57 protein-coding genes and 1 pseudogene (1 of these 58 cut by a window edge) are annotated in these 54622 nt (G+C 73.8%); 30 read left to right on the forward strand and 28 right to left on the reverse strand.

Translation table 11 applies throughout. The annotated features are described in order from the left end of the window. On the forward strand, positions 1-378 hold a 378-nt coding region (locus tag ACH499_RS16645), incomplete at its 5' end, for an HAD-IC family P-type ATPase (RefSeq protein WP_399016440.1). A gap of 317 nt (positions 379-695) precedes the next feature. Continuing rightward, positions 696-1382 carry a phosphatase PAP2 family protein gene (locus tag ACH499_RS16650; RefSeq protein ID WP_399016442.1) on the forward strand — a complete coding sequence of 229 codons (687 nt, stop codon included), beginning with the start codon at positions 696-698 and terminating at the stop codon, positions 1380-1382. Here ACH499_RS16650 and ACH499_RS16655 read toward each other — a convergent pair. Both ACH499_RS16655 and ACH499_RS16660 read right to left on the reverse strand, forming a co-directional pair. Further along, on the reverse strand, positions 1343-1993 hold the full coding sequence (locus ACH499_RS16655) for an SRPBCC family protein (protein WP_356206088.1): 651 nt from the start codon (positions 1991-1993) through the stop codon (positions 1343-1345). The two genes, ACH499_RS16650 and ACH499_RS16655, sit on opposite strands and share 40 nt — an antisense overlap. 109 nt (positions 1994-2102) lie before the next feature. Beyond that, entirely contained in the window at positions 2103-2555 is a 453-nt protein-coding gene (locus ACH499_RS16660) for a phospholipase (protein ID WP_356206086.1), read from the reverse strand. 348 nt (positions 2556-2903) lie between these two features. On the opposite strand from ACH499_RS16660, the gene ACH499_RS16665 reads away from it, so the two are divergent. The 6 genes from ACH499_RS16665 (at position 2904) to ACH499_RS16690 (ending at position 8576) form a co-directional block, all read left to right on the forward strand. Continuing rightward, the gene (locus ACH499_RS16665; protein WP_356206085.1) at positions 2904-3497 is read left to right on the forward strand and encodes a DNA starvation/stationary phase protection protein; all 594 of its coding nucleotides are present in this window, start codon (positions 2904-2906) and stop codon (positions 3495-3497) included. A gap of 144 nt (positions 3498-3641) precedes the next feature. Continuing rightward, a complete protein-coding gene (locus tag ACH499_RS16670) occupies positions 3642-4751 on the forward strand; it encodes an ABC transporter permease (RefSeq protein WP_399016445.1) in 1110 nt (369 codons plus the stop codon). A 100-nt stretch (positions 4752-4851) separates the two neighbouring features. Then, the gene (locus ACH499_RS16675) at positions 4852-6054 is read left to right on the forward strand and encodes a cysteine desulfurase-like protein (protein ID WP_399016447.1); all 1203 of its coding nucleotides are present in this window, start codon (positions 4852-4854) and stop codon (positions 6052-6054) included. A 142-nt stretch (positions 6055-6196) separates the two neighbouring features. Then, positions 6197-7372 carry an MFS transporter gene (locus tag ACH499_RS16680; RefSeq protein WP_399016449.1) on the forward strand — a complete coding sequence of 392 codons (1176 nt, stop codon included), beginning with the start codon at positions 6197-6199 and terminating at the stop codon, positions 7370-7372. 73 nt (positions 7373-7445) lie between these two features. Further along, positions 7446-8186, forward strand: coding sequence for a maleylpyruvate isomerase family mycothiol-dependent enzyme (locus tag ACH499_RS16685; protein ID WP_399016451.1), 741 nt, complete (start codon positions 7446-7448; stop codon positions 8184-8186). A 105-nt stretch (positions 8187-8291) separates the two neighbouring features. Then, positions 8292-8576 (forward strand): DUF6332 family protein, encoded by a 285-nt coding sequence (locus tag ACH499_RS16690; protein ID WP_356206079.1) that lies wholly within the window; start codon positions 8292-8294, stop codon positions 8574-8576. Here ACH499_RS16690 and ACH499_RS16695 read toward each other — a convergent pair. The 3 genes from ACH499_RS16695 to ACH499_RS16705 all read right to left on the reverse strand — a co-directional run bounded on the left by ACH499_RS16695 (position 8537) and on the right by ACH499_RS16705 (position 11340). After that, the gene (locus ACH499_RS16695) at positions 8537-9202 is read right to left on the reverse strand and encodes a response regulator (protein ID WP_399016453.1); all 666 of its coding nucleotides are present in this window, start codon (positions 9200-9202) and stop codon (positions 8537-8539) included. The genes ACH499_RS16690 and ACH499_RS16695 overlap by 40 nt on opposite strands. Next, on the reverse strand, positions 9199-10434 hold the full coding sequence (locus ACH499_RS16700; RefSeq protein ID WP_399016455.1) for a sensor histidine kinase: 1236 nt from the start codon (positions 10432-10434) through the stop codon (positions 9199-9201). Before ACH499_RS16700 ends, ACH499_RS16695 begins: the two co-directional genes overlap by 4 nt. A 213-nt stretch (positions 10435-10647) precedes the next feature. Continuing rightward, on the reverse strand, positions 10648-11340 hold the full coding sequence (locus ACH499_RS16705; RefSeq protein ID WP_399016457.1) for a TetR/AcrR family transcriptional regulator: 693 nt from the start codon (positions 11338-11340) through the stop codon (positions 10648-10650). A 660-nt stretch (positions 11341-12000) separates the two neighbouring features. On the opposite strand from ACH499_RS16705, the gene ACH499_RS16710 reads away from it, so the two are divergent. Then, complete coding sequence (locus tag ACH499_RS16710) at positions 12001-12507, forward strand: nitroreductase family deazaflavin-dependent oxidoreductase (RefSeq protein WP_399016459.1); 507 nt, start codon at positions 12001-12003, stop codon at positions 12505-12507. Here the strand turns inward: ACH499_RS16710 and ACH499_RS16715 are convergent. Further along, positions 12497-13738, reverse strand: a complete 1242-nt coding sequence (locus ACH499_RS16715; RefSeq protein ID WP_399016461.1) for a geranylgeranyl reductase family protein — start codon at positions 13736-13738, stop codon at positions 12497-12499. The two genes, ACH499_RS16710 and ACH499_RS16715, sit on opposite strands and share 11 nt — an antisense overlap. Before the next feature lie 237 nt (positions 13739-13975). Between ACH499_RS16715 and ACH499_RS16720 the strand changes: the two genes are divergently transcribed. Continuing rightward, positions 13976-15331 (forward strand): dipeptidase, encoded by a 1356-nt coding sequence (locus ACH499_RS16720; RefSeq protein WP_399016463.1) that lies wholly within the window; start codon positions 13976-13978, stop codon positions 15329-15331. A 31-nt stretch (positions 15332-15362) separates the two neighbouring features. Here the strand turns inward: ACH499_RS16720 and ACH499_RS16725 are convergent, their stop codons facing one another. The 3 genes from ACH499_RS16725 to ACH499_RS16735 form a co-directional block, all read right to left on the reverse strand. Beyond that, positions 15363-16403, reverse strand: coding sequence for an NUDIX domain-containing protein (locus ACH499_RS16725; RefSeq protein WP_356206069.1), 1041 nt, complete (start codon positions 16401-16403; stop codon positions 15363-15365). Positions 16404-16543: 140 nt separating this feature from the next. Beyond that, a complete protein-coding gene (locus ACH499_RS16730) occupies positions 16544-16738 on the reverse strand; it encodes a hypothetical protein (RefSeq protein WP_356206068.1) in 195 nt (64 codons plus the stop codon). 30 nt (positions 16739-16768) lie between these two features. After that, positions 16769-17761, reverse strand: a complete 993-nt coding sequence (locus ACH499_RS16735; protein ID WP_399016465.1) for an ROK family protein — start codon at positions 17759-17761, stop codon at positions 16769-16771. A gap of 211 nt (positions 17762-17972) precedes the next feature. Between ACH499_RS16735 and ACH499_RS16740 the strand changes: the two genes are divergently transcribed. Together ACH499_RS16740 and ACH499_RS16745 are read left to right on the forward strand one after the other, a co-directional pair. Next, positions 17973-19049 carry a LacI family DNA-binding transcriptional regulator gene (locus ACH499_RS16740; RefSeq protein WP_356206065.1) on the forward strand — a complete coding sequence of 359 codons (1077 nt, stop codon included), beginning with the start codon at positions 17973-17975 and terminating at the stop codon, positions 19047-19049. Between the two features lie 217 nt (positions 19050-19266). Further along, positions 19267-20049, forward strand: a complete 783-nt coding sequence (locus ACH499_RS16745) for a hypothetical protein (RefSeq protein ID WP_399016832.1) — start codon at positions 19267-19269, stop codon at positions 20047-20049. On the opposite strand, the gene ACH499_RS16750 is transcribed toward ACH499_RS16745, so the two are convergent. From ACH499_RS16750 to ACH499_RS16770, 5 genes are all read right to left on the reverse strand, one after another. Beyond that, the gene (locus ACH499_RS16750; RefSeq protein WP_399016467.1) at positions 20030-21328 is read right to left on the reverse strand and encodes a DUF6986 family protein; all 1299 of its coding nucleotides are present in this window, start codon (positions 21326-21328) and stop codon (positions 20030-20032) included. The genes ACH499_RS16745 and ACH499_RS16750 overlap by 20 nt on opposite strands. A 182-nt stretch (positions 21329-21510) precedes the next feature. Next, on the reverse strand, positions 21511-22473 hold the full coding sequence (locus ACH499_RS16755) for an electron transfer flavoprotein subunit alpha/FixB family protein (RefSeq protein WP_356206062.1): 963 nt from the start codon (positions 22471-22473) through the stop codon (positions 21511-21513). A 55-nt stretch (positions 22474-22528) separates the two neighbouring features. After that, complete coding sequence (locus tag ACH499_RS16760) at positions 22529-23317, reverse strand: electron transfer flavoprotein subunit beta/FixA family protein (RefSeq protein ID WP_356206060.1); 789 nt, start codon at positions 23315-23317, stop codon at positions 22529-22531. Positions 23318-23537: 220 nt separating this feature from the next. Further along, a complete protein-coding gene (locus ACH499_RS16765; protein ID WP_356206059.1) occupies positions 23538-24050 on the reverse strand; it encodes a flavin reductase family protein in 513 nt (170 codons plus the stop codon). Between the two features lie 145 nt (positions 24051-24195). Beyond that, the gene (locus ACH499_RS16770) at positions 24196-24543 is read right to left on the reverse strand and encodes a TlpA family protein disulfide reductase (RefSeq protein WP_399016470.1); all 348 of its coding nucleotides are present in this window, start codon (positions 24541-24543) and stop codon (positions 24196-24198) included. 289 nt (positions 24544-24832) lie between these two features. On the opposite strand from ACH499_RS16770, the gene ACH499_RS16775 reads away from it, so the two are divergent. Next, on the forward strand, positions 24833-25561 hold the full coding sequence (locus tag ACH499_RS16775; protein WP_356206056.1) for a lysophospholipid acyltransferase family protein: 729 nt from the start codon (positions 24833-24835) through the stop codon (positions 25559-25561). Between the two features lie 10 nt (positions 25562-25571). Here the strand turns inward: ACH499_RS16775 and ACH499_RS16780 are convergent, their stop codons facing one another. The 4 genes from ACH499_RS16780 to ACH499_RS16795 all read right to left on the reverse strand — a co-directional run bounded on the left by ACH499_RS16780 (position 25572) and on the right by ACH499_RS16795 (position 29503). Further along, on the reverse strand, positions 25572-26144 hold the full coding sequence (locus ACH499_RS16780) for a transglutaminase family protein (protein ID WP_356206055.1): 573 nt from the start codon (positions 26142-26144) through the stop codon (positions 25572-25574). 97 nt (positions 26145-26241) lie between these two features. Continuing rightward, positions 26242-27312, reverse strand: a complete 1071-nt coding sequence (locus ACH499_RS16785; RefSeq protein ID WP_356206054.1) for a low specificity L-threonine aldolase — start codon at positions 27310-27312, stop codon at positions 26242-26244. Beyond that, positions 27309-28055, reverse strand: a complete 747-nt coding sequence (locus tag ACH499_RS16790; RefSeq protein ID WP_356206053.1) for an SDR family NAD(P)-dependent oxidoreductase — start codon at positions 28053-28055, stop codon at positions 27309-27311. Before ACH499_RS16790 ends, ACH499_RS16785 begins: the two co-directional genes overlap by 4 nt. A 50-nt stretch (positions 28056-28105) precedes the next feature. After that, on the reverse strand, positions 28106-29503 hold the full coding sequence (locus tag ACH499_RS16795) for a DUF6421 family protein (RefSeq protein WP_356206051.1): 1398 nt from the start codon (positions 29501-29503) through the stop codon (positions 28106-28108). A gap of 228 nt (positions 29504-29731) precedes the next feature. On the opposite strand from ACH499_RS16795, the gene ACH499_RS16800 reads away from it, so the two are divergent. Continuing rightward, entirely contained in the window at positions 29732-30415 is a 684-nt protein-coding gene (locus ACH499_RS16800) for a glycerophosphodiester phosphodiesterase family protein (RefSeq protein ID WP_356206050.1), read from the forward strand. A gap of 3 nt (positions 30416-30418) precedes the next feature. On the opposite strand, the gene ACH499_RS16805 is transcribed toward ACH499_RS16800, so the two are convergent. Then, positions 30419-30958 carry an N-acetyltransferase gene (locus tag ACH499_RS16805; protein ID WP_356206049.1) on the reverse strand — a complete coding sequence of 180 codons (540 nt, stop codon included), beginning with the start codon at positions 30956-30958 and terminating at the stop codon, positions 30419-30421. A gap of 75 nt (positions 30959-31033) precedes the next feature. Between ACH499_RS16805 and ACH499_RS16810 the strand changes: the two genes are divergently transcribed. Continuing rightward, positions 31034-31426: a VOC family protein gene (locus tag ACH499_RS16810; RefSeq protein ID WP_356206048.1), complete on the forward strand. Its 393-nt coding sequence runs from the start codon at positions 31034-31036 to the stop codon at positions 31424-31426. Between the two features lie 27 nt (positions 31427-31453). Here the strand turns inward: ACH499_RS16810 and ACH499_RS16815 are convergent, their stop codons facing one another. Together ACH499_RS16815 and ACH499_RS16820 are read right to left on the reverse strand one after the other, a co-directional pair. After that, positions 31454-32011: a MarR family transcriptional regulator gene (locus ACH499_RS16815; RefSeq protein ID WP_356206046.1), complete on the reverse strand. Its 558-nt coding sequence runs from the start codon at positions 32009-32011 to the stop codon at positions 31454-31456. Beyond that, complete coding sequence (locus tag ACH499_RS16820) at positions 32008-33705, reverse strand: FUSC family protein (protein WP_399016474.1); 1698 nt, start codon at positions 33703-33705, stop codon at positions 32008-32010. Before ACH499_RS16820 ends, ACH499_RS16815 begins: the two co-directional genes overlap by 4 nt. A 181-nt stretch (positions 33706-33886) precedes the next feature. Here ACH499_RS16820 and ACH499_RS16825 point away from each other — a divergent pair, with 181 nt between their 5' ends. The 4 genes and pseudogenes from ACH499_RS16825 (at position 33887) to ACH499_RS16840 (ending at position 36693) form a co-directional block, all read left to right on the forward strand. Continuing rightward, on the forward strand, positions 33887-34435 hold the full coding sequence (locus ACH499_RS16825) for a DUF5134 domain-containing protein (RefSeq protein WP_399016476.1): 549 nt from the start codon (positions 33887-33889) through the stop codon (positions 34433-34435). Between the two features lie 92 nt (positions 34436-34527). Further along, positions 34528-35058: pseudogene (locus tag ACH499_RS16830) on the forward strand (M56 family metallopeptidase); the annotation flags it as partial. A 101-nt stretch (positions 35059-35159) separates the two neighbouring features. Continuing rightward, on the forward strand, positions 35160-35843 hold the full coding sequence (locus ACH499_RS16835) for a phosphatase PAP2 family protein (RefSeq protein ID WP_356206041.1): 684 nt from the start codon (positions 35160-35162) through the stop codon (positions 35841-35843). Positions 35844-36003: 160 nt separating this feature from the next. Then, entirely contained in the window at positions 36004-36693 is a 690-nt protein-coding gene (locus ACH499_RS16840; RefSeq protein WP_399016478.1) for an HAD family hydrolase, read from the forward strand. A 12-nt stretch (positions 36694-36705) separates the two neighbouring features. Here ACH499_RS16840 and ACH499_RS16845 read toward each other — a convergent pair whose 3' ends face one another. Further along, a complete protein-coding gene (locus ACH499_RS16845) occupies positions 36706-37437 on the reverse strand; it encodes a TioE family transcriptional regulator (RefSeq protein ID WP_399016480.1) in 732 nt (243 codons plus the stop codon). 58 nt (positions 37438-37495) lie between these two features. On the opposite strand from ACH499_RS16845, the gene ACH499_RS16850 reads away from it, so the two are divergent. Together ACH499_RS16850 and ACH499_RS16855 are read left to right on the forward strand one after the other, a co-directional pair. After that, complete coding sequence (locus ACH499_RS16850; protein WP_399016482.1) at positions 37496-38698, forward strand: erythromycin esterase family protein; 1203 nt, start codon at positions 37496-37498, stop codon at positions 38696-38698. 130 nt (positions 38699-38828) lie between these two features. Further along, entirely contained in the window at positions 38829-39491 is a 663-nt protein-coding gene (locus ACH499_RS16855; RefSeq protein ID WP_356202675.1) for a helix-turn-helix domain-containing protein, read from the forward strand. Positions 39492-39509: 18 nt separating this feature from the next. Here the strand turns inward: ACH499_RS16855 and ACH499_RS16860 are convergent, their stop codons facing one another. Next, positions 39510-41012 (reverse strand): LVIVD repeat-containing protein, encoded by a 1503-nt coding sequence (locus ACH499_RS16860; protein WP_399016484.1) that lies wholly within the window; start codon positions 41010-41012, stop codon positions 39510-39512. Positions 41013-41204: 192 nt separating this feature from the next. Here ACH499_RS16860 and ACH499_RS16865 point away from each other — a divergent pair, with 192 nt between their 5' ends. Then, the gene (locus ACH499_RS16865) at positions 41205-41861 is read left to right on the forward strand and encodes a DUF305 domain-containing protein (protein ID WP_399016486.1); all 657 of its coding nucleotides are present in this window, start codon (positions 41205-41207) and stop codon (positions 41859-41861) included. A 35-nt stretch (positions 41862-41896) separates the two neighbouring features. Here ACH499_RS16865 and ACH499_RS16870 read toward each other — a convergent pair whose 3' ends face one another. Together ACH499_RS16870 and ACH499_RS16875 are read right to left on the reverse strand one after the other, a co-directional pair. Next, positions 41897-42352 (reverse strand): DUF6214 family protein, encoded by a 456-nt coding sequence (locus tag ACH499_RS16870; protein WP_356202681.1) that lies wholly within the window; start codon positions 42350-42352, stop codon positions 41897-41899. Positions 42353-42509: 157 nt separating this feature from the next. Then, entirely contained in the window at positions 42510-42869 is a 360-nt protein-coding gene (locus ACH499_RS16875) for a helix-turn-helix transcriptional regulator (RefSeq protein ID WP_356202682.1), read from the reverse strand. A 156-nt stretch (positions 42870-43025) separates the two neighbouring features. On the opposite strand from ACH499_RS16875, the gene ACH499_RS16880 reads away from it, so the two are divergent. Then, positions 43026-44102 carry an NADH:flavin oxidoreductase/NADH oxidase gene (locus ACH499_RS16880; protein WP_399016488.1) on the forward strand — a complete coding sequence of 359 codons (1077 nt, stop codon included), beginning with the start codon at positions 43026-43028 and terminating at the stop codon, positions 44100-44102. 47 nt (positions 44103-44149) lie between these two features. Here ACH499_RS16880 and ACH499_RS16885 read toward each other — a convergent pair whose 3' ends face one another. After that, complete coding sequence (locus tag ACH499_RS16885; protein WP_399016490.1) at positions 44150-44908, reverse strand: PaaX family transcriptional regulator C-terminal domain-containing protein; 759 nt, start codon at positions 44906-44908, stop codon at positions 44150-44152. A gap of 74 nt (positions 44909-44982) precedes the next feature. On the opposite strand from ACH499_RS16885, the gene ACH499_RS16890 reads away from it, so the two are divergent. The 5 genes from ACH499_RS16890 (at position 44983) to ACH499_RS16910 (ending at position 50707) form a co-directional block, all read left to right on the forward strand. Then, the gene (locus tag ACH499_RS16890; RefSeq protein ID WP_399016492.1) at positions 44983-46671 is read left to right on the forward strand and encodes an acyl-CoA dehydrogenase family protein; all 1689 of its coding nucleotides are present in this window, start codon (positions 44983-44985) and stop codon (positions 46669-46671) included. Between the two features lie 79 nt (positions 46672-46750). Next, entirely contained in the window at positions 46751-47902 is a 1152-nt protein-coding gene (locus ACH499_RS16895) for a WD40/YVTN/BNR-like repeat-containing protein (RefSeq protein WP_399016494.1), read from the forward strand. Between the two features lie 69 nt (positions 47903-47971). Continuing rightward, a complete protein-coding gene (locus ACH499_RS16900; RefSeq protein WP_356202689.1) occupies positions 47972-48649 on the forward strand; it encodes a uracil-DNA glycosylase in 678 nt (225 codons plus the stop codon). Next, complete coding sequence (locus tag ACH499_RS16905) at positions 48646-49647, forward strand: N-acetylglucosamine kinase (protein WP_399016497.1); 1002 nt, start codon at positions 48646-48648, stop codon at positions 49645-49647. Before ACH499_RS16900 ends, ACH499_RS16905 begins: the two co-directional genes overlap by 4 nt. A gap of 136 nt (positions 49648-49783) precedes the next feature. Beyond that, a complete protein-coding gene (locus tag ACH499_RS16910) occupies positions 49784-50707 on the forward strand; it encodes a sirohydrochlorin chelatase (RefSeq protein WP_399016499.1) in 924 nt (307 codons plus the stop codon). Between the two features lie 110 nt (positions 50708-50817). Here the strand turns inward: ACH499_RS16910 and ACH499_RS16915 are convergent, their stop codons facing one another. Beyond that, a complete protein-coding gene (locus ACH499_RS16915) occupies positions 50818-51846 on the reverse strand; it encodes a lactonase family protein (protein ID WP_356202695.1) in 1029 nt (342 codons plus the stop codon). A 124-nt stretch (positions 51847-51970) separates the two neighbouring features. After that, positions 51971-53461 (reverse strand): FUSC family protein, encoded by a 1491-nt coding sequence (locus ACH499_RS16920; RefSeq protein WP_399016501.1) that lies wholly within the window; start codon positions 53459-53461, stop codon positions 51971-51973. A gap of 206 nt (positions 53462-53667) precedes the next feature. Between ACH499_RS16920 and ACH499_RS16925 the strand changes: the two genes are divergently transcribed. Next, a complete protein-coding gene (locus ACH499_RS16925) occupies positions 53668-54144 on the forward strand; it encodes an Lrp/AsnC family transcriptional regulator (RefSeq protein WP_356202698.1) in 477 nt (158 codons plus the stop codon). A gap of 19 nt (positions 54145-54163) precedes the next feature. Further along, a protein-coding gene (locus ACH499_RS16930) for an HAD family hydrolase (protein ID WP_399016504.1) crosses the window boundary here: on the forward strand, positions 54164-54622 show its 5' portion. It continues 237 nt past the right edge of the window; the window shows 459 of its 696 coding nt (coding positions 1-459); it begins with the start codon at positions 54164-54166; its stop codon lies beyond the right edge, outside the window.

The following is a 54622-nucleotide window of genomic DNA, read 5'->3' on the forward strand; positions in this document are numbered from 1 at the left end:
GACGTGGTCAAGCGCCTGCAGGGCGAGGGCCGTTCGGTCGCCATGGTCGGTGACGGCGTCAACGACGCCGCCGCGCTGGCGCAGGCCGACCTCGGACTGGCCATGGGCACCGGCACCGACGCCGCCATCGAGGCCGGCGACCTCACCCTCGTGCGCGGCGACCTGCGCGCCGCCGCCGACGCCATCCGCCTGGCCCGCAAGACCCTCGGCACCATCCGCTCCAACCTCTTCTGGGCCTTCGCCTACAACGTCGCCGCCCTCCCCCTGGCCGCCGCCGGCCTCCTCAACCCCATGATCGCCGGAGCCGCCATGGCCTTCTCCTCCGTCTTCGTCGTCGGCAACAGCCTCCGACTCCGCACCTTCACCACCACCCACTGACCTCGTCCGTCAAGGCTTCACCCCGGCGTGCCGCCGACCGACCGCCCTCCGGTCGGCCGGCGGCACGCCGCGTGGCGGCGACGCGTGAACGGCGTACCGGCCGTCGCCCGGACGGGCGCCGCCGGGACGCCGTACACCGGGACACGGACGAAGCTGGGTCCGGCGGACGGGCCTCGCCCGACGGCCGGGACCGGCCGTCGGGCGAGGGCGCGGACACGACGGCCGCACGGAACGGGAAGCCTCACGCACCGGCGCCTCCCCCGCCCCGGCGACCGGCCGCCCGTGACCGTGCCGCACGCACCCCGGAGCAGGAGCCCATGACAGAGCCGCCCCCCGCCGACGGAGCGACCCCCGGCCCGCGCACCGGGCCGGGCGTAGCCCCGGCGTCCTCCCGTCGCCGCGCCCTCTCGGCCGTGCTCGCTGATCTCCGTGCCGTGGACGGTGCCCTGTACGCCGCGGTGGCCGCCACGTACACGCCCACGCTGGACCGGTCCCTGCGACGGCTCTCCCGCGCCGCCGACCGCTCGAAGATCTCGCTCGGGATCGCCGCCGCCCTCTGCCTCGGCGGTGAGCGGGCACGTGGCGCCGCGCTCGTCGGGGTCGGGGCGGTGGCCGTGACCTCGGCTGCCGCGAACCTGCTCGGCAAACGGCTGGTGCGCCGGGCCCGGCCCGACCGGGAGGCGGCGCGGGTGACGGTGGACCGGCACGTGCCCATGCCCGCCTCGGCGTCGTTCCCCTCCGGTCACACGGCCTCGGCGGTCGCGTTCGCCACGGCCGTGGGCGTGGTCCTGCCGGCGGCCGCCGCACCCCTCGGTGCGCTCGCGACCGCCGTCGGGTACTCCCGTGTCCACACCGGCGTGCACTATCCGGGCGATGTGGTGGCGGGCGCCGTCCTCGGTGTCGCCGGGGCCGCCACCGCGCTGGCGGTGGCGGCGGCCGTCCCGGTGCGCGGTCCCCGGCCCGGCTACGCGGTGCCGCCGCCCGGTTCGTCCGCGCCCGTGTAGAAGGCGGTGGTGCGGTACGCCGCCAGCCGCGCCTGCGCGGGGTCGGCGCCGCTCTCCACCGCGGCCTCGTACCAGGCCTCGCTGCTGGACGTCACGAACCGCACCCCGTCCTCCGAGGCCTGCCAGGCCATCACCTCCCGGGGGTCCACGGGGGCGCCGGTCGACAGGTACAGGGTCAGGCCGACGAGCATCAGGTCCCAGCCGATGCCCACCGCGCCGGGGCCGTACTCGGCCCACCTCTCGTCGCCGGCGTGGGCGAGGTACTCCAGCTCGAAGCGGGTGCCGCCGTCCACGGGCGTCAGCGCGACGGCGATGCGGCTGACCTCGTCGCGGTACTCCCAGGTGGCGGCGAAGCCCGCGGGCGGTTCGCAGCGCTCGATCGTGCCGCCGGCGTTGCCCTCGAGCTGGTAGTGCCCGCCCTCCCGCAGGTCGCCGGAGACGGGCAGGAACCACTGCGGGATGCGCCCGGGGTCGGTGCAGGCGCTCCACACCTCGTCGAGCGGGGCCTCGAAGGTCCGGCTCACCGTGAGGACGCGGGCATCGCCCGCATCGAGGGCGCGCCTGCCGACCCGCCGGTGAACGGAGTCGATCTGCTGCCTCACGTCGATCACGAGGTACTCCCCAGGGGTTCGCCGGTCCCGAAGGCGTGCATGGGGCCAGACTCTCAGCCGGTACTCGCGCGAGCACCAGCTGATGGTCTGCTCGTGTCGGCCGGGCGGGTCAGCCGAAGACCTTCACGGCCTGGTAGTACGTCCACGCCGTGCTGTCGCAGGCGGACTTCGTGGCGCCGCTGTACCGGGCGCAGACGCGCTTGAGGTCCTCGTAGAAGGCGCTGTCGAGGCGGGACTTGTTCGTGCTGAAGGTGCCGGCGGCCTTGTAGTTGCGGTAGCCGAAGTCGTGCCGGGCGCAGGAGGTGCTGAAGGGGAAGCCGAACGGGTTGTCCGGCGAGGTGGAGCAGTAGTCGGTGGACCAGTCGAAGCCGTAGGCGGACCAGGCGGACTGGTTGGCCCGGGCGGCGGTCCACGCGTTGTAGCTGGTCACGCTCGTCTGGGTCCAGCTCGCGAGCACTTGCTGCTTGTCGGCGGGAGCGGCTTCGGCGGTCGCGGCGCCGGCGAGGACGGTGGTCACGGCCAGTGCCGAGGCGGCGAGACCGGTGGCGAGTCTGCGGTGCATCCCACACCTCCATGGTGCTGCGGCCCGCCTCTCGGGCCGCAGGTTCATGACAAGATGATGGGCACCGCGGCGGCCCCTTCACACCCCTGCTGCATGAACGTGCCAGTAACTCTTCGGTGCGCGACCCCGCATGACGGATATTCAGCCGGGAAACAGGCCGCCGGCGAGAAGAAGAGGACGCACCCGCTCCGGCCGGTGACGTCCCCGCCCGCGGCCGCCGCGGAGAACGCCTCCATGGTTCCCAGCGTTTGCGGGACCGGCGTACGGCTGATCGACTGTCGCGGGGGGGCAAGCCGGCCGCACCGCGCCGGCGCGGACTCTCCAGCTTCCTCCGGAAGGAGTTCAGCCGTGAACACCCCGAAGCCGTCGGCGCCGGAGCACAGCTCCGACGGCAGCCAGCCCTGGCTGCACCAGAGGGGCCGGACCATTCAGGAGTTCGGCACCGTCAAGCAGTTCCCCGTGGCCCTGTCCATGGAGACCCGCCTCTACTCGTGCCAGCGGCTCAACAAGGTCCTGGCGGACACCCGCATCCTGCACGACCTGTACAAGAAGTACCACTGGCTCATGCGCGGGCCGACGTTCTACCAACTGCACCTGCTGCTGGACAAGCACGCCGGGGAGCAGCTCGCCCTGATCGACACCATCGCGGAACGCGTACAGACGCTCGGCGGCGTCGCGGTCGGCGACCCCCGGCACGTCGCGGAGATCACGACCGTGCCGCGTCCGCCGGACGGCGTGGAGGAGGTGCCGTCGATGCTCTCCCGGCTGCTGGAGGCGCACGAGCTGGTCCTCACCGAGTGCCACGACGCCGCCGCCCGCACCCAGGAACTGGGGGACGACGGCACGAACGACCTCCTGGTCTCCGAGGTCGTCCGGACCAACGAGCTGGAGGCGTGGTTCGTCGCCGAGCACCTCGTGGACACGCCCCTCGTGCACGTCTGACACGGCGAGCGCGCGGCCCCGGACGGCACTCTCGTCCGGGGCCCGGTCCGTTCCGCTCCCGCGGTCGCCGCCACGCTCCGCGCGCCCCCGCGGGCGGAGCGCTCCCCGACCGCCCCGTCGCTCCCGCCGGGAAGGTGCCCCGCCATGCCCCAGATGCCCCCCGGTTCCCCTGGTTCCTCCGGCTCCCCCGAAGCCCCGGACCCCTCCGGCGACGCCCGGGACGCCCAGCCCGCCGCGAGCGGGAGGTGGTCCGCCTTCCGCCGCTCGCCGTTCTGGCCGGCCACCGTGCTGGTGCTCATCATCGCGGCGGCGGCCGGGCTGTTCGCGGGCTCGTACACCTACTCCATGGCGGACCCGACGCCGCACTCGCTGCCCACGGCCGTGGTCGGCTCGTACGACCAGGGGCGCGGCCGGGCCTTCCTGGACGGCCTGGAGGAGGCGCTGAACGCCTCGGTGAAGGTGCGCCCCTACCGCACCACGGCCGAGGCGCGCGGGGCGGTCGAGGAGCAGGAGGTCTTCGCGATCTTCGAGCTGAACGACAACGGGCGGACGGCCGTTCTCGACCTGTCCAGCGCGTCGGGCGCCTCGGTCGCCGAGGTGCTGGCGCAGACGGCGCCGGAGGTGGGCAGGAAGACCGGCGTCGCGCTCACCGTCCGGGACATCAACCCCGTGCAGGAGGGGGACCCGCGCGGACTGGCCATCTTCTACATCTCCCTGGCCGCCGTGATCATCGGCTTCGTCGGGGCCATCCAGCTCAGCGTGCACGCGCGGGAACTGACCCCGTTCGAGCGCATCCTGTTCACGCTGGCCTACGCGCTGCTCGGCGGCTTCGTCATCGCCGCGACGGTGGACTGGCTGCTCGGCGCGCTCGACCTGCCCTTCGTCCAGTCGTGGCTGATCCTGGCGCTCACCCTGTTCACCAGCGGCATGGTCTTCACGATGTTCAACACCCTGTTCGGGCGCTGGGCGATGCTGCCGACCTGGGGGCTCATGGTGCTGCTCGGCAATCCGTCGTCCGGCGGCGCGGTGTCCTGGCCGCTGCTGCCGTCGCCGCTGGGCGTCATCGGCCAGTGGCTGCCGCCGGGCGCCTCGGTGAACGCGCAGCACACGGCCGTGTACTTCCAGGGCCACCAGCACCTGTTCCCGTACCTGGTGCTGGGCGGCTGGGCGTTGCTGTCCTGCACGGTGTTCTGGACCTGGCGCCACCGCCATCCCGGCGGGCGCGAGAAGGAGCCGGCGCCCGCCGACAACTGACCCGTCCGGCCCGTCCCCCGGCCCGGGTCCGGCGCCTCTGTTCCCGGCGCCGCCCGGCTGCGATCATGAGGCGGAATCCCCGCCTTCGGTTGGAGTGCACATGGCCCTCGACGTCGACGCGATCCGCGCGCAGATACCCGCCCTCAAGTCCGGCACGGCCCGTTTCGACGCGCCGGGCGGCACCCAGACCCCGCAGCCCGTCATCGACGCCGTCGCCGAGGCACTGGCCGCTCCCCTGGCCAACCGCGGCCGGACCACCGAGGGCGAGCGCAACGCGGACCGGATCGTCACCGAGGCCCGCGCCGCGCTGGGCGATCTGCTCGGCGCCGACCCGCGGGGCGTGGTCTTCGGCCGCAGCGCCACCCAGCTCGCCTACGACCTGTCCCGGACGCTCGCCAGGAACTGGGGGCCGGGCGACGAGGTGGTCGTCACACGGCTCGAACACGACTCCAACATCCGGCCCTGGACGCAGGCGGCCGAGGCGGCCGGCGCCACCGTGCGGTGGGCCGACTTCGACCCGGCCACCGGCGAACTGCTCCCCGAGCACATCGAGGCGGTGCTCTCGCCGCGCACCCGGCTGGTCGCGGTGACGGCCGCGTCCAACCTCATCGGCACCCGGCCCGACCTGCCGGCCGTCGCCCGCCTGGTGCACGGCGCGGGTGCGCTGCTCCACGTGGACGCGGTGCACTACGCCTCGCACGCGGCCGTCGACCTGACCGCGCTGGGCGCGGACACGCTGGTGTGCTCGCCGTACAAGTTCCTCGGCCCGCACCTGGGCGTACTGGCGGCCCGGCCCGAGTTCCTGGAGACCCTGCGCCCGGACAAGCTGCTGCCGTCCAGCGACGCCGTCCCCGAGCGGTTCGAGCTGGGCACCCTGCCGTACGAACTGCTGGCCGGCGCCCGCGCGGCGGTGGACTTCCTCGCGGACCTGGCGCCGGGCGCCCACGACGGGCGGCGGGAGCGGCTGCTCGCGTCCTTCGAGGCACTGGAGGTCCACGAGGACGCCCTGCGCGAGCGCATCGAGCGGGGACTCGCGGAACTCGGCGGGGTCACCGTCCACTCCCGGGCCGCCCGGCGCACGCCGACCCTGCTGTTCACGGTGGAGGGCCTGCGTCCGGCCGACGTCCACCGTCTGCTGGCCGAGCGGGGGATCGACGCCCCCGCGGGGTCCTTCTACGCGGTGGAGGCCGCGCGCCACCTCGGTCTGGGCGACGAGGGCGGTGTCCGGGTGGGACTCGCGCCGTACAGCGACGGCGACGACGTGGACCGGCTGCTGACGGCACTGGGCGACATCACCCGCTGACACTTCCCGGACAGCGGACCCCGGCGAGGACGGGGAGGGCGGCAGGACCGTGCCACGGCCCCACGGGCTTGCCGCCCTCCCCCGCTCCCGCCTAGCCTCCTACTTTGTGCCGGAAATAAACAAATCCCGTTCGCACAGTGTCGTGCCGGGCTCCCGCGACGACCTCACCCGTCTCCGCGTCACCCTGACCGCCTTCTTCGCCCTGGACGGCTTCGTCTTCGCGGGCTGGGTCGTGCGGATCCCCGACATCAAGGAGCAGACCGGCGCCTCCGCCGGCGCCCTGGGCATGGCCCTGCTCGGCGTCTCGGCGGGCGCGGTGGTCACCATGACCCTCACCGGACGCCTGTGCCGCCGCTACGGCAGCCATCCCGTCACCGTGGTCTGCGCGGTACTGCTCTGCCTGAGCGTCGCACTCCCCCCGCTGACCCACTCGGCACTCGCGCTGGGTGCCGTCCTGCTGCTCTTCGGCAGCGCGTACGGCGGGATCAACGTCGCCTTCAACAGCGCCGCCGTCGATCTGGTGGCCGTGCTGCGGCGGCCGGTGATGCCGAGCTTCCACGCCGCGTTCAGTCTCGGCGGCATGGCCGGCGCCGGGCTCGGCGGGCTCGTCGCCGGGTCGCTGTCGCCGGCCCGGCACCTGCTCGCCCTGACCCTGACCGGCCTGCTCGTCACCCTGGTCGCGGGCCGCGCCCTGCTGCGCTGCGAGCCCGCGGCACCCCCGGACCGCACGCCCCGGGAGCCGGACGGCGCCGCGCCCGGGCGCGACGGGCGCACCCGCCGCCTCGTGCTCACCTTCGGCCTGATCGCGCTGTGCACGGCGTACGGCGAGGGTGCCATGGCCGACTGGGGCGCCCTGCACCTCAAGGAGGACCTCGGCGCCTCGCCGGGGCTCGCGGCGGCCGGGTACTCCTGCTTCGCGCTGGCCATGACCGTGGGCCGGCTGACCGGCACGACGCTGCTGGAGCGCCTCGGCCGGACGCCGACGGTGGTGGCCGGCGGCACCGTCGCCGTGGCCGGCATGCTCCTCGGCTCGCTCGCGCCCTCCGTGTGGGCGGCGCTGTTCGGCTTCGCCGTCACGGGTCTCGGGCTCGCCAACCTCTTCCCGGTGGCGGTGGAACGGGCCGGTGCCCTCGGCGGACCCGGCGGCGTGGCCACCGCGTCCACGCTGGGCTACGGCGGCATGCTCCTCGGGCCGCCCGCGATCGGCTTCCTGGCCGAGTGGTTCTCGCTGCCGGCCGCGCTCACCAGCGTCGCGGTGCTGGCGGCCGTGGCGGTGCTGGTCGCGCTGACGACGGGACGCGCCGCGGGCTCCCGCTGACCGGGCCGGCGCCACCGTACGCGGCGGACGGGGGCCCTTCTCGGCGCGCACCGGGTCGTGCACACTCTGCGTCATGGAGATCACGGCGTTCGTGGAGACACTGCGTCTGGAGGGCGGGCGGCTCGCCGCCGCGGCCGAGGAGGCGGGGACCGGCGCCGAGGTGCCCACCTGCCCCGGCTGGCGGGTGCGGGACCTGCTGCGGCACACCGGCATGGTGCACCGCTGGGCCACCGCTTTCGTCGCCGAGGCCCTCACCGAGTACCGCCCCGACGGCGGCCTGCCCGGCCTGGACGGCGACGAGCTGGTGGCCTGGTTCCGCGAGGGGCACGAACGGCTCGTCACCACCCTGGCCGCCGCCCCGCCGGACGTACGCTGCTGGCACTTCCTGCCCGCACCGTCACCGCTGGCCTTCTGGGCACGGCGGCAGGCCCACGAGACGACCGTGCACCGGCTCGACGCCGAGTCGGCCCGGGGCGGCACCCCGGCCGGGGTCGGCGCGGACTTCGCCGTGGACGGTATCGACGAGTTGCTGTGCGCGTTCCACGCCCGCCCCAGGAGCGCGGTGCGCTGCGCCGAGCCCCGCACGCTGCGGGTCCGGGCGACGGGCGCGCCCGGTGCCGTGTGGACCGTACGGCTGTCGGCCGGGCCGCCCGTCACCAGCCGCACCGGCACGGGAGCCGCCGACTGCGAACTCGCCGGGACGGCCGCGTCGTTGTACGCCGCGCTGTGGAACCGCCGGCCGTTCCCGGAGGTGACCGGCGACCCGTCCCTCGCCGCGCTGTGGCGCGAGAAGTCGGGCGTCACCTGGGACTGACCGGCCCCGGACTGCCGTGCGGTGCCCGATTCCGAGCACGCCCGGTGCGGCCGCCGGTCCGCGGGGCCGCTTGCCCTGACGGACGCGGGACCGGAGACTGCCGGTATGACCACTTACGGGGGACGGCGTACGCAGGGCGAACGGGACGCGATGACCGTCGAGATCGGATACGCCCTGTGCAGCGCGGCGTTCGCGGCGGCCGTGCTGTTCGGCGCCGTGGTGGGTCCAGTACACGTCTTCGGGCTGCCGGCCGGCGTCCGGAGCACCCTGGTGGCCACGGGCACCGTGCTGGCCGTCGTGGTGTTCGTCGCCCGTGTGGTGAGCGTGCTGGTCCGGTTCGGGCGCCGCGATCAGCCCAGCCAGCCCGGACGCACCAGCCCCGACTCGTAGGCCAGCACCACCAGTTGGGCCCGGTCGCGGGCGCCCAGCTTCACCATGGCCCGGCTGACGTGGGTCTTCGCGGTGAGGGGGCTCACCACCAGGCGGCGGGCGATCTCCTCGTTGGACAGGCCGATGCCGACCAGGGCCATCACCTCCCGTTCCCGCTCGGTGAGACGGGCCAGCGCGCCGGCCGCGGCGGGTTCCTTGGAGCGGGCGGCGAACTCGGCGATCAGGCGGCGGGTCACCCCCGGTGAGAGCAGCGCGTCCCCGGCGACCACCGCCCGGACGGCGCGCAGGAGTTCGGCGGGCTCGGTGTCCTTGACGAGGAAGCCCGAGGCACCCGAGCGGATGGCCTCGAAGACGTACTCGTCGAGCTCGAAGGTGGTCAGCATGACCACCTTGACGTCCCTGAGCGCCTCGTCGCCGGTGACCCGGCGGGTGGCGGCGAGGCCGTCGAGGGCGGGCATGCGGATGTCCATCAGGACGACGTCGGGCCGCAGTTCGCGGACCGCGCGCACCGCCTCCTCGCCGTCGGCGGCCTCGCCGGTCACCTCGATGTCCGGCTGGGCGTCCAGCAGCGCCCGGAAGCCCGCCCGTACCAGTGACTGGTCGTCGGCGAGCAGTACGCGGATCACCGGTGCTCCTCCTTGGCGTCGTCCGGCCCGAGCGGCAGGCGCGCGAGGACCCGGAAGCCGCCGTCGGGGCGCGGGCCCGCCTCGACGGTGCCACCCAGCGCCGCCGCGCGCTCACGCATCCCCGCCAGCCCGTTGCCGCTGCCACCCGCGTCGGCGCCGGTCGCGGGCCCGTCGTCGTCGACGCGCAGCCGGAGCGTGCCGCCCTCGGGGTCCAGCCGCACGCGGGCACGGCGCGAACCCGAGTGCCGTACGACGTTGGTGAGGGCCTCCTGCACGATGCGGAACGCGGCGAGGTCCGTGCCGGGCGGCAGGTGCGGCGCCCGTCCCTCGATCTCGACGGTGAGTCCGGCGCTCGCCGCCTGCTCCACCAGTTCGGGCAGGCGGTCGAGGCCGGGCGCGGGGGCGCGGGGTGCGTCGCCGGGGGCGCGGAGGGTGTCGAGGACCTGGCGGACCTCGCCGAGCGCCTCCTTGCTCTTGTCCTTGATGGTGGCGAGCGCGGTGCGGGCCTGTTCGGGGTCGCTGTCCAGGAGGGCGAGGCCGACGCCCGCCTGCACGTTGATGACGGAGATGCTGTGGGCGAGGACGTCGTGCAGCTCGCGGGCGATCCGCAGCCGTTCCCGGTCCGCGCGCCGCCTGGCAGCCTGGGCCCGCTCGGCCCGCTCGCGCGCCCACTGTTCGCGCCGGGCCCGGGCGAGCTCCGACAGCGCCACGATCGCCACCACCCAGGCGGCGACCGCCAGTTCCTGCCCCCAGGAGGCGGCCGAGTCACCGGACGGGGGCAGCCGGCGGTAGAGCCAGTGGGCCAGCAGGGCGTGTCCGGCCCACAGCGCGGCCATCGCCGCCCACGCGGCCCTGCGGTGACCGGTGACGACGGCACTGAAGCACGCCACCGCGACGGCCAGGAACACCGGCCCGTACGGATATCCGGCGCCCAGGTACACCAGGGTGGCGGCGGCGGTGACGCAGACGACGGCCACCGGGTACCGCCGGCGCCACAGCAGGGCGACTCCGGTCACGAGCAGCAGCACGCGGGCGAGGGGGTCGAGCGCGGCCCGCTCCCCCGCCTGGGCGTGGGCGGCGAAGTTCGAGCCCAGCAGTACGAAGACCGTGATCAGCGCCGTGGAGAGCCAGGGCCACCGGCGGCTGCCCTCCTCGTCGCCGCTCCGGTCCGCCCACGGGGGCCCGAGCCGCCACCGTCGCGGCCCGTCCCCGTTGCCGTGCTGTCCGTCCATGTCCGCCACGCTAGACGCCGCGCGGTCCGGGCGGCGTCACCCGTGCGTGGTGGCCGCGCCTACTCCCGGCGAAGTAGGCCGCCGCCGGGAGCGCGACGGGGGCGGGGTGGTCGGGAGGGGTGCTTGGGGAGGGGTTTCTCAGGGACGGCTCCTCAGCGACGGTTTCTCGGGAGGGGCGGTTTCTTGGAGGGGCGGTTTCGCGGGAGGGGCGGCTCAGTGTTCGAGGCCGACCTCGCGGGCGAGGCGGCCGGCCGCGTGCCGGAAGAACGCGGCGCGGTCCTCCACCACCCGGTTGAACTGGCCGAACACCTCGAACCCGATCAGCCCGAACAGCTCCGCCCAGGCCGCGACGAGCGCCGCCACGACCTGCGGCGGCAGGTCGGGGGCGAGGTCGGCGGCCATCCGGTTCGCCTCGGGCCGCAACTCGTCGGGGAGCACGGGCAGGGCCAGCCCCCGGCCCTGGTGCGCCTCGCGCGCGATGCCGATGAGTACCTGCCCCACCCTCGCGGCGGCGCGCACGGTGTCCTGGGGGGCGGTGTAGCCGGGCACCGGCGATCCGTAGATCAGCGCGTACTCGTGGGGGTGGGCCAGCGCCCAGCCGCGGGCCGCCTCGCACACGGACGTCCAGCGCCGGGCGGGCCCCTCGCCGGCCGCCGCGTCCAGGGCGTCCTCGGCGGCGGCGCCGATCGCGTCGTAGGCGTCGATGATGAGGGCGGTCAGCAGGTCGTCGCGACTGGGGAAGTAGCGGTACAGGGCGGAGGAGGCCAGGCCGAGTTCGCGGGCGACGGCGCGCAGCGAGAGCTTGGCGGCGCCCTCCTCGGCGAGCTGCCTGCGGGCCTCGTCCTTGATGGCGGCGGTGACCTCGATCCGGGCGCGGGCGCGGGCTCCGAGTGGGGTGCTGGTCATGGCGCCCAGTGTCGCACGTAGGGAGAGCGGTGCACACAAACGAGAGCGGTGCGCGCAGGCGAGAGCGGCGTGCGCAGGCGCGAGCAGTGTGCGCGCCGGCGACCGGTGCACACCGACGCGAGCAGTGTGCGCGCCGGCGACCGGTGCACACCGACGCGAGCAGTGTGCGCGCCGGCGACCGGTGCACACCGACGAGAGCGGTGTGCGCGTCGGCGACCGGTGCACACCGACGAGAGCGGTGTGCGCGTCGGCGAGCAGTGCACACCGACGAGAGCGGCGGGCGCGTCGGCGAGCAGTGCGCGCAGGCCAGAGCAGCGCACGCAGGCGCGAGCGGCGTGCGCATCGGCGACCAGTGCACACCGACGAGAGCGTCACACGCTTGGGCGAGCAGCGCATGCAGCGGGGAGCGGTGCACGCGCACAAGAGCGGTGCACGCAGGCAAGAGCGGTGCACGCACGCGAGAGCATCGGCCGCACGCGAGGCCGCGGAGAGCGCTGCACGCGGACGGGATCAGCACACGCCAACAAGAGCGGCGCACACAAATGAGAGCGCTGCTCTTGCTTTGCCATCAGAGAGCGTGCAGACTAAAGACATCAAGCGAGAGCAGTGCTCACAAAAGCGAGCAGTGCTCTCAAGCCTCTAGTCAGCCGGGAGCCCCCCATGTTGTCGTCCACCCCGTCATCCACCCCGTCGCCTGCCCCCTCCGCGCCCTCGACCGGCACGTCGCCCTACTACCTCAAGGGCAGCCCCCTGAACGTCCGCCTCAACCGCGTCGTCGGCTGGCTCGCCCGGCACGGAGTCAGCATCGCGGGCACCGCCGAGCTGTCCGTCGTCGGACGCAAGAGCGGCCGACCGCAGCGCATCCCCGTCAACCCGCACACCCACGCCGGCGAGCGCTACCTCGTCTCCGCGCGCGGCCACTCCCAGTGGGTGCGCAACATGCGCGCCGCCGGCGGCGGAGAGCTGCGCGTGGGACGCAGGGTCCGCGCCTTCACCGCGGTGGAGCTCCCCGACGAGGAGAAGCTCCCGATCCTGCGGACCTATCTCGAGAAGTGGGGCTGGGAGGTGAACCAGTACTTCCAGGGCGTCACGGCCACGTCCTCCGACGAGGAGATCACCGCGAGCGCAGCCGACCACCCGGTGTTCCGGATCGAGGTCAGGAACTGACCTCGTCGCCGACGGGCTCCGCGGCCCGGCGGTCCACTACCGACAGGGCCCGCTGCGCCAGCGGATGACTGCGCACCAGCTCGCCCAGCGAGGTCGAGCCCTGCGTGATGTCCTTGAACGCCCTCCACGCGGGCCGGAAACCGGTCAGTGCCGCGTGGAAGAGCCCCGGCCGGCGCTCGAAGACCGCCAGCATCCGCTTGCCGACGCTCATCTCGACGCCGAGCCCCGCCTTGACGGCGAACGCGTAGTTCAGCGCCTGCTTGCGCGCGTCCACCGCGTCGTGCGCCTCCGCGATGCGCACCGCCCACTCCCCCGCGAGCCGCCCCGAGCGCAGCGCGAACGAGATGCCCTCGCGGGTCCACGGCTCCAGAAGACCGGCCGCGTCCCCGCACACCAGCACCCGGCCCCGGGACAGCGGCGAGTCATCCGCACGGCAGCGCGTCAAGTGACCGGAGGAGATGGCCGGTTCGAAGCCGGCGAGACCGAGCCGTCCGACGAAGTCCTCCAGGTACCGCTTGGTCGCCGCACCCTCGCCCCGCCTCGAGATCACGCCGACCGTCAGCGTGTCGCCCTTGGGGAAGACCCAGCCGTAACTGCCCGGCATGGGGCCCCAGTCGATGAGCACCCGGCCCTTCCAGTCCTCGGCGACCGTCTCCGGCACCGGGATCTCCGCCTCCAGGCCGAGGTCCACCTGGTCGAGCTTCACCCCGACGTGCGCCCCTATCCGGCTCGCGCTGCCGTCCGCGCCGACGACAGCCCGGGCCAGCACGGTCTCGCCGCCCTGGAGCACGACGGCGACCGTGCGCCGGTCCGGCACGGCGGACCCGTGCTGTTCGACCCGCGTGACCGTCGCGCCGGTGCGCAGCTCGGCGCCCGCCTTCTGGGCGTGATCGACGAGTTGCTGGTCGAACTCGGGCCGGTTGATCAGGCCGAACAGCATCTGCTTGGAGCGGCGGGTGCGGGTGAAGCGGCCGTTGTGGGAGAACGTCACCGCGTGCACGCGGTCCCGGAAGGGCAGGTCGAAGCCGGGAGGCAGGGTGTCGCGCGAGGGACCGATGATGCCGCCGCCGCACGTCTTGTAGCGGGGCAGCTCCGCCTTCTCCAGCAGCAGCACGCGCCGCCCCGCGAGCGCCGCCGCGTAGGCGGCCGAGGCCCCCGCCGGTCCCGCGCCCACCACGACGACGTCCCAGACCTGACGCGTGTCGTCCGCCGAAGAGTTCTCGCTGCTCACGATGGTCTACTGCTCCGATCAAACCGCATGCCGCACCTGACCCCCGCATCCTACGGCGGGCATCGCCGCAGGCCACTGTGGGAGGATCGGCAACGGACCCCGCACGCACGCCGGGAGGGGTCCGCACCCGCACGATCACCCGTACACGGCGGACGCGCGCGGGCACTCCCGGCAGCGCCCGCTCGTGTCCGCGCACGTACTCATCGGTACAACGTCGCACCCACAAGGAGCGTGCCCATGTCGTCGAATCCGGTCGCCGAGACCGTCGCCTCGCTGATGCCCAGGGCGAAGGAGGAGCTGGCCGCGCTGGTGGCCTTCAAGTCGGTGGCGGACTTCGACCAGTTCCCGCGCAGCGAGAGCGTGGGCGCCGCGAACTGGATAGCGGCCGCGCTGCGCGCCGAGGGCTTCGAGGACGTCGCCCTGCTGGACACCCCGGACGGCACCCAGTCCGTCTACGGCTACCTGCCCGGCCCCGAGGGCGCGAAGACGGTCCTGCTCTATGCCCACTACGACGTGCAGCCGCCGCTGGACGAGGCCGGCTGGGACACGCCTCCGTTCGAGCTGACCGAGCGCGACGGCCGCTGGTACGGGCGCGGTGCCGCCGACTGCAAGGGCGGTGTGCTGATGCACCTGCTGGCGCTGCGCGCGCTCAAGGCCGACGGCGGTGTGCCGGTGCACGTCAAGGTGATCGCGGAGGGCTCCGAGGAGCAGGGCACGGGCGGTCTGGAGCGGTACGCCGAGCAGCACCCCGAACTGCTGGCGGCGGACACCGTCGTCATCGGCGACACGGGCAACTTCCGTGTCGGCCTGCCGACGGTCACCTCGACGCTGCGCGGCATGACGCTGGTCCGCGTGAAGGTCGACACCCTCGAAGGCAACCTGCACTCCGGCCAGTTCGGCGGCGCGGCCCCCGACGCGCTGGCCGCGCTGATCCGCGTACTGGACTCGCTGCGCGCCGAGGACGGCTCGACGACCGTCGACGGTCTGGCGTCGGACAGCACCTGGGAGGGGCTGGCCTACGACGAGGAGCAGTTCCGCCGGGACGCCAAGGTGCTCCACGGTGTGGAGCTGATCGGCTCCGGTTCGGTCGCCGACCGCATCTGGGCGCGGCCCGCCGTGACGGTGCTCGGCATCGACTGCCCGCCGGTGGTCGGCGCGACCCCGTCGGTGCAGGCGGGCGCCCGTGCGCTGGTCAGCCTGCGGGTGCCGCCGGGCGTGGACGCCGGCGAGGCCACCAAGCTGCTCCGGGCGCACCTGGAGTCGCACACGCCGTGGGGCGCGCGGGTGGAGGTCGAACAGATCGGCCAGGGCCAGGCGTTCCGCGCGGACACCACCAGCCCGGCGTACCAGGCGATGGCGGACGCGATGGCGGTGGCGTACCCGGGTCAGGAGATGCAGTACGCCGGGCAGGGCGGCTCCATCCCGCTGTGCAACACCCTGGCGGCGCTCTACCCGGAGGCGGAGATCCTGCTGATCGGCCTGAGTGAGCCGGAGGCGCAGATCCACGCCGTGAACGAGAGCGTGTCCCCGCAGGAGCTGGAGCGCCTGTCGGTGGCGGAGGCGCTGTTCCTGCGCAACTACGCGGCCGGCTGAGCCTTCTCCTCGCGCGGCACGCCGGCCGGCCTCAGCCGACCGGCGTGCCCGCCTCCAGGTACAGCGCCGCTCCGCGTTCCCGGGCCCGCAGCGCCCAGCGCAGGCGCTCGTAGCGGACCGGGGGCAGCAGGCCGGCGGCCTCGTCCTCGCTGACGAAGCGCCAGTCGCGCAGTTCGGGGCCGGGCAGCAGCACCCGTCCGGCCTGTGCGGCGTCGAGCCGGCCGCCGTCGAAGAGGAGCCGCAGACCGCCGTAGCCGGGAGGTACGGGCGGCTCCCAGTCGACGACCAGCAGGGCGGGTACGTCGTCGAGGTGTATGCCGGTCTCCTCGGCGACCTCGCGCATCCCGGCGCGGGCGGGCGCCTCGCCGGGTTCGACGACCCCGCCGGGGAACTCCCAGCCGGGCTTGTAAGTGGGGTCGACGAGCAGCACCCGGTCGCGCTCGTCGAAGAGGAGGACCCCGGCGGCCAGGGTCTCTGCGGTGGGCTCGGGGGTCTGCACGATGTCGCAGGCGGGCACGGCGCCGGTGCCGACGGCCTCGGCGATGCGGGCGGCGGCCTCGTACGGGGTGAGCGCGCTGGTGTCGACCGGGTGCGCGTCGGCGGTGAGCCAGGAGGCGAGGGCCGACCGGTAGGGCGCGATGTGGTCGTAGGACCACTGCCGTACGCGGAGTTCCCCGTCGGCGGTGTCGGGGGTCTCGCGGGCCGCTATCCGCTCCCGCAGGATCGTTTCCGCCGGAGCCAGCAGGATGTGCCGGACCGCGATCCGGCGGGCGGCGAGGCCGCCGAAGATCTCGTCGCGGTACTCCTGGCGCAGCAGGGTCATGGGGATCACGAGGGTCCCGCCGAGTTCGGCGAGCATCGCGGCGGCCGTGTCGACGACCAGACGCCGCCAGATCGGGAGGTCCTGGAAGTCGCCGGCCTCGGCGAGGCGTTTGGGCGGCAGCAGGTGTGCGAGTGCCGCGCCGACGACCTCGGGGTCGAAGATCGTGCTGTTCGGGATCAGCTCGATCAGTTCCCGTGCGGTGGTGGTCTTTCCCGCACCGAACGCGCCGTTGATCCAGACGACGGTCACAAGTCCCCCTCTTGTCTTGGCCCCCTGTGGCTTGCCCGCTCCACCCTGCCACGGAAACCAGGCGCAGTTGAGGGCGCACGACAGCGGCGCCGGTGCCCCCGGACGATGGGCACCGGCGCCGTGCGGTCGTGTCGTGCGCGTCAGGCGTGCCGCCCCTGCCCGTCGTGGTCCAGGGGGAGGCCCTCGGTGGCGACGGTGTGCTCGACGGTGCCGAGCGTGTCGTCCACGTCGAGGTGGAGCGGGAGGTTGTCGGGCGCGGAGTGGGAGGGGCTGACGGCCGCGACGACGAAACCGGTGGCCAGGGAGGCGATGGCGAGCATGCTGCGCTTCTTCATGCCTGTCTCAACTGCGTGATCGCCCGAAGGTCACGGCCGGACGGCGCACCGGGGTGGACGCGCCGTGCCCCGGACGCCCGCGGTGGGCGGGCCGGCCGTCCTGGTGAGCGCGGCCGCTGCGGCTCCGATCAGTCCCGCGTCGGTGCCCGTCCGGGCGGGCACGACCTTGAGGCGCCGCACGAAGGACAGCGTCGCGTAGTCGGTCAGGGCCTTGCGCAGGGGGCCGAAGAGGACGTCGCCGGCCTTGGCCACTCCCCCGCCGACGACGGCGATGTCGATCTCCACGAGGGTCGCGGTGGCGGCGATGCCCGCGGCCAGCGCCTGGGCCGCCCGTGCGAAGGAGGCGACGGCGACCGGGTCGCCCAGGCGGGCGGCGGCGGCCACGGCCGCGGCGGAGGTGTCGCCGTCCGGTCCCGGCCGCCAGCCGTGGTCCAGGGCGCGCCGCGCGATGTTGGGGCCGCTCGCCACGCGCTCCACGCAGCCCCGGGCGCCGCACGGGCACGGGTCGCCGTCGAGATCCACGCTGATGTGGCCGATGTGGCCCGCGTTGCCGGTCGGGCCTGGGTGGAGCGCCCCGTCGAGGACCAGGCCGCCGCCGACGCCCGTCGAGACCACCATGCAGAGCGCGTTGTCGTGCCCGCGGGCCGCGCCCTGCCAGTGCTCGGCGGCGGCGATCGCCACGCCGTCGCCGATCAGCTCGACGGGCAGGCCGCCGGTGGCCTCGCGGACCCGGCGGACGAGGGGGAAGTCGCGCCAGCCGGGCACGTTGACCGGGCTGACGGTGCCCGCGGAGGCGTCCACCGGTCCGGCGCTTCCGATGCCGACCGCCGCGGCCCGCCCCCACAGCGGCGACGCGGTCAGCTCCGCGAGCACGTCCGCCACGGCCCGCATCACGATCTCGCCGTCCTCCCGGGCGGGCGTCGCGCGCTGGGCCCGGGCCTGGATCCGGCCGTGGGCGTCCACCAGCGCCCCGGCGATCTTGGTACCGCCGATGTCCAGCGCTGCCACGAGGTCGGTGTGCATCAGAGTCGGATCTCCCCGTCAAGAAAGACAAAATGAGGAACACGAGCGTGAGCAGCAGGCCGGTCGCACGGTGGGGCGCGGACCGAAGAGTGCGGTGGACAGTGTCTCCCGCATCTGACAACGTTGTCCAGGTTCTATGCTCGACGCCACATCCTCATACAAGCGCATGAGCGCCGCATCCCCCGTGGACGACAGGAGCCGACGCAATCCCGTGGACGACAGGACAGCACACCGCACCGCGCCCGACACGCCCCGCCGCGCAGACCGCCTTCCCGGGAACCGCTACGGCAACCGCCCCACCATGAAGGACGTCGCCGCCCGCGCCGGTGTCGGGCTGAAGACCGTCTCCCGTGTGGTCAACGGGGAGCCGGGCGTGACCCCGGAGACCGAACACCGCGTCCAGGAGGCCATCGAGGCGCTGGGCTTCCGCCGCAACGACAGCGCCCGGGTGCTGCGCAAGGGCCGTACGGCGAGCATCGGGCTGGTGCTGGAGGACCTCGCGGACCCGTTCTACGGACCGCTGAGCCGTGCGGTGGAGGAGGTGGCCCGCGCGCACGGGGCGCTGCTCATCAACGGCTCCAGCGCGGAGGACCCGGACCGCGAGCAGGAGCTGGTGCTGGCGCTGTGCGCGCGGCGCGTGGACGGGCTGCTGGTGATTCCCGCCGGGGACGACCACCGGTATCTGGAGCCGGAGCTGAAGGCCGGTGTCGCCACGGTGTTCGTGGACCGTCCTGCGGGGCTCATCGACGCGGACGTGGTGCTCTCCGACAACTTCGGCGGCGCCCGTGACGGCGTGGCCCATCTGATCGCGCACGGGCACCGCAGGATCGGCTTCATCGGCGACATGCCCCGCATCCACACCGCCGCGGAGCGGCTGCGCGGCTACCGGTCCGCCATGGAGGACGCGGGCATAGCGGTGCGGGAGTCCTGGATGTCGCTGGGCGTGACCGACCCCGAACGGGTGCGCCGGGCGGCCGAGGAGATGCTCGCCGGCCCGGATCCGGTGACCGCGATCTTCACGGGCAACAACCGGGTGACGGTCACCGTGATCCGGGTCCTCGCCGAGCACACCCGGCGCGTCGCCCTCGTGGGCTTCGACGACATCGAGCTCGCCGACCTGCTGCGGCCGGGCCTCACCGTGGTCGCCCAGGACGCGGCTGCCCTCGGACGGACCGCCGCCGAACGACTCTTCCGGCAGTTGGACGGCACGCTGCTGACGCCGGAGCGCATCGCACTGCCGACCCGGCTGGTCACCCGCGGCTCGGGTGAACTGCCCCCGGCGGACTGAGCGGCCGGTGGACGAAGCGGAGGACGACGGGAAACGGGCACGCAAGGCCGCGCCGCGCACGGACGACGCCGGGGAACAGACGGAGAGCGCCGCACCGGCCGGGGACCGTGCCGAGGAGCGGGGACGCGCCGTGGCGACGTCCACGGGCGGCACCCGGGGCCGGGCGCGCACCGCCGCGGCGCCCGAGAACACCGCCGAGCGGGCCGAGGGCCGGACGCTGGCGGCGCTCGGGCTGGCCGAGGCGCCCAGGGAGCACCCGCTGCTGTATCCGGGTGTGTGGCCGCGGGAGTCCGGAGTGCTCGACGGCGACCGGCTGCTGCCGCTGGACCGGCCGGTGCACGACGACCGCGCACCGGTGCTGGCGATCGGCTCCAACGCCAGCCCCGCCCAACTGCGGGACAAGATGGCCGAGTTCGGGATCGCCTCGCCCCTCCCGATGGTCAGGGCCCGGGTCACCGGGCTGGACATCGGCGTCTCCGCCCATGTGAGCCGCATGGGCTATGTGTCCGCCTCGCCGGTGCGCGCCCCTGGGGTCGTACGGGAGCTGTTCGTCCTGTGGCTCGACGCCGAGCAGCTCGCCGTGATCGACGCGAGCGAGGGGGTGCCGATGGCGGCGGGGAACTTCGACCGCGCGTGGCTGCCCGCGCCGGACGTCCGCGTCGAGACGGCCGGCACGGTGCTGCGCGGGGCGTACGTCTACGTCAACCGCCACGGGGTGCTGCGCGACGGCGGCGGGGCGCCGCGCCGGCATCCGGGTGAGCAGCGTGCCCTGCTCACCGAGCTGCTCGGCGGCTCGGCGCGGCTGCGGGAGTTGTTCGGGACGTCGCCCGAGGAGTTCAGCGCTCGGGCGCGGGGCGACCGGCGGCTGTGCGAGCGTGGCACGCGGCTGTTCGCCGAGGAGGACCGGGTGACCGCGTCCGGCCTGGAGCGGTATGTGCGCTCCGGCCGGACGGACGGTCGGCTCCCGTGGTCGCGGCCGCCTACTGCGCCGACGCCGTGAGGTCGCCGCGGCGGGGCGCGGAGAAGCCCTCCAGGTCGGCGCGGGTCAGTCCGGTCAGGCGGGCGACCTCGCCCGTGTCGAGGGCGCCGCAGTCGAGGCCGCGCAGCAGGTAGCCGCTGAGGGCCTTGGCGGTGGCGGGCTCGTCCATGACGTCGCCGCCGGTGTGGTTGGCGTAGCGGGCGAGGCGGGCGGCGGCCTGCTCGAAGCCCTCGCGGTAGAAGGCGAAGACGGCGGCGTACCGGGTGGGGATGTGGGCGGGGTGCATGTCCCAGCCCTGGTAGTAGGCGCGGGCCAGGGCGCGGCGGGTCAGCCCGAAGTGCAGGCGCCAGGCGTCGTGGACCTTCTCGGTGGGGCCGACGGGCAGGACGTTGGTGGAGCCGTCCGAGACGCGTACGCCGGTGCCGGCGGCGGCGACCTGCATGACCGCCTTGGCGTGGTCGGCGGCCGGGTGGTCGCTGGCCTGGTAGGCGGCGGAGACGCCGAGGCAGGCGCTGTAGTCGAAGGTGCCGTAGTGCAGGCCGGTGGCGCGGCCCTCGGCGGCCTGGATCATGCGGGCGACGGCGGCGGTGCCGTCGGCGGCCAGGATGGACTGGCTGGTCTCGATCTGGATCTCGAAGCCGATCCGGCCGGGCTCCAGGCCGCGGGCCTTCTCGAAGGCCTCCAGGAGGCGCACCATGGCGGTGACCTGCTCGGGGTAGGTCACCTTCGGGAGGGTGAGGACCAGTCCGTCGGGCAGGCCGCCGGCCTCCATCAGACCGCTGAGGAAGACGTCGAGGGTGCGGATGCCCCGGGCGCGCACCGGAGCCTCCATGCACTTCATGCGGATGCCCATGTACGGGGCCGCCGTGCCCTGGGCGTACGCCTCGGCGACAAGCCGGGCTGCGCGGGCGGCGGCCTCGTCCTCCTCGTCGTCGGACCGGTTGCCGTAGCCGTCCTCGAAGTCGACGCGCAGGTCCTCGATCGGCTCGCGCTCCAGCTTGGCGCGGACCCGGGAGTACACCGGCTCGGCGAGCTCCTCGGAGAGGCCGAGGACTGCGGCGAAGGAGGCGGCGTCGGGGGCGTGCTCGTCGAGCGCGGCGAGCGCCCGGTCGCCCCAGGAGCGGATCGTGTCGGCGGCGAAGACGTCACCGGGGACGTAGACGGTGTGGACGGGCTGGCGGGTGCCCGGGTCCCCGGGGTAGCGGCGCTCCAGCTCCGCGTCGACCGGCGCGAGGGAGGCACTGATCTCCTCGCCGACGGCGCCCGCGAGACTCGTTGCCACCTTCTCCTGCTGACCCATCCCACACTCTCCTATTTTCCGCTGAACGGAATCAATAATCCGTAGAGCGAAGTTATCTGTCGTCCTTGTCCCGGTCAACCATGGCCCTGGCGCCCGTCCGGCGGCCCTTCCATCCTGCGCACACGCCGAGGCCCCCGCGACCACGGACGGTCGCGGGGGCCTCGGTCGGGCTTCCGGGATGCTCAGCCCTTGCGGGTCTTGATCTCCTCGGTGAGCTGCGGGACGACGTCGAAGAGGTCGCCGACCACGCCGTAGTCGACCAGGTCGAAGATCGGGGCCTCGGCGTCCTTGTTGATCGCCACGATCGTCTTCGAGGTCTGCATGCCGGCGCGGTGCTGGATCGCGCCGGAGATGCCGGAGGCGATGTAGAGCTGCGGCGAGACGCTCTTGCCGGTCTGGCCGACCTGGTTGGTGTGCGGGTACCAGCCCGCGTCCACCGCGGCGCGCGAGGCACCGACGGCCGCACCGAGCGAGTCGGCCAGCGCCTCGATGACCGCGAAGTTCTCCGCGCCGTTGACACCGCGGCCGCCGGAGACCACGATCGCGGCCTCGGTCAGCTCGGGGCGGCCGGTCGACTCGCGCGGCGTGCGCGCGGTGACCTTGGTGCCGGTCGCCTGGGCGGAGAAGGACACCGACAGGGCCTCGACCGCGCCGGCGGCCGGGGCGGGCTCGACGGCGGCGCTGTTCGGCTTGACCGTGATGACCGGGGTGCCCTTGGAGACACGGGACTTGGTGGTGAACGCGGCGGCGAACACCGACTGGGTCGCCACCGGGCCCTCGTCGCCGGCCTCGAGGTCGACGGCGTCGGTGATGATGCCGGAGCCCAGGCGCAGCGCCAGGCGGGCGGCGATCTCCTTGCCCTCGGCGGAGGACGGGACCAGCACGGCGGCCGGGGACACGGCCTCGTGGGCGGCCTGGAGGGCGTCCACCTTCGGTACGACCAGGTAGTCGGCGTACTCGGCGGCCTCGTGGGTCAGCACCTTGACCGCGCCGTGCTCGGCGAGCGTGGCGGCGGTGTCGGCGGCGCCGTTGCCGAGGGCCACGGCGACCGGCTCGCCGATGCGGCGGGCGAGGGTCAGGAGCTCCAGGGTGGGCTTGCGGACGGCACCGTCCACGTGGTCGACGTAGACGAGAACTTCAGCCATGGGACTTCTTCTCTCCTGCTTGCGAGATATGAGGGGCGGTCTGGGGATCCGGGGCTCAGATGAACTTCTGGCCCGCGAGGAACTCGGCGAGCTGCTTGCCGCCCTCGCCCTCGTCCTTGACGATCGTGCCCGCGGTGCGCGCGGGGCGCTCCGCGGCCGACTCGACCGTGGTGTAGGCGTTCTCCAGACCGACCTCGTCCTCGTCGATGTCGAGGTCGGACAGGTCCCAGGACTCCACCGGCTTCTTCTTGGCCGCCATGATGCCCTTGAAGGACGGGTAGCGGGCCTCGCCGGACTGGTCGGTGACCGACACGACGGCCGGGAGCTGCGCCTCGAGCTGCTCCGAGGCGGCGTCGCCGTCCCGGCGACCCTTGACCGTGCCGCCCTCGACGGAGACCTCGGACAGCAGGGTGACCTGCGGGACGCCCAGGCGCTCGGCCAGCAGCGCGGGGACGACGCCCATGGTGCCGTCGGTGGAGGCCATGCCGGAGATGACCAGGTCGTAGCCGGCCTTCTCGACGGCCTTGGCGAGGACCAGGGAGGTGCCGATGGCGTCGGTGCCGTGCAGGTCGTCGTCCTCGACGTGGATCGCCTTGTCCGCGCCCATGGACAGCGCCTTGCGCAGCGCGTCCTTGGCGTCCTCGGGGCCCACCGTCAGGACGGTGATCTCCACGTCGTCGTCCGAGTTCTCCGAGATCTGCAGCGCCTGCTCGACCGCGTACTCGTCCAGTTCGGAGAGCAGACCGTCGACGTCGTCGCGGTCGACGGTCAGGTCATCGGCGAAGTGCCGGTCGCCAGTGGCGTCGGGCACGTACTTCACAGTGACAACGATCCTCAAGCTCACGCCGGCTCTCCTACTGCATCGTCATTTCAGTGCTGCCTGCTTGCAGGCAGCATAGGCGCCTCAAGCGGCCGATTCCGGTCGGGGCGATCCGCGCCTCCGTCCGGAATATTACTCGTCAGTACATCCAGTTCTTTCCCGCTAAGCAAGCGCTTTGAACTGTGACCTTCGCAACGCAGCGTAACCGGAACTCGACCGCTTCGCAGCGGGGCTCCGGGGTGCCTCAGTCGCGCAGGCCGGTGAAGCGCCCCTGGTGGTACAGCAGGGGCCGCCCCGCGCCCCCCGGATCGCCGTGCAGGACCTCGGCGATCACGACCCGGTGGTCCCCGGCGGGGACGCGGGCGGCCACCCGGCACACGAGCCAGGCGAGGACGCCGTCCAGGACCGGCACCCCACCGGGGCCCTCGCGCCAGGCGGTGGCCGGGCCGAAGCGGTCGGCGCCGCGGCGGGCGAAGACGTCCGCCAGCTCGCGCTGGTGCTCGCCGAGCAGATGGACACCGACGTACTCGCTCCCGGCCACCGCGGGCCAGGTCGAGGATCCGGTGCCGATGCCGAAGGAGACCAGCGGGGGCTCGGCGGAGACCGAGGTCAGGGAGGTGGCCGTGAAGCCGGCCGGGCCCGCGTCGCCGCGCGCGGTGATCACCGCCACGCCGGCCGCGTGCCGCCGGAAGACGGACCGCAGGAGGTCGCCGCCGGTGGCGGTCAGGGGTGCGGCGAGGTCGGGCTGGGCCGTCATGCGGGGTGTCCTTCCGCCCCGCGCCTTCGACCGCGGGGAGGGGAGCGGAGGCATGGGGGCAGGCCGGCGATGGGTGGCACACACAGTCAAATACGTCCCTGGCTCCGGGGCTGTGGAGGACGCCTCACCGTCGGCGTGGTGATGGTCACACCGCCTCCCCGAGGGCGGCGATGACGTCCGCCTTGCGCGGCTGCCCGACGGCACGCCGCACGACGCGGCCGCCGGCGTCGAGGACCAGCACGGTAGGGGTCTTGCGCACATGGAGGGCGCGGACCAGTTCCAGACGAGCCTCGGCGTCGATCTCGACGTGCGCCACGCCGGGGACCATGCGGGCCACCTCGGCGAGGACGCGCCGGGTGGCCCGGCAGGGCGCGCAGAACGCGCTGGAGAACTGCACGAGCGTGGCGCGGGCGCCCAGATCCGCGCCCAGTTCCGCCGGGCCGAGCCGCTCGCCGCCCGGCCGCTTGCCGTCATCGCCTCCGCGCACCCGCACGTCTCCGCTCCGCCGCCGCCGCGGCCTGTCGTGGGCGCGTCCCGGCGGCGCCCGGCCCTGTCGTCCCTGGGTGCAGCACTCGGGGACGGGCGAAGATTCCCCGGCCCGCCGCCGGTTTTCGGCCATCCGCGTGGGGTGACGTGACAAGAATCTCGCCGCCGCGGGGCGCGAGGGCTGGTTCCCCGGACGTTCTTGGGGCACGATCACGACAAGCCGTAAACCTACGGCTGCGTAACTTTCGGACTGGGAGTACCCATCCCAGTCGGACAAGGAAGGGCCCGACCCGCCCATGGCAGAACTCGTCTACCGCCCGGTCATCGGTCTCGCCCGCACCATGTTCAAGGTGTGGGACCTCAAGATCGACTGCCGGGGGTCGGAGAACATCCCGCGCTCGGGCGGCGCCGTGCTGGTGAGCAACCACATCAGCTACCTGGACTTCATCTTCAACGGCCTGGCCGCGCTTCCGCAGAAGCGGCTGGTCCGGTTCATGGCCAAGGAATCGGTCTTCCGGCACCGGGTCTCCGGTCCGCTGATGCGCGGGATGAAGCACATCCCCGTGGACCGCAAGCAGGGCGAGGCGGCCTACGCGCACGCCCTGGACTCGCTGCGGTCCGGCGAGATCGTCGGGGTCTTCCCGGAGGCGACGATCTCCGAGTCGTTCACCCTCAAGAGCTTCAAGTCGGGGGCCGCGCGCCTGGCCCAGGAGGCGGGCGTGCCGCTGGTGCCCATGGCGGTGTGGGGCACGCAGCGACTGTGGACCAAGGGGCACCCGCGCAACTTCAAGCGCAGCCACACCCCCGTCACCATCCGGGTCGGCGAGGCGATGGAGGCCTCCCGCGAGCAGTACGCGGGCGCCATCACCCGCCGGCTGCGCGAGCGCGTCCAGGAGCTCCTGGAGGCCGCCCAGCGCGCCTACCCGGTGCGCCCCAAGGGCGCCGACGACACCTGGTGGATGCCGGCCCACCTCGGGGGCACGGCGCCGACGCCCGAGCAGCTGCGCACGGCCGAGGCGCGCTGAGCCCCGGGCGTCACAGGGCGACGGGCAGCGTCGCCCACAGGTGCGGGCGGTCGGTGGCCGCCCGCAGCGCGGCCAGCACGGCGGGGTGCGGGGCGGCGTAGAGCTCCGGGTAGTCCTCCTCGCCCGCCCCACGGTCCGGCGTGAAGGCCAGCCGCTCCCGCCCGAGGGAGAACCGCGCGTCCACACCGGGCTTGTTGCCCCGCGGGTCCTGACGGTGCCACGCCCCGTCGAACCGTACGGCGACCAGCCCGTGCACCACGTCGAAACGCTGGTAGCACAGGGCGGTCGGGATGTCCTCGGCCCGCAGCAGCGCGGTCAGCGCGTGCGCCTTGGCATAACAAATGCCGGTGCGCTGCTCCAGGACGTCGGAGGCGCGCCAGGTGACGCGCGGATCTCCGGCGTCCTGCGAGTGCGGGACGGTGTCGCGCACGTACTCGAAGGCCAGCCGCGCATAGTCATACGAGTCTTCCGCCTGCTTGGCCAGGCCCGCGGCCACCTCGCGCACGAGCGGGTGGTGATGGTCGATGGCCTCGTCAGCAGCCAAGTACGCGGACAGGTCGGGATTCTGCTGGATCAGCTCCATGACGACAGAGCATAGGAATGCGATCACCTGCCAGTCAATGACTTTTCACGTAACCGCATACCTATGCATCAGCGCCCTCTCGTTGCGGTGGGCCCGGTCAGCGCGCCATCTCCTCCTTGAGCGCCGCCACGAAGGCGTCCACGTCGTCCTCCGTGGTGTCGAAGGAGCACATCCAGCGCACGTCGCCCGCGGCCTCGTCCCAGAAGTAGAAGCGGAACCTCTTCTGCAGCCGCTCGGCGACGTCGTGCGGCAGCCGGGCGAAGACCGCGTTGGCCTGCACCGGGTGGAGGATCTCCACACCGTGCACCGCCCGCACGCCCTCGGCCAGGCGCTGCGCCATCTCGTTGCCGTGGCGGGCGTTGCGCAGCCACAGGTCCTTGGCGAGCAGGGCCTCCAACTGCACCGACACGAAGCGCATCTTGGAGGCGAGCTGCATCGACAGCTTGCGCAGGTGCTTCATGTGGCGCACGGCGTCCTGGTTGAGGACGACGACCGCCTCGCCGAACAGGGCGCCGTTCTTGGTGCCGCCGAGCGAGAGCAGGTCGACGCCGACCGCGTTGGTGAACGTCCGCATGGGCACGTCCAGGGAGGCGGCGGCATTGGCTATCCGGGAGCCGTCCAGGTGCACCTTCATGCCGTGGGCGTGGGCGTGCTCGCAGATGGCCCGGATCTCCTCGGGCGTGTAGAGCGTGCCGAGTTCGGTGCTCTGGGTGATCGAGACGACCTGCGGCATCGCGCGGTGCTCGTCGTCCCAGCCGTACGCCTGCCGGTCGATCAGCTCGGGGGTGAGCTTGCCGTCCGGGGTCGGCACCGTGAGCAGCTTGAGGCCGCCGACCCGTTCCGGGGCACCGCATTCGTCGACGTTGATGTGCGCGCTCTCCGCGCAGATCACCGCGCCCCAGCGGTCGGTGACCGCCTGGAGCGCGACGACGTTGGCACCGGTGCCGTTGAAGACGGGGAACGCCTCGGCCGTCGGCCCGAAGTGGCTGCGGATCACCCGCTGGAGGTTCGCCGTGTAGTCGTCCTCGCCGTAGGCGACCTGGTGCCCGCCGTTGGCCAGGGCCAGGGCGGCGAGCACCTCCGGGTGGGCGCCGGCGTAGTTGTCACTGGCGAATCCACGGACCTCGGGGTCGTGATGGCGACGGGCGTCGGTCTTCGGTGGGTTCACGGCTTCTCGGTCAGCCACAGACGGTTTCCGTTCACTTCCGCGGCGGGCTTGCCCCAGACTCCGGCGACCGCCTCGGCCAGGTCCTTGACGTCCGTGAAGCCCGCGAACTTCGCGTTGGGACGCTCGGCGCGCATCGCGTCGTGCACCAACGCCTTGACCACCAGGATCGCAGCCGCCGACGTCGGCCCCTGCTCGCCCCCCGCCTTGCGGAAGTAGTCCGCCATGGCCAGCGTCCACGCCTCGGCGGCGGCCTTCGCGGCCGAGTACGCGGCGTTGCCCGCGGTCGGCTGCGACGCGCCGGCGGCGCTGATCAGCACGTAGCGGCCGCGGTCGCTGCGCTGGAGCGCCTCGTGGAAGGCGAGGGAGGTGTGCTGCACGGTGCGCACCAGCAGCTTCTCCAGGAGGTCCCAGTCACCGAGGTCGGTCTTGGTGAAGTTCTGGCTGCCGCGCCAGCCGCCGACGAGGTGGACCAGGCCGTCGACGCGGCCGAACTCCTTCTCGGTCCGGTCGGCCCAGGCCCGGGTGGAGTCCAGGTCGAGCAGGTCGACGGTCTCGCCGGTGACGGTGGCGCCGCCGTGGGCGTAGCGCGCCGCGTCCACGGCCTCGGCCAGCCGCTGCGGGTCGTTGTCCGAGCCGACGACGGTGGCCCCCGCCTCGGCTAGCCGCAGCAGGGTGGCCCGTCCGGCGGGTCCGCCCGCTCCCGCCACCGCGATCACCGCGCCGTCGAGCGCCCCGTTCCCCATGGTCCTCGCCTCCCGAGCCTGTGTCCGTGCCTGGTTTCCGGTGCCGTCGTTCACGCGGCGGCCCGCTCGGCGCTGTCCGCCGTGATGCCCTTGGTGGAGGCGATCACGTTCTTGAGCTTCTTGGACAGGGCCTCGTAGAACATGCTCAGCGGAAACTCGTCCGGAAGCACGTCGTCGACGAGTTTGCGCGGCGGCAGGGTCAGGTCCAGGGCGTCGGGGCCCTTGGCCCACTTCGAGCCCGGGTGCGGGGCGAGGTAGGCGGAGACCAGCTCGTAGCCGGCGAACCAGTGGACGAGCTTGGGGCGGTCGATGCCGTCGCGGTAGAGCGTCTCGATCTCGGCGCAGAGCTGGTTGGTGACCTGCGGGGCGCGCTGCCAGTCGATGAAGAGCTTGTTGTCCGTCCAGCGGACGACGTCGTGCTTGTGCAGGTAGGCGAAGAGGAGCTGGCCGCCCAGACCGTCGTAGTTGCGCACGCGCTCACCGGTGACGGGGAAGCGGAACATGCGGTCGAAGAGCACCGCGTACTGCACGTCGCGGGCCTGCGGAACGCCGTCGGCCTCCAGCTTCACGGCCTCCTTGAAGGCGGTGAGGTCGCAGCGCAGCTCCTCGAGGCCGTACATCCAGAACGGCTGGCGCTGCTTGATCATGAAGGGGTCGAAGGGCAGGTCGCCGTGGCTGTGGGTGCGGTCGTGGACCATGTCCCACAGGACGAAGGCCTCCTCGCAGCGCTTCTGGTCGTGGACCATGGCCGCGATGTCCTCGGGCAGCTCCAGGCCGAGGATCTCGACGGCGGCATCGGTGACGCGGCGGAAGCGGGCGGCCTCGCGGTCGCAGAAGATGCCGCCCCAGGAGAAGCGCTCCGGCGCCTCGCGCACGGCGATGGTCTCCGGGAAGAGGACGGCCGAGTTGGTGTCGTAGCCGGAGGTGAAGTCCTCGAAGGTGATGCCGCAGAACAGCGGGTTGTCGTAGCGGGTGCGCTCCAGTTCGGCCAGCCAGTCGGGCCAGACCATGCGCAGCACGACCGCCTCGAGGTTGCGGTCCGGGTTGCCGTTCTGCGTGTACATCGGGAAGACGACCAGGTGCTGGAGGCCGTCCTGGCGGTTGGCGGCCGGCTGGAAGGCCAGCAGCGAATCGAGGAAGTCGGGGACCTGGAAACCGCCGTCGGCCCAGCGGCCGAGGTCCGTCACCAGCGCCTCGTGGTAGGCGCGGTCGTGCGGCAGTAGCCCGGACAGCTCGCGCACGGCGTCGGCGACGCGGCGCACGGCCTCCTCGGCGTCGGCGCGCGCCGGGGCGCCCTCGGCGGCGAAGTCGATCGACCCGTCCTTGGACTGCCATGGCCGGATCCGCTCCACGGCATCCTTGAGCACGGGCCACGCCGGGTGCTCCACCACCCTGCTCACCGGAGGAACCTTCTCCTCCGCACCCACCTGCACAAGAATTTCCGTCATGTCCCATCCTCCACGGGAGAAGCTCGTGTCAGGACACCGTATGCATACGAGGTTTCTCTCAGCAAGGGGAGCTTCCGTAAATTATCCTGCCCGACCCCGCCCATGACCGCATTTTTTCCTGCCGCGTACCGGGTTCCGTATAGCGGGCGCGACAGCGGGGAAACGATCCCGCAGGACGTCGGGCCGCCGCCCGCGCCCTCGCCGCCGTCGACGGAAGCGAGTCGAGCCTTGAACTTCCTCACCATCGGTCACCGCGGAGTGATGGGTGTCGAACCGGAGAACACCCTGCGTTCCTTCGTCGCCGCCGAGCACGCCGGCCTCGACGTCGTCGAACTGGACCTGCACCTGAGCAAGGACGGCGCCCTCGTCGTCATGCACGACGCCGACGTGGACCGCACCACCGACGGCACCGGCGCCGTCGCCGACAAGACCCTCGAGGAGCTGCGCGCGCTGGACGCGGGCCGCGGGGAGCGGGTCCCGGTCTTCGAGGAGGTGCTGGACGCCGTGTCGCTGCCGCTCCAGGCGGAGATCAAGGACGCGGCGGCGGCGCGGACGCTGGCCGAGGTGATGCTCCGCCGGGACCTGGTGGACCGGGTGGAGGTGATCTCCTTCCACGACGAGGCGATCGTGGAGATCGCCCGGCTGGTGCCGGGGGTGCGGACGGCCCTGGTCGCGCAGTACTACGGGCCCGAGGTGGTGGACCGCGCCGTGGCCGCCGGCGCCGGGACCCTGTGCCTGGACATCAACCGGATCACGCTGGAGATCGTGGAGCGGGCCCGCGAGGCGGGGCTGCGGGTCTTCTCCTGGACGGTGAACACCCAGGACCACCTGCGGCTGGTGCGCGCCCTGGGCCTGGACGGCGCGACGACCGACCACCCCGAGATCAAGCGCACCGGCCGCTTCACGGCGTGAACGTCACACCAGGGGCTTGACCAGCAGCTCGAACGCCAGGTCGGCACGGCGCGGGATGCCGAAGCGCTCGTCGCCGTACGGGAAGGGGGTCACCTCTCCCGTGCGGCGGTAGCCGCGGCGCTCGTACCAGGCGATGAGGTCCTCGCGCACGGAGATCACGGTCATGTGCATCTCCGTCGCGCCCCACCTCTCGCGGGCCTGCCGCTCCGCCTCCGCGATGATCGTCTTGCCGAGTCCCGCGCCCTGGAGGGCGGGGCTGACCGCGAACATGCCGAAGTAGGCGTGCGTCCCGCGATGTTCGAGCTGGCAGCAGGCGACGACGGTGCCGTCCCGCTCGACCGTCAGCAGCCTGCTGTCCGGCGACTCGACGACCGCCAGCACGCCCTCCGGGTCGGTGCGCCGCCCCTCCAGGATGTCCGCCTCGGTCGTCCATCCGGCACGGCTGGACTCCCCGCGGTACGCGGACTCGATGAGCGCGACCAGCGTGTCCACGTCGGCGGCGGTGGCGTCGCGGAAGGTCAGTCGGCTGGTGGCGGTTTCCATGGGGGCGTCTCCGGTTCGTTCTCGGGCGCGGCGCGGGCACCGATGAGCGTATCGCCGCCGTTAGGCTCCGGACGCATGGTGCATGTACTCAGCAGCCGGATCCTGCTCCGCCCCACCGACCCCGACCGTTCGCGCCGCTTCTACGGCGAGCAGCTCGGCCTGGCCGTCCACCGCGAGTTCGGCACCGGGCCCGAGCGGGGCACCGTGTACTTCCTCGGCGGCGGCCTCCTGGAGGTGTCCGGCCGTGCCGAGGCGCCCCTGTCCCCCGCGCTCGCGCTGTGGCTCCAGGTCGAGGACGCGGAGGCCGCCCGGGCCGAACTGGTGGCGAAGGGTGTGGGGATCGTCCGGCCGCCGGTCAGGGAACCGTGGGGGCTGGTCGAGATGTGGATCGAGGACCCGGACGGCACGCGGATCGTGCTGGTGGAGGTGCCGGCGGACCACCCGCTGCGCTACCGCCCCGGCATCTGACCCGGGCGGTGGCCGCGCCGGGCGGGGTCAGATCCGCAGCGCGTCCAGGCGCCCTTCGAGCTGGCCCAGCAGGGCTCCGAGCAGTGCGGCCAGCTCTCCCTGCGCGGGCCCGTCCACGCCGGACAGCACGGCCGACTCGTAGGCGAGCTGATCGGGCAGGATGCCGTCGACGAGGTCGCGTCCGGCGTCGGTGAGGCGTACATGGGCGACCCGGCGGTCACGGGTGTCGCCGCGGCGTTCCACCAGGCCGCGTTCGGTGAGCTGCTTGAGGCGCTTGGTGACGGCGGCCCCCGAGGAGAACGTCTCGCGGGCCAGTTCCCCGGGCGTCAGCTCGTGTCCGGTGCGGCGCAGCGCGCCGAGCAGGTCGAACTCGGCACGGCTGAGGCCCGCCCGCCGCAGCGGGGCGTCCTCGGCCTGCTGGAGGAGGGCGGCGCAGCGGTTGATGCGGCCGATGATCTCCATGGGGCCGGTGTCGAGGTCGGGGTGGACGGCCCGCCACTGCCTCACGACCGCCGCGACGGTGTCTCCGTCCGGCCCTCCCCTCGCGCCGCCTGCGGCCGCCGAGCCCCCGTCGCTTGCGGTCATGGCCGTACGTCCTCCGTCCTCGCACCGGTGTCCCGGGCGGTGCCCGCCGCCCGGCGTCGCACCGTTGCGGCGAGCGTACGGTGTCCGGCCTGCTCGGCGAGCACGACCCTCTCCTGCGGCAGGGCGCGCTGCCACCATTCACCGGCCGCGGCGTCGGCCGTGGCGCGCAGGTCGGTCAGCGCGGCGGCCAGGCCCCGGCGGGCGCCCTCCAGCGCGGCGGGGGACGGCTCGGGCTCGGCCAGGACGCGGGCGGCACGCTCGCGGGCACGGTCCGCCGCGGCCACCGCCTGTTCGACGTGGTCGCCGGCGCGCCGGTTGGTGACGACGACGGCCGCGAGGAAGCCCACCAGGGCGCCGACGAGGGTGTCCACCACCCGCTCGGTCATCAGCTCGCCGGGCTTCTGGTAGCCGGCGAACTCCGTGATGAGCAGGGCCATCGGCGTCACGCAGACCGAGCCGAGCCAGTAGTTGCGGGTGATCAGGGCCTCGGCGCCGAAGTTGAGCGCGACGCAGATCAGCACGAGGAGGATCCGACCGGCGTGGGCGAGCGGGGCGAGGGCGGCGAACAGCAGCACCCCGGCGAGGTTGCCGACGACGCGCTGGACGGCCCTGCTCCAGGTGAGGCTCAGGTTGGCCTGATAGAGCGCGGCGGCGGTGACCAGCGCCCAGTAGGGGCGGCCGATGCCCAGCGCGAGGGAGGCGTAGCCGGCCAGGGCGCAGCCGAGGGCGGTGCGCGCGGCGATGGGGGTGAGCGGGCCGAGCCGCCGCCACAGGGGGGCAGGGCGGGCGGCGAGTTCGGCGTCGACGCCCAGCAGCTCCTCGGTGTCCGAGGCGTCGGCGCGGGGGCCGGCGGTACGGGGGACGCGGCCGCCGCCACGCAGGGCGCGGGCCCACTCGCGCAGTTGCTCCGGGTCCGTGTCGGCGGGGGCGGCGAGCGCGACCTCGGCGCGGACGACCAGGCGCTCCAGGGCGTGCCGGGTGGCTGCGCGGGCGCCGCTGACGGGCAGGGAGAGCAGGGTCTGCCAGGCGGCCTGGACGGCGGCGTATCCGGCGGCCCGGGCCTGGGCGTGGCCGTCCCCGGTGCCGCGGGTGCCGGCGTACGCGGCGGCGGCGTTCAGGGCCTGCGCGGTGGCGCGGCGCTCGGGGCCGTGCGGGCGGAGCAGGGCGGGGGCCATGCCGACGACCCAGGCCCAGGCGCCGGCCGCGGCGCCGAGGGCGAGGTGGCCGGGGACCTGGCCGAGGGTCTGCGGGGCGAACAGGGCCGCGGAGCTGATGAAGGTGAGGACCACGTTGCCCGGCGGGCCGAGGCGGGTGGCGTCGCTCAGTGCCTTCTGCGCGGCGGCGAGGAGGGCACCGACGGCCACGAGGACGACCGCGTCGCGGGTGAGGGAGGCGGTGACCAGGGCGACGGCGAGGCCGCCGAGCATGCCGAGCACCACCCAGGCCAGGGTGCGGGCGCGGGCCGCGTAGGGGCGGTTGTGGGCGTAGAGCGCGCACAGGGACCCGGCCATCGTGTACATCGCCAGGTCGAGGCGGCCGAGCGCCAGCAGGGTCAGGTTGGGCGGGGCGATGGCGGCGACCGAGCTGAGGGCGGGCTTGAACCAGATCTCCGAGGGGCGGCGCAGCCGCAGCACGCCTGCCAGGGACAGGCGGCGACGGAGCGGGGTGCCGGGGGTGGGGGTCGCACTGCTCATGGGCTTTAGTTTAACAGGTGTTTTACTCGTAAATAATACGCCGGGAGGGCCGGCCGCCCCGCTCCGGCCTGGTGGCGCGTGCCGCGCGCCGCCGCATGCCCCCCGTGTACTCCCTTGCGCTCGCGTGCGCGCCGGACGGCGCGGGCAGGCCTTGACCGACGGTCGAGCGGGGGAGGTACGGGTGCACGGACCAGCGTCGTCGGGCTGGCTGCTGGTCGCGCTGTGCGCGGCCACCGGGGCCTACTGTCTGCTGCGGATGCGCAGCAGCGTCGAGGAGCAGCGCCGCGCGGCGGGCGGTGAGGCCCTGATGGGATTCGGCATGGCCGCGATGGCCGTGCCCGCGGCGACCCCACCGGGCTGGGCCTGGCCCGTCTGCGCGGTGGTGTTCGCCGGCGCCGGGCTGCACGCCCTGTGGGCGGCCCGGACGCGGCCGCACCATCTCCATCATCTCGTCGGTGCGGTGGCCATGGTCCACATGTCGCTGGCGATGGCGGGCTCCACGGCGGGCGGCCCCGGGCACGGGCACGGCGGTTCGCCGGTCCCGCTGCTGACCGGGGCGCTGCTGCTCTACTTCACCGGGTACGTGCTGCTGACCGGCGCGCGGCTGATACCCGTCACGGCCGTGGCGGGCGGCCCCGCGGGCGCCGGGTGGGGGGACCGGCCGGAGCTGGCCCACGCGTGCCGGCTGTCGATGGGGATCGCGATGCTGGCGATGCTGCTGACCATGTGAAGGCCCGGCGGCTCGGCACAGCCGGCGCGGGCCGCCCCGCGGCCGTTGTCTGCGTCACTTCGCCTCCACCGGGCGTACGGCCGGACCAGGTACCGGGCGACGCGCCGGGGTCGGTCCGGCTGGTCGTTCTGGAGAGCGAGCGCGCCGACGCCTGGTGGCTGCCGGGCACTCCCCCGCGGCTGGTCGTCACCACCGGCGCTGCGCCGGCTCGGGGGCCGCCGGCTCGACGCCGTGCTCACCCACGAGCGGGGACACGCGCAGGCCTAGCACGAGTGGCGGCTGCACTGCTCGGCCGCGCCGGCGGACGGCTTTCCCCAGGTGCCGGTGTTCGCCGCGTTCCGCGACGAGACGCACCGCCTGGTCGAACTCGCCGACGACGACGTGGCGTCCCGGCGCTTCGGCCGGCTGACGGCCGCGCTCGCGCTGATCGAACTCAACGAGGACCGCGGTGTGTTCGGCCCCGGTCCGGCCGCGCACGCCGATGTGCCCCGGCGGGGTCCACCGCCTGCTGACCTCTCCGGACCGCCTGCGCGGCCCGGTGCCTGCGCCTGACAGCGACGGCCGCGCTGGTGCCGGCGCTGCCGGTGCTGGTGGCCTTCGTACCGGGGCTGCGCGGGCTCGGGGGTAGCGGCGCGGGACCGCCCGTCCGCTCCGACACCCCTGGCCCACGGTTCACTTGCCGTGGGATTGGCCTCCCGCGCCCCGGGTCGGCGAGGATCGCAGCATGCATGCGACGCCCGTCGGCTCCGAGTCCGACTCCCCGGCCCGTCCGCCGCAGCGCCGCACCGCCGTCCGCGCGGCCTGGGCGCTGGCCCTGTCCTCGGCGGTGCTGCTCGTCCTGGTCGCGGCCCGCTGGCGCCCGTTGACCGACTGGGACGGCGACATCTCCCGGACCACGCACCGCTGGGCGGTCGAGGACGCGGACGTCACCCACGTCATGCGCGTCCTCAGCGACTGGGTGTGGGACACGTGGACGATGCGCCTGCTGTGCGCCCTGGTGGTGCTGTGGCTGTGGTGGCGGCGCAGGGACCGCGGGACGGCCGTGTGGCTGGCGGCGGCCTGCCTGCTGGGCAGTCTGCTCCAGCAGGTCCTGAAGGCGGCGGTGGACCGCGCCCGCCCCGTCTGGCCCGACCCCGTCGACTCCGCGCACTTCGCCGCCTTCCCATCGGGCCACGCCATGACCGCCACGTTCGTGTGCGGCCTGCTGGTGTGGCTGCTCCACCACTACGGCGCGGCCCGGGGGCTGCGCCTGACCGCGCTGGCCGTGGCCGTGGTCTCCGTGGCCGGTGTCGGCGTGACCCGGGTGTGGCTCGGCGTCCACTGGACCACGGACGTCGTCGGGGGCTGGCTCATGGGCTCCCTGGTGGTGGCCCTCGCGGTGCTGGCCCACGGGAGGTGGGCACGGTGAGCGTTTCGGCGCGGCGGGCGCCCGGGGGCGGGCGGCGGGGCCCGGTGCGCGGGGGACGGAGAGGGCGGCGCCCCCGCCCCGCGGCCCCGGTCCCCGGCACCGAAGGTGGCCGGCCGGGGACTTCCCGGGCGGGGGGCGTGGCCCCGTAGGATCCCTCCCCATGACCGCCGTCCTGTTCGACTTCTCCGGGACCCTCTTCCGCATCGAGTCCACCGAGGCCTGGCTGCGCGCGGTGCTCAAGGACGCCGAAGTGGCGCTTGACGAACCGGAGTTGGCCAGGACCGCCCGGGCCCTCGAGGCGGCGGGGGCGCTGCCGGGGGGTGCGCATCCACTACGGGTGCCGGAGGAACTCGCCGATGTCTGGGAGCGCCGGGACGAGAGTTCGGAACTGCACCGGGCCGCCTACACCGGGCTGGCCCGCCAAGTCCCGCTGCCCCGACCGGGCTTGTACGACGCGCTGTACGACCGGCACCGGACGCCGGGCGTCTGGAGCCCGTACCCCGACGCCGCCGAGGTGCTGAGCACGCTGCGCGAGCGCGGGACAGCCGTGGGCGTGATCAGCAACATCGGCTGGGACCTGCGCCCGGTCTTCCGCGAGCACGGCCTCGACCGGTACGTCGACACCTACGTGCTGTCGTACGAGCACGGCATCCGCAAGCCCGACCCCCGGCTGTTCGCGATGGCCTGCGCGGGGCTCGGCGCCGAGCCGGGCCGGACGCTGATGGTCGGCGACGAGCCCCGGGCGGACGGCGGTGCGCGGGCCCTCGGGTGCCGCGTGCACTACGTGGACCCGCTGCCGGTGGCCCGGCGGCCGGACGCCCTGCGGCCCGTCCTGGACCTGGTGCGCTGAACCGCCGGCGTCTCAGCCCCTGGCCCGGAGGTACGCGTCCAGCTCCGCGGCGCCGGTCAGCATCGCCCGGCCGCGGGCGGACAGCCGGGCGCGCCAGTCGGACAGGGCGGCCTCCAGCGGCTCCAGACCGCCGGCCGTCCGTACCCGGGTGAGCAGCGGGGCGATCTGCTCCAGCAGATAGCCGCCCCGCCTGAGCTGGTGGGCGAGCCGCGCGTCCCGTACGTCGGCCTCGGCGTAGACCCGGTAGCCGGTCACCGGGTCGCGGCGCGGGCGCACCAGCCCGGCGCGTTCCCACTTGCGCAGGGTCGCGGGCCGGATGCCGAGCCTGCGGGCCAGCGGCCCGATGAACGTGTCGCCCTTGACGGCGCCCGCGGCGGACTCGGGAGCCGCGCCGGGCTCCAGGTCGCGCAGGGCGCTCTCCACGGCCTCGAGGGTCCGCCGATCCTCGAGGAGTTGGGCGTGGCTCTCGTCGAGGAGGCGGAACGCCTCGTCGGGCTGTCCCTCGTTCACGGCCCGCATGATCGACGCCGCCGTCCGGTGGCCGTGCCCGGGCACCAGGGCGAGGAACGCGCCGAGGGCCCGCGCGTGCAGCGGGGTGTAGGTGCGGTAGCCGTGCGCCGTGCGGTCTGCGGCCGGGAGGATGCCGGCCTCCTCGTAGTTGCGGACCGCCTGCGTCGACAGACCGTGCGCCCGCGCGAGGTCGACCGGCCTGAGGCGTTCCCCGTTTTGAAGGTTTCTCCCCAAGACCGCTCTCCTGGCGCCGAAAAGTTTCTATCGAAAGTTCAACGATACCGTTGAATCCATGGTCACCGACATCAAGGACGCCACCCGGCCCGTCGACGCCTCCGCCGTCCTCGGACTGCTCCCCGCCCGGCCCCGGCTGCTCGCCCTGGGCGAGCCGGCCCACACCGAGGACACCCTGCTGGAGGTGCGCAACGACCTCTTCCTCCAGCTCGCCGAGGAGGGTTACCGGACCATCGCCGTCGAGAGCGACTGCCTGCGGGGCCTGCTCGTGGACGACTACGTCACCTCGGGCACCGGCACCCTCGACGAGGTCGTGGAGAACGGGTTCAGCCACGGCTGGGGCGCCTGCGCGGGCAACCGCGAACTCGTGCGCCGGATGCGCGCCCACAACGAGACCCGGCCGGCGTCCGAGCACGTCCGCTTCGCCGGATTCGACGGACCGCTGGAGATCACCGGCGCCGAGAGCCCCCGGCGCGCCCTGACCGCGCTCCACGACCACCTCGCGGCCCGGGTGGACCCCGCGCTGCTCCCCTGCACCGCTGAGACGCTCGACCACCTGCTCGGCGCCGACGAACGCTGGACCGACCCCGCCGCGATGACGGACCCGGCGCGCTCCGTGGGGCGGTCGGCCGAGGCGGCCCGGCTGCGACTGCTCGCCGACGACCTGGTGGCCCTGCTGGACACGCAGACGCCGCACCTGCTCACGGCGGCCTCGCGGGACGAGTGGGAGCGGGCGCGCCTGTACGGGCGTACCGCGACCGGTCTGCTGCGCTACCACCACTGGACGGCCGACACCTCACCGGCACGCATGACCCGGCTGGTGGCCGCCCGGGACCGGATGATGGCCCACAACCTCCTCGCCCTCGCCGAACGGGGCCCGGTCTTCGTGCACGCCCACAACTCCCACCTCCAGCGGGCCAAGAGCACGATGCGGATGTGGGAGGGGCCGGTGGAGTGGTGGAGCGCCGGCGCGCTGGTCGGCGCCCGGCTCGGGCGGGAGTACGCCTTCGTGGCCACGGCCCTCGGCACCCTCGGTCACCGGGGAGTGGACACGCCCGCCCCGGACACCGTCGAGGGCCTCCTGTACGCGCTCCCGGAGGACCGCCGCCTCGTCGACCCCGCTCGGCTGGCCGCCGCCCTCGGCGACCGGCGGCCCGTACCCCGTGAGTCCCCCTGGTTCGGGTACGCCCCGCTCGACCCGGGGCAGCTCGCGGGCCTCGACGGCCTGGTCTTCGTCAAGGACGCGGGGCGCCGCCCGTGAGACCACCGTCGGCCTCGGGTGATCCCCCGTGTCACCCGAGGCCGACGGCAGCGTGGAACGGTCCCGCCCGGGGGCCGTCCGTCCGCGCTGAGTATAGTTGGCTGCCAGCCAGTCAACGCAGGAGTCCAGCATGTCCCCGCGCAGCACCACGGTCAATGAAGAGTTGCGGAGGCGCTCGAAGGAGCGGCTCCTGCAGGCCGCCGTGGAGCTGGTGGGCGAGCGCGGATACGACTCCACGACGCTCGGCGACATCGCCGACCGGGCGGGTTCGGCACGGGGGCTGGTGTCGTACTACTTCCCGGGCAAGCGGCATTTGGTGCAGTCCGCCGTGCACCGGCTGATGCACCGGACCCTCGAGGAGGCCCTGGAACGCGAGCCGCAGACCGAGGACGGGCCGGAGCGGATGGCACGGGCCATCGACGCGATCCTGGGCCTCGCCCGGGACCGGCCGGTGCTCATGCGCCAGCACATGGCGGGGATGCTCGACGCGGAGGGCTTCATGCCCTGCCCGGAGCAGCGGCGCCTCGCCGAGCTGCTGCGGGACACCGTCGCCCGGCACGGCTCCCAGGACGTCGACCACGACTACCCGATGCTGCGGGCGCTGCTCATGGGTGCCGTCTTCGCCGCCCTGGTGCCGGGGGTGCCCATGCCCGTGCCGACGCTGCGCGCCGAGCTCTTCAAGCGCTACGGGCTGAGCTGGGAACTGGGTGTCCCGCCGGACACCGAGGCGCCCGGCGGGACCCGTGAAACGGATCTCTCGCGGTTCTTCGCGACCGGCGCGGCCCGCAAGTGACCGCCGCCGGCCGGCGGATCAGTCGAAGTAGTCCGGCTGCGTCTGCACGTTGAGTTCGCGCAGGTGGACCCGCTTGGCCGGGTCGGTGCGCCGGTCGCTGAGCTTCAGCACGTCGAAGCCCTTGGCGATGTCGTTCGAGTAGATGTAGCCGTTGTAGTAGTACGCCGACCAGGAACCGCCCGTGGCGAGCGAGTCGGTGCTCAGCGGGCCGCGCTCGAAGTAGGCGATCTCCTTCGGGCTGGAGGAGTCGGTGAAGTCCCAGACGGAGACGCCGCCCTGGTACCAGGCCTGCACCATCAGGTCCTTGCCCTTCACCGGGATCAGCGAGCCGTTGTGGGCCACGCAGTTCTCGGTGTCCGCCTGGTGGCGGGGGATCTTGAAGTAGCTGCGGAAGACGAGCTTGCGGTCGTCGCCCTTGCCGACGATGTCGTAGATGCCGTCGGCGCCGCGGTTCGGGCCGATCTCCGCGTTGCAGGTGGGTGCGCCGCCGCCGCCCAGCTCGTCGGTGAAGACGACCTTGTCGGCCTTCTGGTTGAAGGTCGCCGAGTGCCAGAACGCGAAGTTGACGTTGTCCTGGACCCGGTCGATGACCTTCGGGTTCTCGGGGTCCTTGATGGAGAACAGGATGCCGTCGCCCATGCAGGCGCCCGCCGCCAGGTCCTTGGAGGGCAGGACCGTGATGTCGTGGCAGCCGGTGGTCTTGGAGACACCCGGGTTGGTGGGTCCGCCCGGGTTGCCGCCGCCGTCGGGGCCCTCACCCGGGAAGAGCACGGGGAAGCCCACGACCGCCGCCCGCTCGGGGGCGTTGCGCGGCACCTTGATGACGGAGATGCCGTCGTGCGGCGGCTGGCAGTCCGGGTAGGCGGCGTTCGGCGAGTACGAGGAGACGTAGACGTAGACGTTCTTGCGTTCGGGAACCAGCGTGTGGGTGTGCGAGCCGCAGGCGGTCTCGACGGCGGCGACGTACTTCGGGTTCCGCTTGTCGCTGATGTCGAAGACCTTCATGCCCTCCCACGAGGACTTCTCGGTCGCGGGCTGGGTGGTGCTGTTGCAACTGCTGTCGCTGCGCGAGGAGTCGGTCGACAGGAACAGCAGGTTGCCGGAGACCGAGATGTCGTTCTGCGAGCCGGGGCACAGGACCTGCGCGACGGTCTTCGGCTTCTTCGGGTCGCTGATGTCGAAGATGCGGAAGCCGTCGTAGTTGCCGGCGAAGGCGTAGTCGTCCTGGAAGGCGATGTCCGTGTTGAAGCCGGGCAGCGCCTCCTTCGGGACGTTGGCCAGGTGCTGGATGTTGGCGGAGTGGACGATCTCGTCCTTGCCGGGTATCTCGCCGCTCGCTATGGCCTCGCGCGCCTCGGCGCGCGCACTCGAGGACACCTCCTTCGACGTGGCCGGGCCGTCCCCCGGATCGGGGGTGGCCGCGACCGGGCCGGCCGTGAGCAGCGCGGCCATGAGGCCGGCGGCGGCCGCCGCGACTCCGAGGCGTCTGCGCCGCGTTCGCGGGTCGCTCAACAGGTTCACTGTTTCCTCCCTACGTCCGTTCCCGTCGGAACGGTTCACGCATCCCCGCAGTATCGTCTTCGCCATGCTCATACCAACAGGGGTCAACAAACACGTAATGAAGTTTCCTGATCGGTACGGCGCGGAAGCGTGCTAGGACGGTCATCGCACTCACCGGATGTTCCGTGTTCCGTCCGCCCCAGGAGGTTTGTCGTGCCCATCCGTCCCGCGTCGTTCCGCGCGTCGCTCGTCACGGCCTCGCTGACCGCACTGGCCGTTCTGGGGCTCGGGGCCTGCGACTCCGGCCCCGACACCAAGTCGGCCGCGGCGGCGGGGCCTTCGGTGATCGCGCCGGGCGCGCCCGGCGGGGCGAACCGGACGCTCTCGGCGGAGGACGCCGAGCGGCAGCGCGCCGACGACGACTCCCCCAACTCCGCGGACGTCGCCTACGCGCGCATGATGATCCAGCACCACGCCCAGGCCCTGGAGATGACCGCGCTCGTGCCCGGTCAGGCCGAGTCCGGCCGGCTGAAGAAGCTCGCGGAGCGGATATCCGCCGCCCAGGGGCCGGAGATCACGGCCATGAAGGGCTGGCTCACCGCGCACGGCCAGAAGGAGACGGGCGGCGGGCACGACCACGGCGCGATGCCGGGGATGGCGACGCCGGAGCAGCTCGCCGAGCTGCGCGCGGCGCGTGGCGAGGACTTCGACCGGCTCTTCCTCACCCTGATGATCACTCACCACGAGGGCGCGATCACCATGGCCACGGATGTGAAGTCGCAGGGCAACAACGTGCAGATCGAGGAGATGGCCGACGACGTGGTCGCCCAGCAGACCAGCGAGATCGTGCGGATGCGCGGGATGCTGTAGGGGCACCCCGACCGGCTCCCGGCCCCCGCGGGACCTCAGCGTCGTGCGCGGCGCGGGGTGAGGAAGCCGTCGTCGCGCGCCTGGCCGATGAGCCTGAGCGATCTGCGGCGGCTGTGCCCGGTCGCGCGCATCACCGCGAGGACCGGGTCGCCGCCCCCCTCCCGGGCCGCCCGGTACTCCTCGGCGACGAGGCGGCGCCCTTCCCTGCCGCGCGGCCAAGTGGGACGTGCCCGGCGCGACGCGCCCCCGGGGTGGTCACCGCGGGCCGGCGCGCAGACCTCGAAGAGCGGGTTCTCCAGCCACTCGGCGAGCACGGACAGGTCGTCGAGGGACAGGCCCGGTTCGGCGCGTACGTCCTCCACGCGGACGCCGTCGTCGGACAGGGCCGCGAGCGCGTCGACGCGTGCGCCGTCCGCGAACGTCCACCGGACGTCGAACCAGGTCGTGGTGGTGCGGCCCTCCCGGACCGCCCACGTGTGCCGCACGGACATCTCACCGTCGTCCGGACAGCGGTCGGAAAGCTGAAGAGAACGATCAACGAAGGATGCTTCTAGCACACCCGCAACGTAACCGCATGATCACATTCCATCCGAAAGACACACGCACCGCCCCGCGCGGGCGACACCCCGTCAGCGCAGCGGCGTGCGGTCAGGCGGCGCCGAGGCGGGCGGCCTGACGGCCGGCGGCGTCCAGCAGGGCGTCGAGGAGTCCGGGGAAGAGGGCGTCCAGGTCGTCCCTGCGCAGCCCGTTCATCTTGGCGGTGCCCCGGTAGGTCTGCCGGATCACGCCGCTCTCGCGCAGCACCCGGAAGTGGTGGGTGCTGGTGGACTTGGTGACGGGCAGGTCGAAGTACGAGCAGGAGAACAGCTCGTCGCTGCCGGCGGCGAGGTCGCGCACGATCCGCAGCCGCATCGGATCGGAGAGGGCGTGCAGCACGCCCTCCAGCCGGATCTCCCCGCGCTGCGGATGCGGCAGGTCGCGGTTGCCGGCGGCGGTGGCGGGGGTCACGGCGGCTCCAGTTCGTCCGGAAGGTCCCACCGTCCAGGAGGGATGCGAGAAGGCTCCCATTGTACGAAGACCACCGTAGTTTGACATCCGACGTACTACGAGAGTTATCGTACGAGCCGTTTCCCCGGACCGCGACCGACAGATGGAGCCGCACCCATGAGCGCCCTCTTCCAGCCCCTGAAGCTGCGTGACGTCACCCTCCCCAACCGGGTGTGGATGGCTCCGATGTGCCAGTACTCGGCCGCACCGGAGGGCCCCCTGGCGGGCGCGCCCGGCGACTGGCACTTCGCGCACTACGGCGCACGGGCGGCGGGCGGCACCGGCCTGATCGTCGTCGAGGCCACGGCCGTCTCCCCGGAGGGCCGCATCTCCCCGCAGGACCTGGGCCTGTGGAACGACACCCAGGTCGAGGCGTTCCGCCGGATCACGGACTTCCTGCGCACACAGGGCACGGTGCCGGGGGTCCAGCTCGCCCACGCCGGCCGCAAGGCCTCGACCGCGCAGCCGTGGAAGGGCGGGGCGCCGGTGGGCGCGGACGCACACGGCTGGCAGCCGGCGGCGCCGAGCCCACTGGCCTTCGACGACGGTCACCCGGTGCCGACCGAGCTGACGGCCGCGCGGATCCAGGAGATCGTGGGCCACTTCGCGGACGCCGCCCGCCGGGCCCTGGCCGCCGGGTTCGAGATCGCCGAGATCCACGGTGCCCACGGCTACCTGATCCACGAGTTCCTCTCGCCGCACTCCAACCGGCGCACCGACGCCTACGGCGGTTCGTACGAGAACCGCACCCGCTTCGCCCTGGAGGTCGTGGACGCCGTGCGCGCGGTGTGGCCCGAGGACAAGCCGCTGTTCTTCCGCGTCTCGGCGACCGACTGGCTGGACGAGGGGGGCTGGACGCCGGACGACACCGTCCGCTTCGCCCGCGACCTCCAGGCCCACGGCGTCGACCTGCTCGACGTCTCGACCGGCGGCAACGCGCGGGTGCGCATTCCGGCCGGGCCCGGCTACCAGGTGCCGTTCGCCGCACGCGTGAAGGCGGAGACCTCGCTGCCGGTCGCCGCCGTCGGCCTCATCACCGAGGCCGGACAGGCGGAGAAGATCCTGGCCAACGGCGAGGCCGACGCGGTACTGCTGGGCCGCGAGCTGCTGCGCGACCCGTCGTGGGCGCGGCGGGCGGCACGGGAACTGGGCGGCGAGGTGCGGGTGCCGGACCAGTACGGCTGGGCCGTGTGACGCCGCGGCCTTCCGCGGATCCCCGCCGGACACCCGCGCCGGCGGGGTCAGGCGCCGTCCGCCCCAAGGCGGCCGGCCTGTTCCCGTTGGTAGGCCGTGTACGCGTCGCGCAGGTCCGCACCCGGCCAGTGCGGCGGCAGGAGCCGCGGCGGCAGGACGGGGTCGGCGAGCAGATGGCGTACGACCGCCGCGTAGGCGGTGAGCCGCTCGGCCGGCCGCCGCGCCCCCTCGACGTGCGCCAGCAGGGCCCGGGCCGTCGCGGCCCAGGCGTCCAGCGGCCAGAGCTCCGCGGCCAGCTCACGGGCCGGCCGCGCGGGACGGGCGGCGCAGCGCTCGGCGACCGCGTCGAGGTCGCCGGGCAGCGGGCGGCTCAGATTGGCGGGACGCAGCCACACCCCCTCGCGGAGTTCGGCGAGGCGCAGGGCCGCCAGCCGGGCGCGCAGTCCGGCGCGTTCGGCCGGACCGCGTCCGGACGCGGTGATCACCACCATCTCCCAGTCGCCGTCCCACGCGCGCGTGTGCGGGCGCACGGCCTCGTCCTGGCGCCGCTGGCGTTCGAGGAGCCGCTCGCTCAGCCGGTAGCCGGTGCCGGTGCGCCGCAGGTCCCCGGCGTTCACCATGCGGCTGAGCGCGGCCCGCACGGTGGAGCCGCCGACGTCGAAGCGTTCCACGAGCCGCACCAGGTCCCGGACCGGCAGCTCGGGGGGATGCGTACCGAGCAGCAGGCTCAGCACGACGGACCGCGCCGACAGCGGGCGCAGCGCCGGCTCGCCCGGGGGCGCTGGGTCGTCGAGCGGCGGGGACACGCACGTACTGTACGTGCCGCGACCCGCGTGTTGCACTATTGCTGCGACCGTAGGGGCGGTGCAACACTCGGTTCATGACGACACTCGCACAGGAGCCGTACGAGTACGGGGGAACCGCGGGCGGCCCGCAGCGGTACGCCACGCACGACGTCACCAACCAGCCCCCTCCCCTGGCGCCGTACGACGCCAGTGAGGACGCGGCCCTGCTGGAGGGCGTGCGGCGCGAGGGCGCGCAGTGGGCCGAGGAGGAGCTGCGGCGGCTCGGGCTGCGGGCCGGCAGCGTCCAGGCGCAGGAGTGGGGCGAGCTGGCCAACCGACACGAGCCCGTGCTGCGCACCCACGACCGGTACGGGAACCGCGTCGACGAGGTCGAGTACCACCCGAGCTGGCACCGCCTGATGCGGGTGGCGGTCGGTGAGGGCCTCGCCGCCTCGGCCTGGGCAGACGACCGGCCGGGCGCCCACGTGGCGCGGACGGCGGGCGGACTGGTGTGGGGCCACACCGAGGCGGGGCACGGCTGCCCGACCTCGATGACGTACGCGGCCGTGCCCGCGCTGCGGCGGCAGCCGGAACTGGCGAAGGTCTACGAGCCGCTGCTGACCAGCCGGGAGTACGAACCCGGGCTGCGCACGCCCACGGAGAAGCGCGGCCTGCTGGCCGGCATGGGGATGACCGAGAAGCAGGGCGGCTCGGACGTGCGGACCAACACCACGGCGGCCGCCCCGACCGCCGAACCCGGCGTCTACGCGCTGCGCGGGCACAAGTGGTTCACGTCGGCGCCGATGTGCGACGTGTTCCTGGTGCTGGCCCAGGCGCCCGGCGGGCTCTCCTGCTTCCTGGTGCCGCGCGTGCTGCCAGACGGCACCCGCAACACGTTCCGCATCCAGCGGCTGAAGGACAAGCTCGGCAACCGGTCCAACGCCTCCTCCGAACCGGAGTTCGACGGGACGGTCGCCTGGCTGGTGGGGCCCGAGGGGCAGGGCGTCAAGACGATCATCGAGATGGTCAACTGCACCCGGCTGGACTGTGTGATGTCCTCGGCGACGCTGATGCGCAAGACCCTCGTCGAGGCCGGTCACCACGTGCGGCACCGCAGCGCGTTCGGCGCCCTGCTGATCGACCAGCCGCTGATGCGCAACGTCCTGGCCGACCTGGCGCTGGAGTCGGAGGCGGCGACGACGCTGACGCTGCGGCTGGCCGGCGCCGCCGACCGGGCGGTGCGCGGGGACGCCGGGGAGGCGGCGTTCCGGCGGATCGCCACCGCCGTCGGCAAGTACTGGGTGACCAAGCGGGGCCCGGCGTTCACCGCGGAGGCCCTCGAGTGCCTGGGCGGCAACGGCTACGTGGAGGAGTCCGGCATGCCGCGCCACTACCGGGAGGCGCCGCTGCTGTCGATCTGGGAGGGCTCGGGGAACGTCAACGCCCTCGACGTGCTGCGCGCGCTCGGCCGCTCGCCCGAGACCGCGCACGCCCTGTTCGACGAACTGGCCCTCGCGCGCGGGGCGGACGCCCGGCTGGACGCCGCCGTGGCCCGGCTGGAGACGGGGCTGGCCTCGGCGTCCGAGACCGGCGCCCGCCGGCTGGTGGAGCTGATGGCCCTCACCCTCCAGGCGTCCCTCCTCGTCCGGCACGCGCCGCCCGCCGTCGCCGACGCCTTCTGCGCGAGCCGGCTGGGCGGCGACTGGGGGCACGCCTTCGGGACGCTGCCGGACGGGGCCGACCTCGGCGGCATCCTGGCCCGGGCGCTGCCGGACGCGGGCTGAGCAGCCTCGGCGAACCTCCCGCCTGGCGCGACACCACCGGCCTGACCTGCGGCGATGCCCTTTCCGGAGGTGACTGTCAGTGGTCGGGTGCAGACTGGCCGGTGTCCGAGACAAAGAGGTCGACGACACCGCGGAGGTGATCGGCATGACCGAGGTACTGCTCGCCGTGGGCACCCGCAAGGGCTTGTTCATCGGGCGTCGGCGAGGTGGCACCTGGGAGTTCGACGAGAGTCCCTACTTCAACGCGCAGGCCGTGTACTCGGTCGCCGTCGACACCCGCGGTGACACCCCGCGGCTGCTGGCCGGCGGCGACAGCGCGCACTGGGGCCCGTCGGTGTTCCACTCCGACGACCTGGGCCGCACCTGGACGGAACCGGCGCGGCCCGCCGTCAAGTTCCCCAAGGACACCGGGGCTTCGCTGGAGCGCGTGTGGCAGCTCCATCCGTCCGCCGCGGAGCCGGACGTCGTCTACGCGGGCACGGAGCCGGCCGCGCTGTACCGCTCGGAGGACCGCGGGGAGAGTTTCGAGCTGGTCCGCCCCTTGTGGGAGCACCCCACGCGGTCGCGGTGGGTGCCCGGCGGCGGCGGTGAGGGGCTGCACACGGTCCTCACCGACCGGCGCGACCCCCGGGCGGTGACGGTGGCCGTCTCGACCGCGGGCGTCTTCCGCACCACGGACGGCGGGGCGAGCTGGGCGCCGTCCAACTCGGGTGTCTCCGCGGTGTTCCTACCCGACCCCGACCCGGAGTTCGGCCAGTGCGTGCACAAGGTCGCGCGGGACGCGGCCACCCCGGACCGGCTGTATCTGCAGAACCACTGGGGGGTGTACCGCAGCGACGACGCCGGGGCGCACTGGACGGACATCGGCGCGGGGCTGCCGTCCACGTTCGGTTTCGCGGTGGCCGCCCATCCGCACCGGGGCGACACGGCCTACGTCTTCCCGATCAACGCCGACGCGGACCGGGTCCCGGCCGACCACCGCTGCCGGGTCTTCCGCACGTCGGACGCGGGCAAGACCTGGGAGCCGCTGACGGCGGGGCTGCCGCAGGAGGACCACTACGGCACGGTGCTGCGCGACGCGCTGAGCACCGACGACGCGGAGCGGGCCGGCGTCTACTTCGGCAACCGCAACGGGGAGCTGTTCGCCTCGGCCGACGACGGCGACAGTTGGCGGCAGTTGGCCGCCCATCTGCCGGACGTGCTCTGCGTGCGGGCCGCGGTCGTCGGATGAGCGGTGCGGGGGAGCGGGTCGCGGCCACCGGTTGATCGGCGTCACCCGAACGGCAGTAGGGTGACGCCCGTGGCACCACGACCCTTGCATGAAATCGTCGAAGCGGGCTGGGCGAAGGCCCTGGAACCCGTCGCCGGGCGGATCGCCGGAATGGGTGACTTCCTGCGTGCGGAGATCGCCGCCGGACGCACCTATCTCCCCTCCGGGCCCAACGTCCTGAGGGCCTTCCAGCAACCCTTCGACGACGTACGGGTCCTGATCGTGGGTCAGGACCCGTATCCCACCCCGGGGCACGCGGTGGGGCTCTCGTTCTCGGTCGCTCCGGACGTGCGCCCGCTGCCCGGCAGCCTCGTCAACATCTTCCGGGAGCTCCACGCCGACCTGAACCTGCCCCAGCCCTCCAGCGGGGACCTCACCCCCTGGACCCGGCAGGGCGTGCTGCTGCTCAACAGGGCCCTCACCACGGCGCCGCGCAAGCCCGCCGCCCACCGCGGCAAGGGCTGGGAGGAGGTCACCGAGCAGGCGATCCGGGCCCTGGCCGCGCGGGGCAAACCTCTGGTGTCCATCCTGTGGGGCCGCGACGCCCGCAATCTGCGTCCCCTGCTGGGCGACCTGCCCGCCGTGGAGTCGGCCCACCCGTCCCCCATGTCGGCCGACCGGGGCTTCTTCGGCTCCCGCCCGTTCAGCCGGGCCAACGACCTGCTGATGCGGCTCGGCGGCCAGCCGGTGGACTGGCGCCTGCCGTGACCGGGGACGGGGCGGAACACGCGTCCGGGGCCGGCTTCCTCGCCGTGGACTCCGGCGGCTCGGGGCTCCGCGTCGTCGTCGGCACCGCCGGCGGGCGCGGTCCGCTGGCCCGGCGTGCGTCGCGCGAGCCCGTGCGCACCGGGCCGCGCGGCATCGAGCCCGGGCACCTGCTGGAGCAGCTGCTGCCCATGGCCCGGGAGTCCGCCGCCGAGGCCGGGATCGGACGGATCGGCACCGTCGTGATCGGGGCCGCCGGGCTCGCCACCCTGGGCGACGCCCTGCGCGCCGAACTGCCGGGCGCCCTCGGCCGGGAGCTGGGTGCGCGGACGGTCGCGCTCGTCGCCGACGCCGTCACCGCCTACGTGGGCGCCCTCGGTCCCCGGCCCGGCGCCGTGGTCGCCGCGGGCACCGGGCTGATCGCGACCGGCACCGACCTGGTCCGCTGGCGCCGCGCGGACGGCTGGGGACATCTGCTCGGCGACTGCGGCGGGGGCGCCTGGATCGGACGGGCCGGCCTGGAGGCGGCACTGCGCGCCCACGACGGACGGCAGGACGGATCCGCGCCGCTGCTGGCCCGCGCCGAGGAGCGGTTCGGGCCGGTCACGGGGCTGCCCGGCGTCCTGTATCCGCGCACCGACCGCCCCGCCGTCCTCGCGTCGTTCGCGCCCGAGGTGGCCGCCTGCGCGGACGCCGATCCCGTCGCCCGGGGCATCCTGCGCGCCGCCGCACGGCACATGGCCGACTCGGCCGCCGCGGTCTGCCCTCCGGAGGGTGAGCCCCGGATCGCCGTCACCGGCGGTCTGCTGAAGATGGGCGACCCCCTCGTCGTGCCGCTGGAGGAGGAGCTGGCCCAGCGGCTGCCGCACGCCCGGCGGGTGGAGGCGGAGGGCGATCCGCTGCACGGGTCGGTACGCGTCGCGACCGACCTGACGACCGGCGGCCTCACTCTTCCCGGGGATGACCGGATGCTGACCGTGACGACGGTGCCGGACGGCTGAGAACGGCCCCCGGAGAGGGGAATCGTGCCGATGTCGTCCGATCCGTGCATCACTCATCAGACAAAACCGGACGGATACCGCTCACCTGCACCCTCCCCGAACGGGGAAGCCCGGGAAACCAGTAACATGCGGCGCCATGAGCTCCCCCACTGGGCCCGCGTCCGGCCTGCCAGTACGAATGCCGCGCCCCCGCCAGCCCGGGCGGCACCGCCGACCCGAGCCCCTGGTGGCTCCCGAGGGCGCGCCCGCGCTCGTCCTCGCGGTGCCGGGCACGCCCAGTAGCACCACCCGCGGCCTCGCCGACGAGGTCCTGAGCATCGCCCGTTCCGAACTGCCCGGCCTCGACGCCCGCACCGGTTTCCTCGACGGGGACGACGAGGAGTACCCGTCGCTGTCGGCCGTCCTCGCGCACGCCGCCGAGGAGCGCACCGCCCGTTACGAGCAGGCGCGCGACGCCGGCCTGGACGTCAAGGAGCCGGACGGCCCGGTCGCCGTCGTCGTGCCGCTGCTCGCCGGCCCGGACAGCGCGCTGCTGCGCCGGATCCGCCAGGCCGTGATGGACAGCCGCGTCGCGGCCGAGCTGACCGATGTGCTCGGCCCGCACCCCCTGCTCGCCGAGGCGCTGCACGTGCGCCTCTCGGAGGCCGGTCTGGCCCGCGCCGACCGCGCCCGGCTGTTCACCGTGGCGACCGCGGCGGACGGCATCATCCTCGCCTCCGTGGGCGGCGACGAGGCCGTGCAGGCAGCCGGGATCACCGGCATGCTGCTGGCCGCGCGCCTCGCCGTGCCGGTGATGGCGGCGGCGCTGGACGAGGAGGGCTCGATCGCGTCGGTGGCCGAGCAGCTCCGCTCCTCCGGCTCGCAGCAGCTCGCGCTGGCGCCGTACCTGATCGGCCCGGAGATCGACGCGTCCCTGCTGGAGGAGGCGGCGAAGGAGGCAGACTGCTCCACCGCCGAGCCGCTCGGCCCGTACCCGGCGATCGGCAAGCTGACGCTGGCGAAGTACACGACCGCGCTGGGCATCTCGCCGCAGCAGCCGCAGGGCGCCCCGGTCCGCTGAGGCGGACGGCACCCGCACGGTCACGGCACGCACGGCCGAAAGGGCCCGCACCGGTACGGGAGCGGGCCCTTCGCCGTGTAGTGGGGCCCGTGAGCGCGGGACCCGGCGGATCAGCCGAAGATCACGCAGGACGCCGCGGGGACGTCCAGCGAGCCCCTGCGGCGGGGCAGCCCGGTCGCCGGGTCGAGCGCGAACCAGGTGACGTCCCCGGAGCGCTCGTTGGCCGCGTAGAGGAAGCCGTCCGACTCGGCGATCGCCCGGGGCCAGCGGCCTCCGCAGGGCACCGTTCCGGTCAGCCGCAGGCCGTCCGGTTCGACGGCGAGGACGGACAGCACGTCCTCGCCGCGGGTCGCGGTCCACACGAAGCGGCCGTCGGGCGAGACGACGATGCCGGACGGGTAGGCGTCGCCGGCCGGGGCGCCGGGCAGCACCGGCACCTCGGCGAGCGGGCGCAGCGTGCCGTCGGCGGCGTCCCAGTGGCAGACCGTGACCGTGGGGGCGAGTTCGTTGGCCACGTAGGCGCGGGTGCCGTCGGGGTGGAAGGCGAGGTGGCGGGGGCCCGAGCCGGGGCGCAGCGCGATCTCGCGGTGCACGGTGAGGACGCCGTCCGCCAGGGCGCAGACCCGCACCGAGTCGGTGCCGAGGTCCACGCTGACGGCCCAGCGACCGCTGGGGTCGGGCTGCACCTGGTGGGCGTGCGGTCCCTGCTGGCGCTGGGCGTGCGGGCCGGAGCCGGTGTGCCGGAGCACCCCGGACGCGGAACGGGCGAGGGTGCCGTCGGAGCGGACCGGCACGGCGCTGACGCTTCCCGAGCCGTAGTTGGCGGTCAGCACGTGCCCGGCGAACAGGCTCAGGTGGGTCGGTCCCTCGCCCCCGACCGGCACCGGGCGCCCGGCCGGCTCGGGCTTGTCGCCGCGGACGCGGTATGCGGCGACCGCGCCCTCGGCGGTCTCGCTGACCGCGTAGAGCGTGCCGCCGTCGGGCGCGAGGGCCAGGTAGGAGGGGTCGGGAACGCCGTTCACGCTGGACAGGAAGGTCAGCGTGCCCTCGCCGGGCGCGACGGCCGCCGTCACGATCCCGGGGCCCCCGGCCGCCGTGAACGACCCGATGAACGCCCGCCGCCTGTCGCCGTCCGCCACCGCTGACCCCTCTCGTCCCGTGCCACGCCGGATACCGCGCCGGGTGCCGACCGGTCGCCGGCCCCGGAGCGACGGTAGCAGTCGATCACGTGCGGTCTAGACCAAGCCGGGGGGCGTCGCCGGGTCAGGCGCCGACCAGCGGGGATCCGGACGGGCTGCGCAGGGGTGCGGCGAGTTCGGCGAGGGCGCGCTCCAGGCCGTGCAGGTGGGCGAGGGCCGGCTCGGCGGCGAGCGGGCGCTCCTCGTGGTCGGGAACGGCTCCGCCGCCGGTGAGCGCCTCGACCGCGGTCTCGACCCGCCAGCAGGCGGCGGCCAGCCGGGCGTCGTGCGAGGCCTCCGGGTCGGCGGCGACGGCGACCAGGCCGCGGATCTCCCGGGCGCAGTCGTCGAGCAGGGCGAGTACGCGGCGGGCGCGGTGCTTGCGGCCCCGCATGGGGTTGAGCGGGTGCACCAGCGGGGCGATCGACAGCCGCACCCGGGCGAGGAGCTGCTCCAGTTCGGCCACGCGCGGCGCCGGGTCGGCGTCCTCGGCACCGGCCAGGCGGGCGGCGGCCTCGGCGGTGCAGGCGTGGACGCAGCGCAGGGCGCGCTGGATCCAGGCGTCCGTGACGGCGTGGGTGGTGACGGGAAGGACGAACAGTACGGCCAGCACGGCGCCGAGCGCGCCGACGCCGGTCTCGGCGATCCGCAGGGCGAGCAGTCCGGGGGTGAGGACGCCGAGGAGGCCGTAGAGCAGCTCGGCGAGCAGGGTGACGCAGAGCATCATCCACGTGTAGGAGACCGCGGCGCTGTAGAAGATGCCGAAGACGCAGACTGCGGCGAGAACGGCGGTGGGCACGGTGGTGCCGGCCACCGGGACGGCGACCAGGAAGCCGAGGCCGATGCCGACGACCGTGCCGAGCACGCGCCGGAAGCCTCGGACCAGGGTGTCGCCGCGCGAGGTGGTGTTGACGAAGACCCACCAGGTGGCGCCGACCGCCCAGTACCAGCGGTCGCCGGAGACGAGCTGCCCCACGACCAGGGCGAAGCCCGCGCCGACGGTGGCCTGGACGGCCTGGCGGGTGGTGATGCGGGCCAGTCCGGTGCCGCCGGGAGGAGCGGGCACCGCGGGCACGGGCATACGGCGCTCGTAGCACCACAGGCCGAAGCGCACCGCCGCCGCGGTGGCCACGGACAGCAGGACGGCGGCGTACATCTCGGGCAGCCGGTCCGTGGTCGCGTGCAGGAACTGGGCGATGAAGAAGGTCATGAACGCGAACACGCCGAGGCTGTGACCGCGCGGGCCCCAGCGGCGGGCGTAGACGCCGGCGCCGACCACGGCGAGGAAGGCGAGGTCGCGGGCGACAGGGTGGGCGTGCAGGGCGGCCGCGGCGGTGAGGACGGGCAGCCCGGCGACCGGGAGCAGCGCGGTGGTGACCGCCTGGCCGCGCACGGTCGCGTCGGTGACGGTGAACAGGGCGAGCAGCGCGGCGAGCCCGCCGATGACGGCGCCCACGAGGGAGATCCCGGCCAGGCCGCAGACTACGACGGCCAGCCCGATACCGAGCACGGCCCGCGTGGCGAAGCGCAGCCGCACCCGCCCCGGGTCCGGGCTCACGAACACCCTCTTCAGCACTGACTACCGCCCCCTCGCAACTGGCCCACAGGTCACCGGCATGAAAAAGGCGCCGCGGGATCCGCAGCGCCATCGACCCCTCTATATGAGCATCCCACCCACCAGTGGCTCAACAGCCGCTCTCCAGGCTGCGCCATTGGTACAGTGATCAGGGCCTTCCTACGGCCACCGTAGAGCCATTGGCCGACGAGAGGAACGGGGGTGCCATGGCGGTCGACGAGCTCGACACCCGCATCCTGCGGCTGCTGCTGGAGCAGCCGCGCACCAGCGTGCGCGAGTACGCCCGCATCCTCGGGATCGCCCGCGGCACGCTCCAGGCGCGCCTGGACCGGCTGGAGCGCGACGGTGTGATCACCGGCACCGCGCCGTCCCTCTCCCCCGCCGCGCTGGGCCATCCCGTGCTGGCGTTCGTGCACATCGAGGTCACCCAGGGCCATCTGGACGAGGTGGGCGAGGCGCTGGCGGGCGTGCCGGAGATCGTCGAGGCCTTCTCCATCACGGGAGGCGGCGACCTGCTGACCCGGGTGGTGGCCCGTGACAACGCGCATCTGGAGGACGTCGTCCAGAAGCTGATCAGCCTGCCCGGCGTGGTCCGCACCCGCAGCGAGGTGGCGCTGCGCGAGCGGGTCCCGCACCGCCTGCTGCCGCTGGTGGAGTCGATCGGGCGCACGGCCCGGAAGTGAGCCTTGGCATGCTGGGCGCATGAGCACTCTCGACGGAATCTCGGTCGTCTTCGATCTCGACGGAACGCTCGTGGACAGCGAGCCGAACTACTACGAGGCCGGCCGTCAGACGCTCGCCGAGTACGACGTACCGGACTTCACCTGGGCCGAGCACGAGGAGTACGTCGGTATCAGCACCCAGGAGACGGTGGCCGACTGGAAGCGGCGGTACGGGCTGAGCGCACCGGTCGAGGAGCTGGTCGCCGCCAAGAGCCGCCGCTACCTGGAGCTGGCCCGCACCTCGACACGGGTGTACCCGCAGATGCGGAAGTTCGTGGAGCTGCTGGCGGGCGAGGGCGTGCCGATGGCCGTGGCCTCGGGATCGTCGCGCGAGGCGATCGGGGCGATCCTGTCCCGCACCGGCCTGGACGCGTATCTGCGCACCCTGGTCTCGGCCGACGAGGTGCCGCACGGCAAGCCGGCGCCCGACGTCTTCCTG

Origin of the sequence: Streptomyces sp. NPDC018947 (assembly GCF_044390505.1) — a bacterium.
Lineage (GTDB): Bacteria > Actinomycetota > Actinomycetes > Streptomycetales > Streptomycetaceae > Streptomyces.

Bases quoted from the DNA above. Each gene is read 5' to 3' on its own strand.
- ACH499_RS16650 (WP_399016442.1), top strand. From the start codon at position 696: ATGACAGAGCCGCCCCCCGCCGACGGAGCGACCCCCGGCCCGCGCACC.
- ACH499_RS16660 (WP_356206086.1), bottom strand. From the start codon at position 2,555: ATGCACCGCAGACTCGCCACCGGTCTCGCCGCCTCGGCACTGGCCGTG.
- ACH499_RS16670 (WP_399016445.1), top strand. From the start codon at position 3,642: ATGCCCCAGATGCCCCCCGGTTCCCCTGGTTCCTCCGGCTCCCCCGAA.
- ACH499_RS16675 (WP_399016447.1), top strand. From the start codon at position 4,852: ATGGCCCTCGACGTCGACGCGATCCGCGCGCAGATACCCGCCCTCAAG.
- ACH499_RS16685 (WP_399016451.1), top strand. From the start codon at position 7,446: ATGGAGATCACGGCGTTCGTGGAGACACTGCGTCTGGAGGGCGGGCGG.
- ACH499_RS16690 (WP_356206079.1), top strand. From the start codon at position 8,292: ATGACCACTTACGGGGGACGGCGTACGCAGGGCGAACGGGACGCGATG.
- ACH499_RS16700 (WP_399016455.1), bottom strand. From the start codon at position 10,434: ATGGACGGACAGCACGGCAACGGGGACGGGCCGCGACGGTGGCGGCTC.
- ACH499_RS16705 (WP_399016457.1), bottom strand. From the start codon at position 11,340: ATGACCAGCACCCCACTCGGAGCCCGCGCCCGCGCCCGGATCGAGGTC.
- ACH499_RS16710 (WP_399016459.1), top strand. From the start codon at position 12,001: ATGTTGTCGTCCACCCCGTCATCCACCCCGTCGCCTGCCCCCTCCGCG.
- ACH499_RS16720 (WP_399016463.1), top strand. From the start codon at position 13,976: ATGTCGTCGAATCCGGTCGCCGAGACCGTCGCCTCGCTGATGCCCAGG.
- ACH499_RS16730 (WP_356206068.1), bottom strand. From the start codon at position 16,738: ATGAAGAAGCGCAGCATGCTCGCCATCGCCTCCCTGGCCACCGGTTTC.
- ACH499_RS16735 (WP_399016465.1), bottom strand. From the start codon at position 17,761: ATGCACACCGACCTCGTGGCAGCGCTGGACATCGGCGGTACCAAGATC.
- ACH499_RS16750 (WP_399016467.1), bottom strand. From the start codon at position 21,328: ATGGGTCAGCAGGAGAAGGTGGCAACGAGTCTCGCGGGCGCCGTCGGC.
- ACH499_RS16755 (WP_356206062.1), bottom strand. From the start codon at position 22,473: ATGGCTGAAGTTCTCGTCTACGTCGACCACGTGGACGGTGCCGTCCGC.
- ACH499_RS16765 (WP_356206059.1), bottom strand. From the start codon at position 24,050: ATGACGGCCCAGCCCGACCTCGCCGCACCCCTGACCGCCACCGGCGGC.
- ACH499_RS16775 (WP_356206056.1), top strand. From the start codon at position 24,833: ATGGCAGAACTCGTCTACCGCCCGGTCATCGGTCTCGCCCGCACCATG.
- ACH499_RS16780 (WP_356206055.1), bottom strand. From the start codon at position 26,144: ATGGAGCTGATCCAGCAGAATCCCGACCTGTCCGCGTACTTGGCTGCT.
- ACH499_RS16790 (WP_356206053.1), bottom strand. From the start codon at position 28,055: ATGGGGAACGGGGCGCTCGACGGCGCGGTGATCGCGGTGGCGGGAGCG.
- ACH499_RS16795 (WP_356206051.1), bottom strand. From the start codon at position 29,503: ATGACGGAAATTCTTGTGCAGGTGGGTGCGGAGGAGAAGGTTCCTCCG.
- ACH499_RS16805 (WP_356206049.1), bottom strand. From the start codon at position 30,958: ATGGAAACCGCCACCAGCCGACTGACCTTCCGCGACGCCACCGCCGCC.
- ACH499_RS16810 (WP_356206048.1), top strand. From the start codon at position 31,034: ATGGTGCATGTACTCAGCAGCCGGATCCTGCTCCGCCCCACCGACCCC.
- ACH499_RS16815 (WP_356206046.1), bottom strand. From the start codon at position 32,011: ATGACCGCAAGCGACGGGGGCTCGGCGGCCGCAGGCGGCGCGAGGGGA.
- ACH499_RS16820 (WP_399016474.1), bottom strand. From the start codon at position 33,705: ATGAGCAGTGCGACCCCCACCCCCGGCACCCCGCTCCGTCGCCGCCTG.
- ACH499_RS16835 (WP_356206041.1), top strand. From the start codon at position 35,160: ATGCATGCGACGCCCGTCGGCTCCGAGTCCGACTCCCCGGCCCGTCCG.
- ACH499_RS16840 (WP_399016478.1), top strand. From the start codon at position 36,004: ATGACCGCCGTCCTGTTCGACTTCTCCGGGACCCTCTTCCGCATCGAG.
- ACH499_RS16850 (WP_399016482.1), top strand. From the start codon at position 37,496: ATGGTCACCGACATCAAGGACGCCACCCGGCCCGTCGACGCCTCCGCC.
- ACH499_RS16855 (WP_356202675.1), top strand. From the start codon at position 38,829: ATGTCCCCGCGCAGCACCACGGTCAATGAAGAGTTGCGGAGGCGCTCG.
- ACH499_RS16870 (WP_356202681.1), bottom strand. From the start codon at position 42,352: ATGTCCGTGCGGCACACGTGGGCGGTCCGGGAGGGCCGCACCACCACG.
- ACH499_RS16880 (WP_399016488.1), top strand. From the start codon at position 43,026: ATGAGCGCCCTCTTCCAGCCCCTGAAGCTGCGTGACGTCACCCTCCCC.
- ACH499_RS16890 (WP_399016492.1), top strand. From the start codon at position 44,983: ATGACGACACTCGCACAGGAGCCGTACGAGTACGGGGGAACCGCGGGC.
- ACH499_RS16910 (WP_399016499.1), top strand. From the start codon at position 49,784: ATGAGCTCCCCCACTGGGCCCGCGTCCGGCCTGCCAGTACGAATGCCG.
- ACH499_RS16925 (WP_356202698.1), top strand. From the start codon at position 53,668: ATGGCGGTCGACGAGCTCGACACCCGCATCCTGCGGCTGCTGCTGGAG.